Genomic DNA, 50,146 nt, shown 5'->3' on the forward strand with positions numbered 1-50,146 from the left:
ACAGGTCGTTGGAAAGCAGTTCCAGCTTTCCTTTGTGAAAGCGGTACACGCCGTTAAACCCAATCGTATCCTCTGCGTCTTCAGGTAACCCATAGGGTGGATCTGTAAAATAAATGGCTCCGGAGGAGGCCACGATTACATCATTGGGACTGTTCAACTTTTTCCCCTGAAAGCGGTCCACCAGAACGGTGTAGTTCCCATCTGCATCGAGCCGGCTGATACACCTCCCACTGTGCTCTGCCATGATCAATGCACCATCCGCATCAAAGGTCAATCCGTTTGCATTGTTGCTGGGATTCCGGAAAGTCTCCCCCCCCCCGTCCGGGCTCCACTTAAATATGGTGTTTGCGGGTATATCGCTGAACAACAGGTAACCCTCCTCCTGGTTCCAGACAGGCCCCTCTGTGAATCTAAAACCATCCGCGACTTTCTTTACTTCAGCATCAGGGTCTACCAGTTGCTCCAGGGCGCTATCCAGCACCAGTACAGCTCCATCTTGGCCATTTGCCAAAAAAGCAATAAAAAGAAAGCCTATCACGGATGTGTTATAACGAAGGGAGTAAAGTATTTTTTTCATCGGTAAGGTAATTAGGTTATTTTAATTTGATTATAATAGTCAAATCAGGATCTTCAGCCAATAATATATTTAAATATAAAATAAAATATGGAATCAGGCCAGCATAAAAGCCAATATAAGCCATGCCGGACAATAAAAACCTGAAAATGTTGAAACTGGGAATGCGCTTTCCAAACAAAAAGAAGAAAGATTGAATCTTTCAAAAGTTGATTCTATCTTTAACCCTTATCTTTTAACTTTAAGCACGCATAAAACACATGAAAAAAATCAAAGTAGCCGTAGTAGGGACGGGTTTTATCGGACCTGCCCACATTGAGGCCTTAAGGAGAATCCCCAATGTTGATGTAGCCGCCCTCTGTGAAGCCAACATGGAGCTTGCCGAAGAAAAAGCCGCCATTCTAGGGATAGAAAAGGCCTACCTTTTTGAGGACATGCTGAAACAAGAAGACATTGACGTGGTTCACATATGCACCCCAAATTTTCTGCACTATTCTCAATCCAAAGCAGCTTTGGAAGCGGGAAAACATGTGGTATGCGAAAAACCCCTGGCTACCAAAATAGAAGAAGCCGAGGAACTGGTAGCTTTGGCAAAAGAAAAGGGGTTGGTCAATGCCGTCCATTTTAATCTTCGCTATTATCCTATGGTAAGACAAATGAAAACCATGAGGGAAAGCGGGGAGCTCGGGGATATTTACAGCATCATGGGTTCTTACCTTCAAGACTGGCTGTTTTTACAAACAGACTACAACTGGCGTTTGGAGCCGGACAAGTCCGGGGATTCACGGGCGATAGCGGATATCGGTTCCCACCTGCTGGATCTCACCGAATATGTGACCGGCCTCAGCATCACAGAAGTCATGGCTGATTTTTCCACCGTCCATAAGACCCGTCTAAAACCCCTCAAACCCGTGGAAACATATACCGGAAAAATGCTTCAACCGTCCGATTACAAAGAAGTCGAAATCAACACGGAAGACCATGCTACCGTCATGTTAAGGTTTGACAATGGCAACAAGGGCTCGGTAACGGTAAGTCAGGTGAATGCCGGGCGAAAAAACCGCTTGAATATAGAAATTGCAGGCTCAAAAGCCAATTTTGAATGGTGTTCGGAAAGACCCAATGAACTTTGGATCGGCAAGCGGGAAACCGCCAATCAGCATTTGATGAAAGATCCGTCGTTATTTTCCCCCGAAGCTGCCAAACTGATAAGCTTCCCTGGCGGACACAATGAAGGTTTCCCGGATACCTCCAAGCAGATGTTCAAAGAGGTTTATGCAGCTGTAGCGGAGGGGAAACAACCTGAATCCCCCTCCTATCCGGCTTTTGCGGACGGATTGAGGGAATTGGTGATCTGTGAAAGAATCATCGAAAGTCACAAGAAGCAAGCCTGGGTTAAAATTTAATGCAGCCACAAGCCGCAACCCTCCAGGCAGATAACGCGTTTCATTATTTGATTTAACCTTAAACCAAACCATTATGAACACTTCGTCCATCAAAATGCTGGGGTTATCCAGTATCCTCATGTTATCCGTTGTGTTCCTGTCTTTCTGTCAGGAACGTGCCAGTCCTCCCAAGACGGCTGAAGGCACTGTCAATGGCGCCAAAATCACCATCAATTACAGCAGTCCTGCCGTAAAAGGCCGGACCATCTGGGGAGATTTGGTTCCATACGGAAAGGTATGGAGAGCGGGAGCCAATGAGGCCACCATCTTTGAAACCAGTAAAGACATCAAAGTGGAAGGACAGCCATTACCGGCCGGAAAATACAGCCTTTTTGTGATTCCTTCTGAAGATGAAAGCACAGTGATCTTCAACAAGCAAACCGGCCAATGGGGTACACAGTACGACGAAAGCCAGGATGTCCTAAGGGTCCCCATTCGTGGGAGAGAGAATAATTTCGAAGAAAACCTCACTTATGAGGTTCTTTCCGATGGCTTTGAACTGAGATGGGCTGATGGAGCAGGAAAAGTGAATATTGAATGACGTACCCAGTCTGTATCATTGAAAAAGCCGGAATTTTATCCGGCTTTTTTATGCATTTTTTTACATTTGCAACCGTTTTCATCCGTTACATAAGAGCCAACAGATCCGATTATATTGATTTCTCCTGACCAGCTCCCGATATTTGATGTCATTCCTGAAATCCAGGAAAGACTTGCCCGGGAAAACACTTTGGTACTCCATGCTCCTCCGGGTGCCGGAAAAAGCACGGTGCTACCGCTTTACCTGACAGGTGAAGAATGGCTAAAAGGCAAAAAGATACTGATGCTTGAGCCCAGAAGACTGGCAGCGGTAAACATAGCCCACAGGATGGCCGGAACTTTGGGAGAGCAGGTAGGAACAACCGTGGGCTATAGGATAAGGTTTGATCATAGGGTTTCCCAAAAGACCAAGATAGAAGTACTGACCGAGGGAATCCTAAACCGGATGATCCACCACGACAATGCCCTGGAAGAAATTGGCATGGTAATTTTCGATGAATTCCACGAACGCAGCCTGTTCGCAGACGTGGGCCTGGCCCTGTGCCGGGAAATTCAGCAAATACTCCGTCCGGACTTACGTATCCTGGTCATGTCCGCTACCTTGGATACAAGTAATCTGACAAATCTTTTAGGATGTTCATCGGTTTCCTGTCGAGGCAAGCAATACCCGGTGGAAACAATATACACCGAAAACACCGATCTTTCTTTTTTATCTGAATATTGCATAAAAACGATACACAGGGCCATGAAAGAACAAGAAGGAGACGTCTTGGTTTTTCTTCCCGGTCAAGGCGAAATCAGACGTGTAAAGGACATGTTCCGAACCTCTTCACCGGACATTGCTGTATACCCTCTTTATGGCCAACTACCCCTTTCAAAACAACAGGCAGCTATTCTCCCCCACCCTTCAGGAAAAAGAAAGGTGGTACTGGCTACTTCCATTGCCGAAACCAGTCTTACGATAGAAGGCATAAAAGTGATCATCGACTCAGGATATACCAGATCTTCCCAATTTGACCCCAAATCCGGACTCTCAAAACTGGTGACTTCCACCATAACCAAAGATGCGGCTGATCAAAGGGCCGGAAGGGCCGGAAGACTTGGGCCGGGTACCTGCTACAGAATGTGGACCAAAGCGAGCCACGAAAAGCTTCTCCCCTTTCGAAAACCTGAAATCCTGGAAGCCGATCTGACTTACACTGTACTGGATCTGGTAAAGTGGGGAAAGGACGATTTAAATGATCTATGCTGGTTGACCCCACCTCCTGAAGGAGCTGTGGCACAAGCCTTTGATCTGCTGCATCAACTTGATGCACTGGAAAACGGAAAAATAACCGCTCATGGCCAGGCTATGCATAACCTGCCTTGTCATCCCCGGATCGCACACATGCTGTTGCGCGCGCAAGGCAAAGAGGAACAGCTGCTCGCTGCGGACCTGGCAGCCATCCTGGAAGAAAAAGATCCCTTGCCTGAATCACTAAGCGTAGATGTTAATCTCCGCATAGAAGCCTTGCGAAGGTTCAGAAAGGAGTCTGGCAAAAACAAAAAATTTCTGAAAATAGAGAAAGTATCGGAAGTCTACCGAAAACTTCTCCACCTCCCCCAACCTGACAACGGACCGGTAGACCCCTACAACTCCGGCAAATTACTGGCCCTGGCATTTCCGGAAAGAATAGCAGCCGCCAGACCCGGCAACCGGGCCCAGTTCCAATTGGCCAATGGAAAAACAGCCTTTTTTGATCACAGAGACGACCTGTCTTCCGCACCATGGATTGCAGTAGCACAGATGGACGCCCGCGACTATCTGGGGAAGATTTTTTTAGCTTCGCCTCTGGATCCGACCGACCTCAGGCCTTTCGTAAAGCAGGAAGAAGAAATATATTGGGAAAACCAAAAAGGCCTTCAAACTAATCTGGCGGTGAAAATAGGTCACATCAAACTTCAAACCAAGCCGCTTCCAAACCCCGACCCCAAACTGGTGGAGAATCTTATTTTGAAGGTCTTGCGGGAAGAAGGTGAACGTTTGCTGGCTTTTGATCAGGACATCCAAAACTGGCAGAACAGGGTGTTGAGCCTTAAAATATGGAATCCGGCCCAGGACTGGCCGGATGTAAGCATCCAGCAAATTCTCGACCATGCGGATTTTTGGCTGGCAGGCCACCTTGACAGATTAAAAAGCCCTGATGATATGAGAAAGCTCAATTTGATGGATATCCTTCCTTACCGCCTGGATTATGCCCTACAAGGGGCATTGACGGAGTTGGCACCGGAGCGGCTCACCGTTCCGAGCGGCTCAAACATCAAGCTGCAATATTCCCCCCACGGCGATCCCCCTGTGTTGTCCGTTCGGCTGCAGGAATTATTTGGGTTAATGGAAACACCCCGGGTAAACCACGGCAAGATCCCCATACTGATCCATCTGCTGTCTCCCGGATTTAAACCTGTTCAGGTTACCAAAGATTTGAAAAGTTTTTGGAACCAAACCTATCATGAAGTAAAAAAAGAATTGAAGAGGAGATACCCAAAGCACTATTGGCCGGACGACCCTTTTGCTGCGGAAGCTGTCCGTGGCGTGCGCCGACAAGGCTAGAAACCTGCCTTCGGATCTAATTATCTAAAATTCGAACAGGGCAAACCTGCGTGACAGGTGGAATTATTATACCCGGAGATTTCCATCTCCGGGCCCTAAGGGCGGATTTTACGGAATTGAAAATTATATGCAGGAACTCCAATCGGTTCCGGTTAGAAACACTTTTATTTTCTTTTCGCTTTCTCCCAAACCCCTTTTTGGTTGCCTTTAAGGAACCTGAAAAGCCCCGCCAGCACCGCGTAATTCATCATACAGAAGTAATAAGGAACAAAAAGGATTTTAAGCCTAACCTGCTTGTTTTCCATAATATATCCCGCCAAAGCAGCCAGGTAAAACAAGACCTGACCCACCATAACCACCTGATAAATCAAGCCGGCCTCCCAGAGAAGCAGGTTTAGAAAAAAAATCAATATCAATAAAAACGGAGTGACCGTCCATCGAAGCACCCGGTGAGACAGATATTGAAAATAAAGCACCGGTTGGTTCCACGGGGTGATTTTGAACCATAAACGCTTCATAGATTGCCAGCCTCCGGCACTGATCCGAACCTTTCGCTTCAGCTCTTCCTTCACAGATGATGAAGCGGATTCCATCGCATAGGCCTCCGGTTCATAAACAATTTTGTAGCCTTTTGAAGCTATTAGCATCGATTGCATAAAATCATCCAGAACGGTATCTTCAGGCAACTCCTCATAAAGAGAGGATCTGAAGGCAACCAACTCCCCCGCAGCTCCCACCGCGCTGTACAATTCTGAATCCAGCCTCTTCAAAAAAGACTCATACTTCCAATAAAGTCCCTCCCCTGATGCACTGGCTGTATCGCTGACATCTGACAAAACCCTCTTTTCCCCAGCCACACATCCCACGGTTTTGTCTTTAAAATGTCTTATTATGTTTTTTAAGGCTCCGGGGTTAAGGAGTGTATTCGCATCAGTGAATATCACAAAAGGAGTGGTGACGAAACGCATGGCCCGGTTTTCGGCAGCCGTCTTTCCCGCTCTCCGGTCCTCATGCATCAAGGTGACCTGCGGATAGCCTTCCAGAATTTCGCGGAACCCATCCGTGGACCCGTCAGTGATAAAATAGATTTTGAGCAGCTTGGAATCATAATCCAACTGAAGACAGTTCAATACCTTATTTTTCAATACGTCGGCCTCATTATAACAGGGAACCACCAAACTTACCTCGGGAAAAAAGCCGTCGGAAACAGGCTTTCCGGTTCTTGAAAGTTTTTTTAATACCACCAACAAATAAAGAAGCAACCCATAGCCCAAAAAAGCATAAAAAATGAGTCCAAGACTTATCCAAAACAAAATTTCACCCATCTCTTCTATTTATAAAATTATTTGATTTATCACATATATAATTGAATTTGGAAAGATAGCATTTGCCTTTAAAAATTTATATTTTCATACCTAATACAATGACCTGTTTCATCAAAATTTTCGGCACATCAAGGAAAGTATCTAAATTTATTTTTATTTTGAAGGGTTAAATATAGAAGTATTGAATTTAGGATAAAAATTCCCGTAATGACAGATTTTGTACCATCAAATCATCCATCACAACCTCCTGCTGCGCCACGCAATTATTATTTGGGAAAAGGAATAGAAAACAAAGACCTTGCCCGAATTGTAAAACTGGCCAGAAGTCTTACGGGATGTCCTATTGCCTGTATCAGTTTTATAGAAAATGAACACATTTGGATAAAAGCTTCCGAAGGCCTGTCTATAAAAGAAATTTCCATTGAAAAATCTTTTGATCAATTCGTACTGTCAAAATCTACATTTTTCGAGGTCACCGACACATCAGAAAATGACATCTATAAGGAGTTGATCCCTGCCCAACCCCCTTACCAGGTCAAGTACTACGCAGGTGTTCCTATAAAGTCATCTGAAGGCAAAATACTTGGCATATTGGCCATAATGGACACCTCCGTACGCGATTCGCTGGACAACATAAAGAAAGAGGCTCTGGAGCTGCTATCCGAACAAGTATGGTCCAATATTCTGGAAAAAACCCTTCATTTTGATGACAGAATACTGGGAAAAGCCCTGGAGCTGTCCCAGGATCTCATCACCGTGCTTCGCTTCGATGGAAAGTTCAAAAAGGTGAATAATTCCTTCAAAAGCCTTTTGGGATATGACGAAAAAGAACTTTCCAACAAACCAATGGCAGACTATGTACATCCTGAGGATGTAGAGGGTACAATGAACAAAATCAATAAGCTGATAAACGGTGCCAAAGCCAGCAATTTTAATCATCGACTGAAAACCGTAGATGGTTCTTACAGAATCTTTTCCTGGACAGCTACCAGCGACCAAAAAAACAAATGGATTTTTGCCATAGGAAGGGATATTACGGAAGAAAAAATAAAAGAAGAAAAACTTATCGTCAGCGAGGAAAAATTCAGGTCCTTTTTTGAAAACAGCCAGGGTTTAATGCTCACACATGACTTAGAAGGAAACTTTTTGAGCATCAATAACTATGGGGCCAGATTATTGGGATATACGGTTGAGGAAATGCTTTCAAAAAACCTGTGGGACGTCATCCCTGAAAGGTTTCACGCAGAAATTCCTCCTTATTTCAGTGAGCTTCAAAAAAACGGACAGGCCAAAGGACTGATGACCACCAAACAGGCAAATGGTTCGCTAAAAGTATGGTTGTATAGTAATACCCTTGAAAAGGATTTTAATGGGAGACCCTATATAATCGGCAATTCAGTGGATGTGACCGAAAGACTCAGGCTGGAAAGAACCATCCAGAATGCAAAGGAACTTATCACTCAAACCCATATGATGGCCCGGATTGGCGGCTGGAAATATGATATTTCCAAAAAAACCTTAAGTTGGACAGATATTACCAGAACCATCCATGAAGTAAATGACAAATATGGGCCGACTTTGGACAGCTCCATTGCCTTTTATAAGGAGGGATATTATAGGAAACGCATGCAGGAATTAGTGAATTTGGCCATACAGTACGGTAAACCATGGGATGAAAAACTAAAGCTGGTCACTGCAAAGGGGAATGAGATTTGGGTGCGCACCATTGGGGACGCCCATATAGAGGAAGGTAGGTGCCTCTATCTTTACGGAACGATCCAAGACATAGATGAACAGGTCAAAAATGAAAACCAACTCATCCAAAAAGAGCAGATGCTCTCTGCCATTTCCAAAGCTACGGATGAACTGCTTTCCAACCGGAACCTGTATGAAGCCATATCCAAATCGCTTGAATTGATCGGCAAAGCAGCTGACGTGGACAGGGTCTACTTCTTTGAAAACAGTATGGATGAGAATGGCAAGGTGCTTACCTCTTCCCAAAGATTTGAATGGAGCTCTGAAGGGGTGGAGTCCCAAATCAACAATCCGGAACTGCAAAACGTACCCATTGGTTTCTTTGGCGAGTTCCTGGCCCCCTTGGAAAATGGAGATGTGTTTAAGGCCATTTTGTCAAAAATGCCCGAGAATTCCTCTACCAGGCAATTCCTCGAAAACCAAAATATCAAATCCATTCTTGTGATACCGATTTATAATGAAAAGGGCTTTTGGGGTTTTACGGGATATGACGAGTGCAAATTCGAAAGAATCTGGTCAGCGGCAGAACTGTCTCTGCTAAAAAGTTTTGCCAACAGCATCTCCAATGCGATAGACCGGAAAAAGCTGGAGGAAAACCTTCTTCAATCCAAAGAACAAGCTGAAAAAGCAAGTCGGGCGAAGTCGGAATTTCTGGCAAACATGAGCCATGAAATCAGGACGCCTTTAAACGGAATCATCGGTTTCACAGACCTGCTGTTGAGGACTCATCTCAACGAAACCCAAAACCAATATATCGGTATTGTCAATCAATCGGCTAATACCTTATTGAACATCATCAACGATATCCTCGATTTTTCAAAAATTGAAGCCGGAAAACTCGAATTGGACATTACCAAATGTGATATCCACGAATTGGCAGGACAGGCTACTGATGTGGTGTCCTATGAAGCCCAGAAAAAGGGCGTGGAAATGCTGCTGAACCTGTCTCCCGGTCTTCCTAGATATATTTACATTGATGAGGTCAGACTAAAACAAATCTTAATCAATCTTTTAGGGAATTCCGTCAAATTTACCCATAGGGGAGAAATAGAACTCAAAATAGAACTGCTTGAAGAAAAAGCGAAAAATCAGTCTTTGATCCGCTTCATGGTGCGGGATACCGGTATAGGGATTTCAGTAAATAATCAAAAGAAGATTTTCGATGCCTTTTCTCAGGAAGACGGATCCACTACTAAAAAGTATGGCGGAACCGGATTGGGCCTCACCATTTCCAATAAATTATTGGCAATGATGGGTAGCCAACTACATCTTGAAAGCTCATTGGATAAAGGAAGCACCTTTTATTTCGATATCCTGCTTGAGACGGAAAAAGGAAAAAAATCCAACCTGTCTGACGTGAGTTTCATACGCAAAGCGCTGGTTGTTGACGACAACGAAAACAACCGGCTTATTTTAAGACAAATGTTTGCTTTAAAAAACATCGAAGTGGATGAGACATCCAACGGTTTTGACGCTTTGCAAAAAATTGAAAACAGTTCGGACATCGACGTGATTTTGATAGATTTGAACATGCCTTATATGGATGGGCTTGAAACCGTCAAGAAAATCAGGGAAAACTTTAAAGACGAAAAAGCATCATTACCTGTTTTACTGCTTTACAGTTCTGCGGATGATGAATACATCCACAAAAAATGTAAAGAACTGGGTATCACCGCTAAATTGTCGAAACCCATTAAGCTAAACGAGCTCTTTAAATTTTTATCTCAGCTGCATCCGGACAATCGCATGGAAAAAGTAATAAAGCTGCCTCAGAAAACGTCTTCCATCAAAGACAAATATAAGGTGTTGATAGCCGAGGACAATTCGATAAACATGTTTTTGACAAAAACGATTATTATGAAAATTTCCCCTCACACGGAAATCATTGAGGCAAGCAATGGTTTGCAGGCTTTCCTATATGCCCAGGAATCCAAACCTGATCTTATCTTAATGGATATACAGATGCCCGAAATGAGCGGATATGAGGCTACCTTAAAAATAAAACAGATACCCGAACTGTCGTCCATACCCATTGTGGCCATTACCGCGGGTAATGTCAAGGGAGAAAGGGAACGTTGTTTGGAAGCAGGCATGGTTGATTTTGTACCAAAACCCATCGTTGAAAAAAACATCCACAGCCTGTTTAACAAATGGCTGCGAGGGGTCGACCAAAATGAAGGGGATTCCAACGGCAAAGCAGCCGCCGGTTTTCAGCCAGGGGTCACAAAAGACATTGATCATTTTAATGTTGAAAAAGTCAAAGATTATTTGGGAAATGAAAAAAAAGTAATCAATGAAGTCCTGAAACTGACCATGGATGAGCTGCAGAGATCAAATGATGTCCTTGAAAAACTGATACTTGAAAAAAATCTCGAGGCTTTCAATGCAGAAGGACATAAACTCAAAGGTTCTGCCCTGACAGCAGGACTGGACAGGCTGTATCAAATATCCGTTGACATAGAGGAACTCAATCAATTTGACTCTGAAAGGGCCAGACAATTATTTGAAGCGTTTAACAGCGAAAAAAACACCGTCCTAAAAATGATAAAGGATTATCTACAAACAGACAGCTGAAAAAAATCTTCTTATCCTACGCTTTTTATGTGTTTATAACTTGTTTTTAAGTTGCCACAACTTGTCCCGCATTCCAGACCGGGATAGCTATCGGGCCTATCGGAACCTCCCGGTGTCTGATCCACCAACTGGAGGATCATGCTGGTGTCGTGTCATAGGTTAAATGGCGCCTCCCTTCGCCTCCCCCCTCGATCCTCGCCGCGGCGAGGAAGACAGCGCGAAGGATTGCTCCGCGGCGGAACAGGGGCGCTGGGCATGCGTCAAAGTAGACGTGACACAAACTAGGTCTCATAAGATAGCTACGGCGCCTTGTTTTATTGAATCACAGAAAGTTCACACTGTTTTTCAACTGATCTCTGTACTTTGCCCCAATGGGGATGATTTTGCCGGAAACTACAGCCGTATCGTTATCAAAATCAGTTAAATAATCCAGGTTGATCACATACGACCGGTGAACCTGGATAAACTCGGGGTTGCCTGAAAGTTTATCCAGGAAATTGGCAATAGTGGATTTAATGGTATATACCTGGCTTTTGCATTTTAAGCTAATGTAATCCCCTTTGCCTTCACAATAATTGATGTCCGAAAAAAGTATTTTCTTATAAATCCTTTCGTCCTTTACAAATATAAAATCTTTAGAATAAGCATTTGGATCAATTTTTACAGAAGCTTCCCTGTATTTTTCAACACCTCTTAAAAACTGGTTGTAAGTGAAAGGCTTGGGAAGGTAATAACAGGCATTGGTCTCAAATGCTGAAATGGCATTTTCGTTGTTGGCAGATATAATGATCAACGCACCATCATATTGGCTGTGTTTCAGTATTTCAAAACCGTTCATTTCCGGCATTTCAATATCCAAAAATATCAGGTCAACTTTTCCTTTATTTTCCACAAGATAGTTCAGTCCTTCTATGGCATCTGTAAACGAGGCTTTGAGGAAAAGCTCTTTGGTTTTTGAAACATAAAAAGACAGTATCTCTATACTGGTCGGATCATCGTCTATTACTACGCAGTTGGTCATTTCAAAATTAAGTTTTATGGTAACACCCGTTAATCAAAAAGGTTTTTTCAAAACCCTACACCATCATATCGGCATCCGGTTCTACAATTTTTTTAATTATTTTTGCCGGTACACCTCCTACCAGCGTGTAAGCAGGCACATCTTTGGTAACAACCGCACCGGCGGCCACGATTGCCCCCTTTCCAATTCTCACACCCTTCAAGACCATGCTCCGTGTGGCCAGCCAGACGTCATCCCCTATGACAATTTCACTGGATTTGGCGCTGCCATCCCTGTCTTCTATCCCATGAAAATCCCCGTCCATGATGATGACTTGATTGGCGATTTGACAATTCTTCCCGATAATGATTTTTTTGCTGGCTGAGATAATGGCCGCGGTATTGATAAAAGTGCTTTCCCCTATATTCAAAACAGCCCCTGTGCCCGCATAAAGCTGGGTAACACCCATATGGGACCATATCCGGCAATGGTCGCCGATCTTGATTTTACCCCTGCCTTCAGCCCTTAAGCTTCCTCTTACCGTGACATATTTCCCCACGTCATATCTACTTAATCTAATCCTTGCATTTAAAAGCCTCAACAAACCCCGTAGCATATCAATAAAAAAACTGAAATAAACAGCCCACTTTTCTCCCATACCGCGGTATTCCCTGCCATAAATTTCCTGGCTTTTTTGTACCAGCTTCTGACGGATTCTAGCTTTTATCATACTTCAACAAAAACTTCATTCAATATAGAGCGTGAAATATTAATTTCAAAAAAAAGGATAAATTAAAAAAAATGCTATTTTTATTTTAATATTGGCAAAAAAACAATTGCAAATTTTACATATTATAAAAAATGCGACTGATATATACATAAATGAAATTAATAGTAAAAATACCCGCCTTATGCAACGGCTTAAAAATATTCTTGTTGACTAATTTTTTATTTATATGCCTCCACGGTTTTGCTCAAACTGATGAAAATACTTTTCATGCTTTTGATTTGAACAAGGACCTTGGGGGACAACTGCCCCCGCTCGATGAGTTGATCGACATGGCCATCAGCAACCATCCGACTATAAAACTCAACGAAGAACTGATCGGCTCTGCCGAAGCAAGGGTAAAGCTGGCCCGGAAATCCTGGACCAACCAACTCAGGGGATATTTTGATTATGGTTATGGAAATCAGGTAATCCTTGCCACCGGCCCCCAGGGCACTGGAGATCTGTCCAACATTGCCAATGGTTATAGAGCCGGTGCCAATATCAGTTTTCCATTATCCGAGATCTTTACCCGCAGCGACAGGATCAGCCTCCAAAAGCATGAGCTGTCTGCCACTTATTACAAAAGCAGGGAAACCGAACTTGATATTGCCAACCAAGTGATTGATGTTTATAATGATCTGCTCCTGGCTCAACGGTTAGTCGGCATAAGATATACCATGCAGGAAAAAGCAAGGGTCAGCCTGACACAAATGGAAATGGACTTTAAAACCGGCAATATAGATACGGGTGTATATATGAGAAATATGGAAATATATACCATCGCCCAATCCGAATATGAAAATGCCAAAAAGAACTTTTGGGTAGCTGTCCAAAAACTTGAAATATTAATAGGACAACCCTTAGAAAACATCATCAAATAGAATGACACTTAAACATTTCGTCAGATTAATTTGGAGCAACAAATATTGGCTCGTATTTGTACCTGTCCTGGTTGCATCAGGTGTCTATCTTTTTTCCAGCAACCTGCCGCGAAAATACGAAACAAGTGCGGTGATATTTACCAATCCCATCTCCAACAAGGGAGCCACCGAAGGTGGCGTGGTGAGGATGGATTTTTATACCTCAAACAATCTCTTTGATAACCTGACGCTGTTGGTAAAATCCAGGGAAACCGTCAAAAACACCGCCTTAAAATTATTGAGCCAGCATTTGTTGCTTTCAGGTCCTGATGAAAGGATAATCTCAGAACGGAATTATACCGAACTGGATGATCATCTTTCGCCGCAACTCAGGGAGGCACTTGTTGTAAATGAGGATAAGGAAGCTACATTCAGGAATCTGGAACGTCATCTCAAAGAGCATAAAGATTCTCCCATTGATTATCTACTGAGAGAACACCCCCACTATTCCGTGCCCAAGATCATCGATGCCCTGTACGTGGCGAGAAAAGCCAGCAGTGATATGATGGAAATCACCTTCAGGTCAGAGGATCCGGGCATTTGCTATCATACTTTGAATTTCCTTACGGAAACTTTTATGGAACGGTACGCGGGGATGAAAGAACTGGAGAACATTAATTCCATCAACTATTTTGAAGACCAACTGATCATTGCCCAGGAAAAGCTCAGGCGGGCCGAAAACGAGCTAAAGGCCTTCATTGCCGACAACAAGATACTTAACTTTTATGAACAGGGTAAGTACCTGGACATCGCCAAGCTTGAACAAGACCAGGATGAAGAAAAGGCACGCAGACTGATCGCCGGGACAAAAACCAATTTGGAAGATATAGAGGCGATGTTCGATGGCTTTGACCGCCGACAGTCAATAATTGGAAAAATTTCAGACCTCCAATCGAGAATCGTAAGCAAAAATCTCGAAATCCAGGGATTGAACATGCAGGCGGCCCGGGAAAAAAACATCAGTAGCCTGGAACACGAAATAGATTTATTAAAACGTGAAATCGACAGCGCATCTCAGGATCTTTTTAAAAACAACACCAGTCTGCAGGGCATTCAAAGACAGACTGTTTTGGATGAATGGCTCAAGCTTAAAATATCTTATGAAGAACAGATACAGGCCTTGGATGTCATGCAAGACCGAAAACAGTACCTGGACAGCAAAATTCAGGAATTTGCGCCCCTAGGTGCTGAGCTCAAAACACTCGAAAGGGAGGTGGAGGTAAACGAAAACCAATACCTTTCCATTCTTCACGGCTTGAATATGGCCTATCTGCAAAAATATGATCTTGAGATGAGCTCGCCTCAAAAACTGGTTGACATCCCGTTTTACCCCAAAACACCGCTGCCCTCCAAACGCAAGCTGTTGACAATCGGCAGCCTTTTCAGTTCGGGTATTTTTGTCCTTGCATTGGTATTGGGCTGGTCTTTGATAGACCGCACCATCAAATCCAAAGAAAAAGCCGAAAAACTGACCGGCTTAAAAGTAGCCGGAGGATGGATCAATGAAAAAAAAATCCAGAAAAACGTGCTCCGGAGTTCCCTTTTCAACAAGCTGATCAAGCAGTTTTATAACAACATCAACAAGTTTCTGCCCCAGAACGGGAAAACAAACATCATGTTCTACAGTATCCAAAGAGGTGAGGGAAAGACGTTCTTGATCAAAAAACTTGCTGAAGAATTTCAGCATCAACACAGGGATACCCTTTATTTTGGCCCAAAAGAAAAGGATGAAAATATGCCGTGTGAAGCCCGAAATTACACCTTGACGGATCATTTATGCGACCAAAATGAAAGTTATTGGGAACAAACGCTTTCCGGCATCAATAAAGACATGTTGTTATGGGAACTGCCCCATATAGAAGAGGCCCCAATGAATTTCCGCTTGATCAACCGGGCCGATATTTTGGTGCTGGTTTTGGACAGCGGAAGGAAATGGAATTCGTCTGATGAAAACCTTCTGAACGGCCTCTTGGATACTGTAAAAATCCCTCATGTGATTTGGCTTAATAACATGGAAGAAGGGGAACTGGAGGACCTGAACGGGGAAATTCCAAAAAAGAGAAGCTGGCTAAGGACCAAAATAAAGGGAATCGTATCATAAATGGATTACACCAAAAGGAATATTTTCTTGCCTGTGGCAGCCCTTATGGCAGCTTTCACCATGGGCGTTTTCATCGTTTCCACAGGATTGATCGGTGTCGCAACTTTGGCGTTCATTCCTTTTGGGCTGTTGTTCTTTTGGTACATGATGACCCATCCCAACAAGGCCATCTACGCCACGGTGATATTTGCTTTTGTGTCCATCGGTGCCAGCAGGTACATCCCGAATATTCCGTTGGGGTTAACCGTGGATTTTGGGTTGATACTTGCCCTGATCAGTGGTGCCTTTCATACCCGGATAAAAACTGACTTTTCGAAAATCAAAAATGGACTCATGCTGGTATGTGCCATCTGGATGGTTTATAATATTGTCCAGATTATCAATCCCGAAGCCCGAAGCATGGCTGCCTGGACATATGCCGTCAGAGGCTCTGCCCTGTACATGGTGCTGACCGTTCCGCTCACCCTTCTGTACGCCCCTAGGGCAAAAGATCTTGACATATTTATCAAGTTAATCCTCTTTTTTTCAATTCTTGCGGCCCTTTGGGGGCTGAAACAGCATTTCATTGGTCTTGACAATGCGGAAACCGGATGGCTGGATCAGGGACCCCGGTCCACCCATGTACTTTTTGGTAACCTGCGGATATTCAGTTTCTTTTCGGATGCCGGCCAGTTTGGTGCAGGCATCGCCCATGCCGGAGTAATAGCTGCCGTTTTGGCTATGGGGCCTTTTAAATTAAAATTAAGAATGGTTTCAGCACTTTGTGCTTTGCTTTTCTTTTACTTGATGGTACTGAGCGGGACCAGAGGGGCATTAATGGTCCCATTAGCAGGGTTTCTCGTATATTTTGGTGCTTCCAAAAATTATAAGATCATGGTTTTGGGGCTTGTAGCCTTGGGAACGGTTTTTCTGTTTCTCAAATTTTCCACGCTGGGAAATGATTACTACCAAATCCGGCGCATGCGGTCCGCTTTGGATCCACAGGACGCCTCTCTCAATGTGAGAAAAGTGAATCAGCGAAAAATGGCTGAATACCTAAAAACCAGACCTTTTGGAGGGGGGATCGGCACATCGGGATACTGGGGCCAGAGGTTCAGTCCCGGAACTTTCCTGGCTGACACCCCAAACGACAGTTGGTTTGTGAAAATTTGGGCAGAAACGGGTATCGTTGGCTTGAGTCTATACACCCTCATTCTCCTCTATATCGGCCTGATGGCCCTGTTTAAAATATGGAAAGTCGAAAACCCGCAACTCAGGCAGAAGCTGCTGGCCTTGTTGGCCGGATATGTAGGCATCGCCATGGCTTCCATAGGCAACCCGCTTCTCGGCCAAATGCCTACAGGCATCGTGCTCTATATGTCCTGGGCCTATCTGTTTCTTGCCCAGGATATGGACAGGGGACTTTTGGATAAAAGCTTGAATCCACCAAAAAATGGATAAACCGCTGATTTCCATCATCACCATCAATTACAATGGCCTGGTACACACGCTGGGGTTATTGGCCTCCCTTCAAAAAATCCGCTACCCGCATATAGAAGTGATCGTGGTAGACAATGCTTCCAGGGAGGACCCCGCAGCGATCACCGCCAACTTTCCAACAACCGTATTGCTCAAAAACCCGGTCAATGAGGGGTTTGCCGGAGGAAACAACAGGGGCATGGAAATCGCCAATGGAGATTTTTTCTTTCTTATCAACAACGACACGGAAGTTTGCCCCAATATCTTGGATGTACTGTTGGAAAGGGCCAATTCCAGGCCAAACATCGGATTGGTCTGCCCGAAAATACTGTATCATGAAAAACCCAATATGATCCAATATGCCGGATTCAGGGCCATCAACCGGATTACCGGCAGAGGCAAAGGCGTAGGCTATGGAGAGGAGGACAACGGTCAATACCAAACCCCTTCCCCTACCCACCTGGCTCACGGTGCCGCTATGTTTATTCCACGAAAAGTGGTCGAGGACATCGGAATGATGGCCGAACAATATTTCCTTTATTATGAAGAAATGGATTACTGCCAACGCATCAAAAAAGCTGGATATGAAATCTGGTATGAGCCGGAGACTTATGTGTTGCACAAAGAATCCATGAGCGTGGGAAAAAGATCCCTCCTCAAAACCTACTACATGAGCAGAAACCGATGGCTGTATCTTCGTAGAAACGTGGAATGGCCGTGGTTCCTGTTTACAACGATTTACTATGTATGCATAGCCGTCCCCAAAAATCTTCTGATGCATATCTCCAAAGCTGAATGGGACCATGTCAAGAGTTACCTCAGCGGATTTTGGAACAGCCTGTTTGTAAAACATCCGCACGACAACCCCACCATCAAACAACAATAACATGGTAATAGGCATAGAGGCACAAAGAATTTTCAGAAAAAAGCGACATGGTATGGACATGGTGGCCATAGAAATGATCCGCCATCTCCAAAAAATTGATAAGGAAAACCTGTATTTTATTTTTGTCAACGAACAGGAAGATCCCTCTTGCATTTCCCAAACGGAAAACTTTAAGATCATCACACTCCCCAAATCCCCCTACCCCATCTGGGAGCAATACCACTTGGCAAGAGCTGCGAAAAGCTACCGGCTTGATATTTTACATTGCACGAGCAATACGGCACCGGTTAGCTGTCCCGCCAAGCTTATTCTCACTTTGCACGACATTATTTACCTCGAAAGATTAAACCTGAACGAAGGAACCTGGTACCAACGGATGGGCAATCTGTATAGGCGATGGAACGTGCCCAAAATCGTCGGCAAAGCACGCAAGATCATTACGGTATCCAATTACGAAAAAAACCGGATAAGGGCGCATTTCAGGTTGGAAAATGGCCGGGTTGAAACGGTATACAACGGCGTGAGCCCACATTTTAAACCTGCTTCTGAAGAGGAACAAGCTAAAGCCAGGGAAAAATATGCATTGCCCAATGAATTTATCCTTTTTTTGGGCAACACAGACCCCAAAAAGAACTTGAAAGGGGTTCTGGCGGCCCTAAAACCCGCCTACCAATCCGGCTTGCCGTTGCCCGATATTGTTATGCCTGACTTCGGGGAACAGGCATTGGATCACTTGCTGGCTGATTTGGATGCCCTTTCCATCAGGGGCAAAATCCGGTTGACAGGCTACATTCCCAACCAGGACCTCCCGGCCATTTATAGCAGCGCCAAATTTTTCCTGTACCCCTCCCTGAGGGAAAGTTTCGGCTTGCCCATTCTGGAAGCCATGGCCTGCGGATGCCCCGTCATCACTTCCAACACCGCTTCCATGCCGGAAATCGCAGGGGATGCCGCATTGCTCGTTGACCCCTTTGACCCGGAATCCATTTCAAAAGCCATGGTGGAGCTGATGGAAAACGCCGGGCTAAGAGAAAAGCTGAGGCAAGCGGGATTCGGGCGGCCACCGCTGTTTGATTATTTGCAGGGAGCGAAACGAATACTGGGGCTGTATAAGGAAATTCACAAAAACTAATGGCAAATCAAAAATATTGGCTTACCAGTGGTTTTTACACCATGATGCACAGGGGAATTGATTTTTTCTTGGGCTTTGTTGGTTTCATGCTTCTGGTAAGGATCATTTCACCGGGAGAATTTGGAGTGTGGGTGCTGTTGATTACCATCACGGCAATCGTGGAAATGGCCAGAAACGGCTTTTTGCAAAACGGGATGATCAAATTCCTGATAGGCCGAAACATCAAAACACAATCAAAAATACAAGCATCTGCCCTGCTCCAAAATGCGCTGCTTACCCTGATTTTCATGGTGATGATTTGGATTTCTGCCGATTGGATTGAAAGGATCCTCCATGCCGACGGCCTTGCCAGTATCCTTAAAATCCATACCTATGTACTTCCGGTGTTGGTCATCCACACCCATAACCTTGTCTTGATGCAGGCAAAATATGATTTTAAAGCCTACTTTTTAGCGGGCATCAGCAAAAGCATGCCCTTTTTTTTGATGGTCCTTTATTTTTATATAGACAATCGCTCCACGAGTTTGGAAACGTTGACATGGCTCCAGAACCTGGCATGGATACTGGCTACCATGATGTCCTGTTATCAGGTAAGAAGGCATTTTCGCGTCCGAGGCGGCTGGCACAGATATTGGAACAAAAAAATCTTCCATTTTGGCAAATACGTTTTTGGCACCAACCTGATATCCATGCTTACCAACAGCCTTGACAAATTTCTCCTTGGCGCCTTGCTGTCCCCTGTACAGGTAGCCATGGCCAATGCTGCAGGAAGGGTCATGAATATGGTTGAAATCCCTGTTAACTCCATCGCGTCCATCAGCTATCCCAAAGCAGCAGCCTCTTTCGACAAAAAGCATTTCAGGGAAGTGGGTGAAACCTATGAGAAAACCCTCGGCATGATGTTGAGTATGACCGTTCCTTTTTGGATTTTCAATTTGGTCTTTGCCCACTATATCGTGTTGATCATTGCGGGAGAGGAATACCTGGATGCGGTCCCTTTCCTTAGAATTGTAGCTTTTACTGCGTTGGTAAAACCCTTTGACAGACAATCCGGCGTTTTTCTGGATGCTGTGGGAAAACCCTTTGTCAACATGCTCATGGTGACTGGAACATTCATGTACGGTGCTGTCCTGAGCTGGCTCTTTATCCAATCTTTCGGATTGATGGGGGCAGCATATGGGATTGTAACAGCTACGATGATCACTGCTGCCATCAAACAGATTATCCTCAACAGGTACATCCCTATCCGTCTGGATAGGGCCTTCCGGCATGCAAGGGACAATTACCCCCGGTTATGGAAAACCTTTATTGCCGCACTCAAAAAAGCAGATTGAAATTCAGGGCTCCCAAAAGCTTTTTTACCACCATTTCCTAAGGTAGTAAAACTCCCCCTGCCTTTTGGTCCATACCTCGTCTATTTCCATCTTCTGCTGATGGGTGGTGGCCATAAAATCCTTATTGGCCCTCCTGATATTCAGAAATCCATACAATTGCCCCCAAACAAAAAAAGGAATCTTCACCATCGCGGCGATAACCTTCAGAGGTGTACGATTCAATAAGAGCACCAACACAAACGTCAACGTAAATACCACCAAACATCCTGTTAACAAAAAAACATATGGGCTTTGCAGGATGATACTCAAAACCACCAGTAACAAGGTGAGTCCCACCAAAACAACCATCGGAGGCATCAGAATGGCCACCGAGAACAACACCAAATTCCAATCTAAACTGAAAACGCCCCGGAAAAAAGCCTCCAAGGCCTTCAAACTGTGGCCAAAATAACTGTTGAGCCACCTTCCCCGCTGTTTGCCGATCTGCCCGTGGGAACTTATTTTTTCATCAAAAACAATGGCTGCCGGGGCATAGGCTATTCTGTACCCCGATTTAACCAACTGTAATTGAAGGGACTTGTCTTCGGCCACCACCACCCCTTTTTTCTCCAGTGCCCTCAGTTCTTCCCCTATATTTTCTGCATAAATGTCTTTTTCAATGGACATGCCGGAACCCGCAATCGTCGATGAAGAACCCAGCCTAAAAGGCACATTTCGAACCGTATAATCATAATAATACTCTCCCAGAGCGTCCAATGCTTCATAAGTACCATCGATGTTTTTGGCTATGCGTTTTCCCTGTACAGCCTGATACCCTGCAGCATGGTAGTGGTCCAGTACGGTCAGAAAATGGGGAGGAACAAGATTATCCGGATCAAAGACGGTCACATGCGTATGGTGTATATCCATATTTTCCAAGGCAAAGGCCAGTGAAGCCACTTTGCTGTTCAATGCCCGGGGCGGTTTTAGTACCGTAAGCCGTTCGTCTTTAATTTCATTAAAAGCATCCCCTTCAGCTGCATCCACCACCATATAAACATGAAAATGAGGATAATGCTGCTTCAAAAGAGATTTCACCAGTGGCCAGGCAATATCCAACTCTTTGTATACCGTAATGACACAGGCAAAATCGGATTTATTAACGGCATCTTCCTTAGGTAAAACCCTGCTCGATGTGAAAGCGGCAGTAATGGCACAACCCAAAGGAAAGAGAAGATAGAAGCAGCAAATAAGGGAAATAATCTCGAACAGCACCTGTTGTTAAAAATTTTATGTTTATTTTTAGTTTTGAATTTAACATTAATCCCCTGTTTTGTCCATACTTTGATGAAAATATTTTAATGTAGCCGTATGGAATTTTCCGCTGAGGACCTCAAAGAACTCCCCATAGTCATGACGAGTATGTCGAGATGGGACGGCGATTTTTCTTCCGCTTCCTGGTCCCTGGCCAAAACTTTCTCGAAGGAACAGACCGTAATTTACGTGGACTATCCCTACACCCTTTTCGATTTTATTAGGGAACGAAAAAGAGACAGTGTAAGGAAAAGAAAAACGGCACTGCTTTGGGGAAAAAAATCCCTTAAGCCTCTGCCGGAGTGTGGAATCAAACTGTACGCACTCACCCCTCCATTGATGCTTCCCGTCAACTGGCTGCCAGCAGGGAGATTTTATAATTTTTTGGCAAGCCTGAATGACAAAAGGCTTGCCAAATCCATCCAAAAAGCGCTTCGGACTTTAGGATACGTTGACTTTATTTTCTTTAATTCCTTTAACCCGCTGTATCTGAGCGATGCCCCGGACGAAGCAAGCGTTTATGTCTACCAATCACGGGACAATATCAGGGCTTTGGAACCCTATCTCAGAAAACATGGAGCGGATAGCGAAATCAAAGCCATTAGAAAAGCGCATCTCAGTCTGGCCACCTCAAAACGGCTCCAGCAGGACTTAACCGAACGCTCCGGAAAAAAAGTGGCTTTTTTTCCCAACGCTGCCGATTTTGGTCTTTTTCGCAAAGCCTTTGAAGAATCCATTGCTGTACCGGAGGAACTGAAAAACATCCCAACACCTATCATTGGGTACACCGGCAATATATGCCATCGGCTGGATTATCAGTTGATCCAGTCTATATGCCAATACCACAACGATAAAAGCGTTGTCCTGGTGGGCCCCAGAAACCATTGGGGACATACCGGGATTGATTTGGACCAAATACCTAATCTCTATTTCATAGGACCTAAATCCATATATGAGCTGCCCTCTTTTCTGGCGCATTTCGATATTTTGATACTTCCTTTTCTATGCAATGAGGTGACGAAAAGTATTTATCCCCTCAAAATAAATGAGTACCTGGCTTCGGGAAAGCCCGTTGTTGCCACACCTTTTTCAGAAGATATACTTTTGTTTAAAAATCACATCAGGCTGAAAAAAAACGAAGAGGCGTTTAACCGGGCCATTATCGAAGAAATAAAAGACAACACCGAAGAAAAAGCAAAAGCCCGCTATAACCTGGCTTCCCAAAACACCTGGGAACATCGCATCCAACAGTTTTGGGAACTGCTCTTTCAAACGTTTTCACTTTGAAAAAGGGCCGGTATGGTCCTGAGAAGTATTTTCAAATCAAACCAAACACTGAAATTCTTGACGTAATCATTGTCAAGACTAAGCCTTTCCTCCTCTGACATTTCACCTCTCCCCCTTTTTTCCACTTGCCAAAGCCCGGTGATCCCTGCAGGACCCAGGAACCTCAGGGAATATTTGTCTGTAGTGATTTTTTCCGCTTCATACAAAGGCAAAGGCCTGTTGCCCACCAAGGACATATCTCCTTTTATCACGTTCCATAGTTGTGGCAGCTCATCGATGCTTGTATTGCGGATAAACTTTCCAACCTTTGTCACCCGCGGGTCATCCTTGATTTTGATAAATGCGGATTCCTTGTCGCTTTTCTTTCTGGCATTAAAAATCTTCTCACACACTATCTGGTTGTCGTCATAGAGCGGCCGCAGGCAGCCACCTCCGGCCTGCTCGCAAAACTCACATAGTTCCTTGACTTCTTGCCGTTCCGGCTCTAAGTCCGACGGCTCCTGCTTTTCAGTGGAATATTGGTTAAGATGTTTTAATTGATGCAGTTTTGCATCCGCTCCCGTAAACATGGACCGGAATTTATAAAATTTGAAAATGTTATAGCCCGTGCCCACTCTGTAAGAATAGTAAACCACCGGGCCTTTGGACTCCAACTTGATCAGCAAAGCCACTATTAAAAACAAAGGCGATAAAATCAGCAGAACGGTGCCTGCCACCAGCAAGTCAAATACCCTCTTCACAAAGGGCATTTTATAAGAATTAAATCCTTTGTCCTCCTGTTTCCTCTTTTTCCAGCCCACAACCGGGTGCTTCAGCTGAAAATCCAGCCTCGTTTGTAGGGTGATCTTGTCCAGGGGCTTGATAAAAATATCGGTAATTCCGTTTTGGATACAGATCTGGATCATATCATTATCGGCCTTGTCCACGACCAGGAAAAACGGAATATGGGAAAAGCCCAACTTATGGATGGTCTCTTTCAGTGGCAGTCCATGGACTCCTGTTAACCCGGAAACACTGAGGATAAAATCATACTTATCAGGCTCTTTGGTCAGGTGGTTGTACAGCACTACCCCATTCGAGAATACATCTATATGGAACCTGTCCTCCAAAAAAAAGTTAATGTCTTCATTGATTTTCTGGTCCTCAGAAACCAGGGCTACCTGATAACGTTCTTTTTTATTCTCCATTAGAAGATGCCAATGAAAGTTTTCCCATTCTCCTGAGAATGGAATTTATCCGAGCCTCCAATTCCTTGGGGTTAAAAGGTTTCACCATAAAATCGTCAGCACCCGCGTTGAGTATCTCAATCTTCTTCTCGGACGATTCTGTAGCCGACAAAACAATCAGGGGAATGGAGGAGAAGAAACCGCTTGACCGGATCATTTTCACAAATTCAAAACCATTGATTTCCGGCATATTTAAGTCACAGATGATCATGTCGGGCAAATTTCCCTCGTGCATCCAGGAAAGCGCTCCTGCCGGATTATTGAAAACGCCAACATCGAATTTCTCTTCAAAATAATGCTGGATAATGAGTAGAACAGAAGGTTCATCATCAATAGCAATAATCCTGTGCCTCTTTTTCATCTGTTTATAATTTGTTTTCCATCAGCCTTAACCTGTCCCGCACCTCAGGTCGGGATAGCTCCTCCCGCACTGATTCGGGAGAACTTCGCATGGTTTTAATCATCCCAGTGTGGGACGTTCACGTCATGCTCCGTTTCATATCATCTTCCGGGTTTGACCTCTGACTGGTGGTTAAAGTTAATATCCAGCTTCAAAATAAAAAAAGCTTTGCCTTTTTTCCTTTGAAAAAAAGAATAAAACAACCTATGAAACATTATATAAACAATTAATAAGATTAATATATTACAATTTTAACCCTTCAAAAAGCGTTTTTGTGGTTTTAAAATAAATAACGGGCCTGATACATTCTATCAAGCTCGCCATTTATTTTTTAAAATTACCTTTCGTGTAAAATACATTTTAAAAAGTATCCTTTCCTATGGGGTTTAGTATTAGCTATTGATAAGACACCATCCTGTGCGGGTTAGCCCACAAATATCCTGGCTTTAAACATGTTCTTCTTGAAGTACTTCCTCGAAATAAGCGATGGTCTCCTTCAAGCCCTCTCTTAGCTGCATCCTGGGTTCCCAGCCAAGTTCTTTTTTGGCCAGGTCGATGACGGGCTTACGCTGCATGGGATCATCCTGGGGTAGCGGCAAAAACTTCAGTTTACTCTTCGAACCCGTTAATTCAAGAACATTTTCTGCCAGTTCAAGCATGGTAAACTCCACGGGGTTGCCAATATTGACCGGGCCGATGAAGGAACTGGGGCTATTCATCAATTTATGCATCCCGGCAATCAAATCGCTCACGTAGCAAAAACTTCTGGTTTGTTTTCCGTCGCCGAATATGGTGATGTCCTCACCTTTCAAGGCCTGCACGATAAAATTGCTCACCACACGGCCATCCGAAGGGTGCATTCTGGGCCCATAGGTATTAAAAATACGCATAACCTTAATATTGAGTTTATGCTGGCGGTGGTAGTCAAAAAACAAGGTTTCCGCGCACCTTTTCCCCTCATCATAACAGGCCCTTGGACCCGTAACGCTCACACTGCCCTTGTAAGATTCCGGCTGGGGGTGGACCTCAGGGTCACCGTAAACCTCGCTGGTACTCGCCTGTAAAATTTTTATTTTCAACCTTTTCGCAAGACCCAGCATATTGATCGCTCCCAAAACACTGGTTTTTGTAGTCTGTACCGGGTCAAACTGATAATGGATGGGGCTGGCAGGGCAGGCCAGGTTATATATTTCATCCACCTCCACATAAAGTGGCATGGTCACATCGTGTCTCAGAAATTCAAAATTTTTGCTATCCAGCAAGTGATGGATGTTCTTTCTTCTGCCGGTAAAAAAATTGTCCACACATAAAACCTCATTCCCTTCTGCCAAAAGTAAATCACAAAGGTGGCTGCCGAGAAAACCCGCGCCCCCGGTCACTAAAATCCTTTTCATTTTTGTAGTTTTTGGTTGTGGTTTTTATTAAAATGAAATTCATTAATTTTGATAAAATGAATTTCAAAATAAGCAGTTATTTTCCATCTATGTAATAAAAAGCATAAATATTTTATATTATATTATTTTTGGATCTTGTAAAACAATAAACTGATAACAATTAAATTATAACCTAATCTTGCAAAAATGAAAATTAAATACTTCCAAACGATTGCGATGTGGTTTTTTTCCATGGCGATTTTCACCAACAGTTACAGTCAATCCGGCAAACGGGACCTATATGAGATAAAGATATATCATATCGAAAACACCAACCAGGAAAAAATGTTGGACCAGTATTTACAAAATGCCTTCATCCCGGCCGCGCACCGGGCAGGGGTCAAAGATATTGGGGTGTTCAAACCTCTGGCTTCTGAAGAGGATGCAGGCAAAAAAGTCTATGTTTTCCTTCCCTTCAGCAATTCAAAAGCATATTTTGACTTTCAAGGCAAGCTGGACAAAGATCAGGCTTATCAAAGGGATGGAAAGGATTATATTTATGCCGCCCATAACCAACCTCCCTATAAACGGATTGAAACCGTTTTGTTACAGGCTTTTACGGGCAGTCCCCGGTACAAAACCCCCGATCTGCAAGCGGAAAAAGAAGGCAGGGTATATGAACTCCGAAGCTATGAAGCCGCTACCGAAAGACTTTATCGCCAAAAAGTAAAGATGTTCAACTCCGGTGAAATCGATATTTTTGATAAGCTGAAATTCAACCCGGTGTTCTATGCCGAGACCTTAGCGGGCGCCAATACTCCCAACCTCATGTACATGACTACCTTCGAAAACATAGAAGAAAGAAATAAACATTGGGATGCGTTCCGTGTAGATCCCGACTGGGAAGCCATGAAAGACCTTGAGGAATATAAGAATACGGTGTCCAAAAATGACACCAGGCTACTGTATCCCACATCTTATTCCGATTTTTAATTTTTTTGGTTGATGAGATAGAAAAGGGGAAAAGACGAAGTTTTTTTCCCTTTTTTATTGAATTCAATTCTTAAAAATTCCGGCTAATTCTTCTATGTTAAGTTTTACCCCCAAACTTAAAGGAAAAAATTCAGGTCCATTCTCTTTTAGGGAATAAGCTGGTAAAAAACCGGGTTGATTTTTGAAGATGACAAAGTAGGGTTAAATTAAATTTACAAAATCCTCTGCCACCAATTCCTCTAAATGTATTTTTTGCTTTATCAATGAAAGTTCCTGAAGTATATCCAGGGTAACGCTTAAGTCCGCTTTTGATACGTCCTCATTCGTTGCCCATACAGTCTGGGAAAACCAGGCAGCCACATCCTCTTCCCTGAGTTGATAGTTTTTGCTGATCTCCCTGATGGTCGAACCGACATTATCCATACACGACTTGCTTTTGTGATAGGCAAAATCCCGAATGGCTTTGATTTCATTTCCATAGTTCGCCAGGGCTGTCTCTGAAGCGACAATTACAAAACATGGCCATGGGGTTGGTATCTCCCCTAACCTTTCAAACAGCCCTCTATCCACCAATGGCTTTGTCGTATATTTTTCCCACAGGAATGCCTGGGGTTTTCCGCTTTCAAAGGCTTTCATTGCGCCATCCAGGTTGTTTACCGTTTCAAATGCAAGCCCATCTGCAGGCCAGTTTTGTTGTTTGGCAAAAAGATAGGCCATCAAATGAGACCCGGACCCCATTCTGCTCACCAAAAAGGGAATCCTTTCCAGATCACTTACTCCCGTCACACCCGCACCGGCTGGAACATGTATTCCCCAAATCAAGGGAGAAAGTACATGAAAGCCAATAATCTTTCCCGGATTGCCTTCCACCCTGTCTTTCACAAAACTCTCCGTCAGGATCAACGCGATATCGGCATCCCCGTTTCTTATTGCTTTGTTCATGGCCCCTGATCCCCGGGATTCATCCTCCCATACCAACTCAAGACGCCGGTCTCTAAACGGCTGTTGCTTGATGGTTTCAACCCAGGGGAAATTAAAATGTTCCGGAACGCCTACAATTCTTATTCTTTCCATTCCGCAAAGATAAAAGGAAATTTTATAGTTTTTGTCTCCCAAAAAAGGGCCTTCATAAGGTTATCATTTGGTAAAGATTTAATTTTCAATCTGATTATAAGGTATATTCGGGGAGGTATTCCTATCTTTGAACCTGTAATGGCCGCTTATATCAAAAGCAAGTCTAACTAAATTTATAAATATAAATTATCAAATATGAAATTTAAACCTGGAGTTAAATTTGGCGAAGAATTAAAAGACCTGTTGGCTTACGCGAAGGAGAGTGAATTTGCCATGCCTGCTGTCAATTGTATCAGCAGCAATACCGTCAATGCCGTTTTAGAAACCGCCAAAAGGGTAAATTCACCCGTAATGGTGCAGTTCTCCAATGGTGGCGCCCAGTTTTTTGCCGGAAAAGGGCTACCCAATGATAAACAACAAGCCTCTATAGCAGGTGCCATATCAGGAGCCATGCACGTGCATAAAATGGCAGAAGTATATGGTGTGCCTGTGATTTTACATACCGATCACGCTGCCAAAAAACTTCTGCCCTGGATAGATGGCATGTTGGAAGAGGGTAAAGCATACTATGACGCTTTTAAAAAGCCGCTCTTCAGCTCCCATATGTTGGACCTTTCAGAAGAACCCATCGAGGAAAATATTGAAACCTCTGTTAAATATTTCAAGGAGTTTGTCAAGCTCCAAATGGCCATAGAAATCGAATTGGGAGTAACCGGGGGGGAAGAAGACGGCGTGGACAATACGGATATCGACAGTTCCAAACTGTACACCCAACCGGAAGAAGTAGCCTATGCCTACGAGGAACTCAAAAAAGTGGGGGATCTTTTTACCGTTGCGGCAGCATTCGGCAATGTCCATGGGGTATATAAACCAGGCAACGTATCATTAAAGCCGGTTATCCTGAAAAATTCACAGGATTACATCAATCAAAAATACGGCACCAACGGAAAACCTGTAAACTTCGTTTTCCATGGGGGTTCCGGTTCTTCCGTTGAAGAAATCAGGGAAGCCAATAGTTATGGGTCCATTAAAATGAACATTGATACGGATTTGCAATGGGCATTTTGGGAAGGTGTTCTCAAATATTACAAGGAAAAAGAGGGCTATCTGCAAGCCCAATTGGGCAATCCGGAAGGCAATGACAGTCCGAACAAGAAATTTTACGACCCAAGGGTTTGGTTAAGAAAAGGGGAGGAAAATTTTGTCAAGAGATTGGAAATGGCGTTTGATATGTTGAATGCCATCAACAGAAACTGATAAACCGATTTTTTGGATAAAAAATAAGCTGCCGAAACCGACAGCTTATTTTTTTGACTTGACAAAGAAGGTATTCCAATAAGTGCAACTCATGTAGAAAGGATCCCCGCTATCCTCAGCTCCTCCTCATCCACCGTCTTATCATCCACGATAGCCCTTTTGATGGGAGTAAAAACAATTTTATTGTTGATGATGCCTGCCATCACATCATATTTCCCCTGCAACAGTCCCTCGACAGCTGCCACCCCCAACTTGCTGGCCAATATCCTGTCAAAAGATGAGGGGGCTCCTCCCCGTTGCAAGTGTCCCAGAATGGTTACTTTGATATCATATGAGGGCAATATTTTCTTTACCTTTTCCGCGATTTCGGCTGCTCCCCCGCTTTTACCTCCTTCCGCCACAATCACAATGTTACTCTCTTTTTTGGCCTTCTCCCTGAATTTCAGCCTGTCAATCAGTTTTTCCACGGGAATCTTTTTTTCAGGAATGAGTATGGCCGCGGCTGCGCTGCCGATTCCGGCGTTGATCGCTATAAAACCGGCATCCCTTCCCATCACTTCCACAAAAAACAGCCTGTCATGGGACGTGGCCGTATCCCTGATTTTATCAATGGCCTCGATGGCGGTATTGCAGGCGGTGTCAAATCCTATCGTCAGATCGGTTCCAAAGAGGTCATTGTCGATAGTTCCCGGAAGGCCAACGGCAGGAATCCCGAATTCCTTGTAGAAAAGATGGGCGCCGGTCAGGGAGCCATCACCTCCGATTACGACCAGGGCATCGATGCCGTGGCTTTTAAGGTTCTCATAAGCCACTTTTCTGCCCTCCGGCGTCTTAAACTCCTCGCTCCGGGCAGATTTCAAAAATGTACCCCCCCTTTCCAGCACATGGGCAATGGCCCTGCTGTCCAGCTTACGGATATCGTTATTGATCATGCCTTCATATCCCCGGTAAATCCCGAATACATCCAGGTTATAGTAAAACCCGGCTCTTACTACAGCCCGAATGGCGGCATTCATGCCGGGAGCATCCCCGCCGGAGGTAAGAACGCCGATTTTTTTTATCGTAGTGGAATGATCTTGCATTATCTAAGGGTTAGGTTTAAGGTGTTTGAACATTAATTCCGCCGCTGCCAGGTTGGTTGCCAGGGGCACATTATGGACATCACAGATCCTCATCAGCATCTGTACGTCCGGCTCATGGGGATGTTTACCCAAGGGATCCCGGAAAAAAATCACCATGTCCAGCTCCTTCTGGGCTACCATGGCCCCTATCTGCGCATCGCCCCCTAGAGGCCCTGAAAGCAGCTTTTCAACGGTGAATCCAGCCTTTTCTATATGTTTACCCGTGGTACCTGTAGCCACAAGATCTATCCCTTCCAATGCTGCTTTGGATCCACTGAGAAAATGGACCATATCCGCCTTTTTCCCATCATGAGCAATCAATGCTATTTTCATTTTTCTAAATTTTCGACTGATTGATTTATAAAGTTACAAAATAACGGGGGTATTGATATCCGTTTTTCTATTCTTATGAGGATAAAGTGAAAATGCCCACTTGATTACCTGGACAAAAAATAACGCACCATTTCTTCCCACTCTTCGTCCAATCCCTTCATCGGCCGTTTCTTTCCTGCCCTGCGATACCAATAATCCGCATTGGAAAGATCCCCTTCCTTCCGGTGAAGGTATGCATGTAAAAAAGCAGAGTCTTCGTCGCCAAGCGAGTCTATCAGATCGTGGGCCCGGTGCCAGTCTCCTTTTTTATCATACCAAAGTGCCCGCAAATGTACCGACAAACCGTCGGGTAACCGTTCCTGGCCCGTACTTGCTTTAAATTCAGATACTTCCATTTTAGGATGCTTTGACAGTGTTTATTGAGCTTCAAAATAAACACATTCCCTCTTAGTCCACAAGTATAAGGGCATTTTTTGAAGGATAAGAACCTGCCACAAAATAAAACCATAAAAAAAGCTATGAAATAAAATTTCATAGCTTAAGTCAATTAACAATAAACCCAAAATAACCAAGATGTAATAGAAGGATTCGAACCTCCGGCCCTTTTGGATACAATCCTGAACCTCCTTGTCTTCTTCTTAAAAAAACTGAAGTATTACATTGAACAAATCATCCTTTTGATGAATTTCATGCTCCAAATTTACGACACATTAATTAAATTTTAAAACAACAAAAGCATCTTTTTTTATTTTTTACATATTTTTCAAAATTCCCCTTCAGAATTGGAAAAACATTAACCCACCTGCAATTAATCCGCTGACTATTATCAAAACAATATTTCAAATCATGTCTATAAAAAGATTAAAAGCAGAATTTTTTAAATTTTTATCTAATCAATTCATCATATACAATTGGATTCCCCTCCCAATGCCATTCATGGCCTACTTTTTCCAAAACCCTATGCTGGCTTCCCGGGGCGTGGGGCGCGTCTTTTTTTCCTAACCACCTGGCATGTTCCCGTTTTATCGACGCATGGGCCGGGTCAGCAGCCAGATTGGTATGCTCATGGGGGTCATGTTCATGATCATACAGTTCCTCATCCCCGTTGGCGTATCGAATATACCGGTACCGCAAAGACCTTACACTGTTATTACCAGGGTTATGGGTGGTAAGGGCAGGTCTGGCCCTGGGGGTTTCCGCATCCCGGATCTGAGGCATTAAGGATAACCCTTCCAGGTCATCCTTGGGCTCCAGACCCGACAAATCGATCAAAGTAGGGTAAATATCCATCAGTTCGGCAGGCTGATTACATTTTTTTCCAGCCTCTATGCCTGGCCCGGAAAAAATCAAGGGGACATGAGTGGAACGCTCCCAGAGGGTGTTCTTTCCCGTTATGCCTTTTTCTCCCAAATGAAACCCATGATCTGACCAAAGCACCACGATGGTGTTATTCTCAAGCCCGCTTTGCTCCAAGGCGTCAAGTACCCTGCCCACCTGGGCATCAGTAAAACTGATGGTGGCCAAATATGCTCTGACAAAATTCTCCCACTGGTTGTTTTCTTTTAACCAGGAAAGCCTTACCTCTGGCAGATACCAATGAAGGTTCCAGGCAAAATCAGGGACATCTTCCCTTTCATTCTCAGGGGCAGGAGGCAAAACAATCCCCTCATTTTCCGGGTAAAGGTCAAACCATTTTTGAGTGGCAAACAGGGGGACATGCGGCAACCAAAACCCCACAGCCATAAAAAAGGGCACTTCCTGATGGCCTAATTCCTCTAATTTCTCCTCTGCCCAAGTGGCGACTTTGTAATCATTTCTGACGCTGTCTCCCTTTTCCGGATAAACACCCCAATCGATCAGTGGGTGGTTCCCCATGTGGGTTTCTCCCACCAGTTTGCTCGAGGGATGTCCTGCAGTGCCTCCCCCAATGGGGCCCCATTCCTGAAAATCAGCCCTCTTTTCAGGCGTGTTGCCGATGCTGTGAAAGATTTTTCCGTTGGAAAGTGTCCTGTATCCATGCTTCTCAAAGTATTGGGGCAAGGTGACGGCGTTTTTGGTAAACGCTACATCACGGTGATGGGGCGAAAGATTATAGATCCCGGTGGTGGAAGGCCTCAATCCGGTCATGATGCTCACCCTGGACGGATTGCATAGCGGCGCCTGGGCATGGGCATTGGTAAACAGCATGCCTTTGGCAGCCAGCCGGTCTATATGAGGTGTCTTTACTTGTGGGTGGGTATTCAAAGCGCCGATCCAGTCATTTAAATCATCAATGGCGATAAATAAAACATTTGGTTTTTTATCCCGCTTATGTTGGGCATTGACCGCTGTACCGGCCGTCAAAAAAACACCCAGAAAGAAGATAAAAAACCAGGATTTAACCACATCCATCATTACAACATTTATTTTTAATACATTTCAGTTCATTCAATGCTTACCTTCCAAATATTACCCCCTCTTTGCCTGCCTCCATATTCAAGTACAAACAGGTCATTATCCACCAAAACGGCATCCACAGGTTGTGAAAAGCCTTCTGCCACTCTGGTGGTTCGTAAATCATAATTATCCTTTTCCGGATTGTAGCTCATCTCCAGGTGCAGCAAGTCCTCTCCTAGTTCCGTAAACGGCTTCATCAGACCCGATTTACTCCCTTTGGTATACCTCAGGGTAAAAGCGGTGCCTTTGTATGGGCCCGGAAGTTTCTGCTCCCTGTCGATGACCAAACCCAAAGGGGAGGAATGGGGGGTGAACGTGGTAATGGGGATCTTGAGATCACTGGCATCCATCACTTTTCCGGTAGCGGTATCTCTGAACTTATTGGCATCGGGGCCATAATTGTCCATGCCTTTGGTAAAAACCACTCCCTGCGGCCGTTTAGCAAAGCCCGGATCATTATAAAAATCATCCAGCCGGGCCACCGCTGCGGTATTTAGAAAAGGATCGTTTTCAGGATCAGGATGCCAACCAGGAAACTGTTGGGGAGTCTCCATTCCACCCATAACCCAGGGATAACCGTAGTGATGTCCTTCGCGTACCCAAAACATGTCCTCATTTTGGTCATAATCACCGGAATTCACTACCGCAAACAGATTGCCCTGGCCATCAAATTCAATGTCGAATGCATTTCTCAACCCCTCTGCATAAACATATCCCATGGCTTTTAATTCTTCAATATCGTTGGGCAGCAAGAGGTCTTCGGCATCTATGGGTATCCTGAAAATCCTGGCCGTGAGAGGCTCGTCCCTGGACCCGGGATAGGCACCGAGGTTATCCTGAACTTCTCCATGGTCTGTCCGGCTGCCGCTGACCACGTAAATATATTTTTCATCCGGACTGATGGCCGTAGCACTCCACCCATGGTCAAAAGGCGTGTTGGTCGTGCCATATTCCACCGTAGAGAACACCTTTGATACCACCGGCTGGTCCTTATCCCAGCGTATCCGCATCATCCAACCTGTGGTGCCCTTGTTATCATTGACCCGGATATTTCCGGTCAGGTAAAGCGTGTTCCCATGTAATGCGGCACCCTGTAGCCTTGAAATCCCATGATCTTCCACGCTCAAAACCTTTTCCACCTCATAGGGCCTGTCCAGAGGAAACCGGAAAACCTCCCCCTCAAAGGTAACATACCATAACCTGTGCCTTTCGCGTTCATACAAAATCCTGATCGCCCTTGGGGCTACTTTCATCCAGTGTTCAACCTTGATTCCCTCCCTCAGTGCCTGCGGTCCCGGAGCACTTTCCACCTCTGCCTTACCGCTACCCAGGTGGCGGATATATGCCACTAAATACCAGCGCTGCTCATCGGTCAAAACATCCGCAAATGCCGGCATCGTCCCCCTTCCCTCTCCTATCTTCCAAAAGAGTACCCCGCTGGACTGCGCCTGTACAGCCTCCGAATGGAAGTTGGCCGGTTGGCTGCCCATAGCGCCTCCCGCGGCGCCGTCACCCATTCCCGTTTCTCCATGACACGCCCAGCAGTATATATCGTATAAAGCTTTTCCCTGAGCCAAACCTGCGGAATCAAATTCAGGCTGCTGGAGCAGGGCTGCTTCAGAAGGTATCCCCCACCCGTTATCTTTATCTTTCAAATCTTCTGCATTTTCCTTCCTCCCTTCACAGGAGAAAAGCCATATCGTCCATAACATGGACAGACAAATAGAAACAGGAATTGAGGCAATCTTCATAAAGATCTTTTAATGCACCAAAGTAACTATCTTAATTAAGCAATTATTTTATGTAAACCAACCACAAAACACAAAATAGCCAGAATACCCATAAAATTAAAACAATCTACCAATATTATAAAAATTACCACATGGATTTACTTCAGCGGTTGTAGAGCGGCTATGATCATAAAGGAATATAAGTACATTTCGAAGATATAATTGGAATTATTTTTGTTATCCTATCGGTCAAACAACCTTAGCTATTGTGATGCATAGATTCTCTACAATCCTTTTGTTCTTTTTGATAGTCAACTTTAAAAGTTATGGGCAACATGGGGAAGATTACATCAATGTCGGTTTTGATGCCGGCATCACGTTGAACGACTATTACCAGGCCCAGTTTCCTGCAGGATTTGGAGCGTCTGTTAAAGGTTTATATGGTGTGGGGCTCAGTGGTCAAGTCAGCCTTACCGCCAATTACCTGTACTTTCCCTTGGACCGAAGTATTGTTTTACCGGGTGGAGAAAACCTGGCATTTCATCATATCCCTGTCTTTTTGGGCTATCGGATGAACTTTGACCGGTTTTTCCTGGAGCCACAGGTGGGCGGGGCCTTATTTGCGATGAGGTACCGGTTTGACCAAGACCGGTATACGGAGACATCCACCGGATTTGCCTTTGCGGCAGAAGCCGGCTACGTCTTCGACATGGTGGAAGTGAGCTTACGTTACCAACATGCAGGGTCCTCTCCCCACCATTTGGGCCTACTGGGTGTCAGGGCGGCGTATAAAATACCTTTGGGCTATTGAATTAAAAGCTACATTTCCCTATTTTCCACCTTTCAATTCACCCGTTTATGTGATGGTTTATGTGTAGACTGTCTTGTAGCTTTGGTATAATTAAAATAATTGACGATGATAAAAGTTCTGATATATGAGGACAACCCCCAACTCAGGGAGGGTCTTACCATGCTGATAGACGGCACAGAAGGGTTCCAGGTGATGGGAGCCTTTAAAAATTGCGGCAATATCGCCTATGAAGTGAGCACCTACAAACCTCATGTGATTCTGATGGACATCGATATGCCGGGGGTCAACGGTATAGAAGGACTTAAAATTGTGAGACAACTCAACAATGACGTCAGCGTCATGATGCTGACTGTTTTTGATGACAATAAGAACATTTTTGAAGCCCTTAAAAACGGGGCCAACGGCTATATTCTGAAGAAGACTCCCCCTGCAAAATTATTGGAGTACATCCAGGAGGCCTCCACCGGCGGGGCGCCTATGACCGCCTCAGTAGCAGCTCAGGTTCTGAAAATGTTTTCCCAGATCAATCTCCCCGCAGACAATGATTATAACCTTTCTGAACGGGAAAAAGAAGTGCTGCAACTTTTGGTCAAGGGATATTCCTATAAAATGATTGCCGCTGAAATGTTCATCGCCATAGACACCGTCCGCAGTCATATCAAGAAAATCTATGAAAAACTGCATGTCAACAGTAAAAGCGAAGCGGTGGCAAAGGCTTTTAGGGACCGTATTGTTTGACAAGCTCAAATCTCAAAGTCCGGTTTGGATGAAATGAAAGGCCCGCTGTCGACACCCAAATCGCCATAAACCCAATCCCTGTTTTTTTTATTAGCACCGGCCCGGTTCTCTTTGTTTTGGCCGTCACCGAACAATAGTGTCCTCATGAAGATGGCCCAAATTAGCAAAATAGGTTTTTTCCCACCTTTAAACCCATTTTTATCGTGGCACTGATATGGTTTCCTGCATCGTGATGGATTACAAAAATCAACCAGGCCCACAACAGCCCTTGCTATGAAAAACCGCATGATAAAAATTTCACTGTTACTCATCTTCACCCAGATGTGGTGGCTGCCCGTTCCCTGTGCTGCACAGGAGAAACCGGTGACTTTGAAGATTTGGAACCTGCACCCTAAACCGATTGTGAGGGGAACACTGAACGGAAAAAGTGCCTACTTCTTATTGGATACCGGATCGGACATCAACGTGCTGCACAGCGGAGGGCAAAAAAGATACAATTTCAGGACACAAAAAAACAATTATGAATGGGCCAGAAACTACCGGCTCTCCACAGTCAACGGGTTGCAAAGAGACCTTTTCAAGGTCCATGGCATCCGGATGGAACTGGAAGGGACAAACATTTCCTGTGACTTCCATGCTTTGGATATCCATGGTATCGTGAACGCTGTCAGGAAAAGGACCGGGATTCATATCGCCGGAATTATCGGCTCAGAGACCATGAAGGACTATTTCTTTGTCATTGACTATGAAATGGAACAGGTGATGCTGAAATTTCCAAAGTATTCAAAAAGCTGGTTCAGATGAATTGCTGATCCCCGTTTGCAGTCCTTTGCCAACTCGCCCACGGACATTTTTGCTCGGAAACTGTATCGTCAAATCAAAAATCAGGCTCTAATGGTATCCGTAAAATCGGTGCTGATGAATCCAGTGGATTCTTTGAGGAGTAAGTGGTTTATCTGGCATCGTGTCACACCTATTCTGAGGTATTGGCTGGGTCTTGATTTCGCTTGACCTGACGTCGGGGTCATTTCGGGAAATAACAGTCCAAAACCGTCCACCTATTCGATGACTTGAAAAAGACCGTCACCACGGGAAGTGTCTCCTAAACCAAAGCTTTTGCGAAATGCCGTCATAACAGGATAAACTGTTAAGAAAATGCCGGGTGGATATTTTTAGGTTGAACCAAGCTGCAGGGAAGGCAATCTACTTGAACGCAACGGAAACGGGACCGCTAAAGCGAGGCATACAGGTCATAAAAACAAAAAACCCGTCGCTGTGCACCTTATTGTGGCAGGAATTCACATGATCTGTGGGGTAATGGCAAGGCTAAGCAAAAAAACAGCCTCTTCCGTAGCCACTATACTGTGGGGAATACCCGCGTGCAGTGCCAACATCTGTCCTTTTCCCATTTCAGCGGTATGTCGCTCGGTCGTGAACCTGATGTGCCCCTCCAGCACCTGCACGCTGATGATCCCGGGCGCGGTGTGAGTTTTCATCTCCGCCCCTTGGTGAAGGGCAATCAACACAAGCCGCATACCGGCTGTCTTAAAAATAGTAATGGCGTTCCGGTCGCTGTTTTTCCAAGTCTGCTCTTTTTTGATCTGCTCTGTAAAAGATAAAAGGTCCATCTGCACCAGTGGCGCGTCGAGTGGACGGTCCCCTTCCGGCCGCTGCGGGGTGGCCTCATTAAACTTCTCTACTATGACACTGCGCTTTTCTTCTTCAGGGTTCGAAGATATTTTACTCTTCAATGCTTTTACCAATTCGTGGGTTATTCCATCGCTATAGATCCCATAGCCATCCACAAGGGTGCCCTTTACCTGATGCCTCGCTGATGAGATGGCATATACGATGGCTTCATCCGCCGGATCCGACAAGCCTTCAAACCGATAATGCCTGTCCACCACAAAATCGTCCGGATAGATCCGGAGCGAACTGCCGGCGCATGTCAGGCAGTTATTGGCAAGGTTAAAATCTATGGTATAACCTTCCTTCCGGAGTCCGTTAAGTACTTCTGAAACGCTGTTCATGGGATCCATGGCATAATCGTTTTATTGAGAATAATCGTAAATCGAAAGCATTTTTGCGATGCTCCTTTCCGCCAGGTACCAAGAAGGTAACAGTATGGAGAAACAAATGCCAATTTATAGATAAATCTATACCTAATCATCTTAATTGACAAACCTTATCATTGTTTTATTAAAAAAATGAAGGTAAAATTTATATTTTTATTAAACTGTTTGGGAGGTGCTTCAGGTATAAGGATAGGTTGCAATAATCCGCGTGGCTTCTTCTCTTCCTGGGTGTAGGCATCTACTTCCCTGTTATCCTGGTTGAAAACCGCATGGAGGCATTTGCAATGCCCCTTCCTTTACCCTTCCGGCAACAAAAACCCTTCCACGTCATTGGCAAGAGCTGATACCCGTCAATATAACAGGATGTTCATTCCAACTGACCATATCTGATGAAGAAAAGCACAACCACTCCCCTCACCGCCAACCCCTGCTCCTGACTAGGCACAGCTGGCTGTTCGTTGTTTCATCAGTTGACCTCAAACGATAATATTAAAAGCAAGTTAAAGCCAAGTTTAACGCAAGACTAAAGCAAGTTACAAGCAAGCATACGTCATATCATATCCATACCAAAGCTGATCTCCAGCCACTACTCCTCCCCGTCTGTTCCCCGTCCGATCCATGTCAAAGGGATGATTACCCAATACCATGTTCTGCCGGATAAAGCAGAAACGTATGGGGGAATGATTGAAGTGTTGGAAATTAAACCGATAGCAGGAAGGACTTTCTCCAAAGATGGCGGCATTTTGCCGGAGCCGGGTGTTGACGATCCTGATTGCCCTACTCACGGTAAGTCCCCAGTCGGAGAAGACGACGCTGACGAATCCTGTTGAATCCCCTCGAGCCCCCACGAACAACAGAGAAAGTAAGCCTATTTTTTTAAACTTCGCCCGTACACGGACGTTTTTGTTCGGAAATTTCCACAAACTGTCCAATAAAAAGGCACCAACGGCTGGAAGACCATTTTTCCGTTGGCACGGAAGTCGCAAATACAAAACGAATCAATTCCCAAATCCATGTTCCGACACAATCTCCTCCTGATGTACCGAAACTTTAAAAAGTTTAAAAGCACCTTTTGGTGATCTGGTGATAGGGTGATTTGGTGATCAGGTGATGGGGTGATCGGTGATATAGTGATCAGGTGATCGGGTGATTTAGTGATCAGGTGATCGGGTGATCGGTGATTTAGTGATCAGGTGATGGGGTGATCGGTGATTTAGTGATCAGGTGATGGGGTGATCGGTGATTTAGTGATCAGGTGATCGGGTGATTTGGTGATCGGTGATCTGGTGACGGGGTTATTTTGGGGGAAAGAATTGGATGGGACATTTGAAAAATGATGAGACATGGTGAAAACCATTTTGGCTCAGAAACATACATAATATGTGGAGAAACTATTTAAAAATCGCTTGGAGAAATCTGAAAAGGAACAAAGGGTATTCCTTCATTAACATTGCCGGACTTGCTATAGGAATGGCCGTTGCAATGCTTATCGGTTTATGGATCTGGGATGAGCTTTCTTTCAATTCATCTTTTGATAATCGCGATCGCCTGGCTCAGGTGATGCTTAATCAAACATATGAGGGCGAGGTCTATACCGGAAGCACAATCCAAATGCCGTTAGCCGAGGCCTTACTCACAGGCTATGCTTCTGATTTTAAAGCCATAAGTCTTGTTTCAAGGAACAACAATTACATCTTGTCGGTCAGGGAGAAGAATCTGTCAGGAATAGGAATATGGGTTCAGTCTGATTTCCCTGCGATGTTCACCCTAAAAATGCTTAGCGGAAATTATAATGCGTTGAGGGATCCATCTACAATTCTTGTTTCTTCATCGTTGTCGAAAGCGCTGTTTGGAGACGAGGATCCTCTCAACAAATCACTGCGTATAGACAACAAGGTGGATATGGTGATTGGCGGCGTATACGAGGATTTCCCTTACAATTCCACTTTCCGGGAAGCAAAAATGTTGCTTCCGTGGGAGAATGAGGAAAACTGGCTTAATAAGCAAACTGATTGGACGAATCATTCAGGACAGTTATTTGTGCAGATGAATGAAGGAAGTGATTTCCAGGTGGTTAGTGAAAAAATCAAAAGCATTCCAACTCCCCATATTGATAAATGGAAAGAAGAAATCATACTTCATCCCATGAGCAAGCTTTACTTATATAATGAATTTGAAAATGGTATGGCTGTTGGCGGAAGGATTCAATTTCTCTGGCTCTTTGGAACCATCGGCATAGCCGTTTTACTGTTGGCTTGTATCAACTTCATGAATTTATCCACCGCCCGCAGTGAAAAAAGATCGAAAGAGGTTGGTATTCGTAAAGCCGTCGGTTCGGCACGGAGCCAGCTCATTGGTCAATTTCTCAGCGAGGCAGTAGTGGTAACAGGTCTGTCGGTGGTCATTTCTCTCGTGCTTGTTCGGTTATCGCTGCCTTTTTTCAATGTCTTTGCTGAAAAACAAATTATAATTTCCTGGAATAACCCAACCTTTTGGCTATTGCTGTTGGCGTTTACCTTATTTACAGGACTTATATCAGGAAGTTATCCTGCATTTTACCTGTCTGCATTCAAACCGGTAAAAATATTGAAAGGTACTTTCAGCGCGGGACGCTTGGCAACCCTTCCCCGCAAAGTACTTGTCGTCATTCAGTTTACTGTGTCGGTTACTTTGATCATTTGTACGCTTATTGTTTTTCAGCAGGTACAACATGCAAAAAACAGGATGACAGGGTTTACACGTGAAGGACTCATCACCGTCGGAATCAACACACCTGAATTGCGGAAACACGTTGACGTAATTAAAAATGATCTTATTCAAAAGGGGCTGATTGAAAACATGGCGTTGGCATCACAGTCACCTGCACATTTTGGAAACAACAACAGCATTGACTGGAGCGGAAAGGATCCCGGATTAGTAGTCTTCTTTCGTAATGTAGGTGTAACACCTGATTTCGGAAAAACCATTGGCTGGGATCTAAAAAGGGGGCGCGATTTCTCCGGTGACCTTCCCGGTGATTCCACTGCCATTATAATCAATGAGAATGCTGCAGCAGTGATGGGTTTTGAAGACCCGCTTGGTGAGGTTGTTAAATTTCGCGGAAAAGAGTACACCATTATCGGTGTAACGGCAGATATGCTCACACAATCACCCTACGAGCCGGGTGAGCCCACTTTTTTCACAATCGATGACTGGACTGGCCTGATCGTTATGCGATTGAACGCAACGATACCTATACGCGATGCGCTTGCAGGAATTGACACGGTGTTCAAGAAATTCAATCCCGAATCACCTTTTGATTTTAGTTTTGTTGACTCAGACTATGCCCGAAAATATGCTAATGAGGAACGTATTGGAAATTTGGCCGGTCTATTTGCCATTCTCGCTGTCTTTATTTCGTGTCTGGGTCTTTTCGGTCTGGCCTCTTTTGTAGCGGAACAGCGGACCAAGGAAATCGGTATCCGAAAAGTGTTGGGTGCATCCATAGCCGGTCTTTGGAAAATGCTGTCAAGGGATTTTGTGATGTTGACGATTATCGCTTGCCTCATCTCTATTCCGTTGTCTTTCATATTTATGAATAACTGGTTAATGCAATATATGTATCGCATCACCCTGACATGGGAGGTATTTGCAGCGGCCGCCTTGGGGGCGATAGTCCTCACGTTGCTGACCGTTAGCTTCCAGGCAATCAAAGCGGCGCTGATGAATCCTGTTGAATCGTTGCGATCTGAGTGAGAGGGGTGATCAGGTGATCGGTGATCTGGTGATTTAGTGATTTAGTGATTTAGTGATTTAGTGATTTAGTGATAGGTGATTCTGTAATCGGTAGTAAACAGATAAAATGGAAACAGGTGTTAATAAGTAATAAAATTAAAAGGGTCTTGTCATGATAAAAAACTATTTCAAAATCGCCCTAAGAAATCTAAGACGCCACAAAGCCTATGCCCTGATCAATGTCCTGGGTCTGGCTCTGGGAATTACCTGCGCCATCCTAATCTTTACCTTGGTCAAATACCACCTGAGCTTTGATACTTTTCATTCAAAGGCGGACAGAATTTACCGTGTCACGACCGAATTACACCAGGAAGAAATAACTTATGACCATAGCGTTCCCCAACCGCTGGGAAAAGCTATTCGGGATGATCATACCTTTGCCGAAAAAGTTGGCAGAGTGTGCAGTTTTGATGATCGGCTGATAGCTATTCCTTCTTCAAATGACAACCTGATATTCCAGGAAGAGATAGCTTATGTAGAGCCTGAATTTTTTGACATTTTCGATTTTCCTCTGCTACAGGGTGATAAAAACACGGCCTTGGCTGAGCCCAATACTGCAATCATTACAGAGAAACTCGCAAAGAAATATTTCGGCAATCAGGATCCTGTTGATCAAACTATCCGGATAGATAATAAATGGGACTACAGGATCACCGGTATTTTGCGGGATTTGCCGGTCAACACGGATCGTAGACAGGAAATTTATGTATCGTACAGTAACCTGAAAGACCAGTGGGAGTGGTTGGCCAGTGATGAAAGCTGGAGTGCGCTATCCGGTAGCATGCATTGTTTTGTACTGTTAAAACCAAATGTAGAAGCCGCCCATGTAGACAAAATTTTCCCGGAATTGTCAGAAAAATATTATAATGAAAGGGATGCAAAGATATTCCGGTTTAAGCTTCAGCATATTTCCGACATTCATTTCAATCCCGATCTGGGAGGTTATGTGGCAAAAAAGAACCTGTGGGTGCTATCCCTGATTGGCTTTTTTCTGATCATTACAGCCTGTGCCAATTTTATCAATCTGGCAACTGCCCAGGCACTTGGCCGGTCTAAAGAGATCGGAGTCCGAAAAGTACTGGGAGGCCATCGTAAGCAACTCTTCTGGCAGTTCATGGCAGAAACAGCGTTGATCACCATATTGGCGCTGATATTGGCTTTTACTTTGGCCCAACTGGCTTTGCCATCCGTGAACCAACTTTTCCATACGCAGCTTCAAATCAACCTCTTCCAGGATGTTTACCTCCTTGCTTTTCTTCCTGTACTGCTACTGGTCGTGGTCTTGCTATCCGGTGCATATCCCAGTCTTATACTCGCGGGATTTAAGCCTGTAGTGGCCTTGAGAGGAAAAATAACCCAAAAAAACGTGGGCGGTTTTTCATTGAGGAAAGGATTGGTTGTCGCCCAATTTGCCATTTCGCAGTTGCTTATTATAGGTGCCATTGTAATCGCAAACCAATTGCGTTACTCCAGTCAGGCGGATTTGGGTTTTCAGAAAGATGCCATTGTGATGTTTCCGGTACCTGAAAGAGATAAATCAAAGATAAGCACCCTCAATTCAGAGGTTTCCGGGTTGGCAGGTGTAGAAAAAGTGGCCTTTTGCAGTGATGCACCGGCATCCCAGGGTTGGGCAAGTGTAACCGTGCAGTTCGATTCCCGCACTGAAAATGAAAATTTTGATATTTCCGTTAAAGCTGGTGACGACCGATATGTTCCCATGTTTGGTTTACAAGTGATAGCCGGACGTAACTTAAGCCCCTCCGATACAGTCCGTGAATTTCTGCTCAATGAAACCGCCATCGCAAAATTTGGTGTACACTCCCCCGAGGATGTGTTGGGTAAAAAAATGCGGATCGGTCTCAATAACAGTGAGGGAGTTGTTGTGGGTGTGGTGAAGGATTTTCATAATAAGTCTTTTCATGAAACCATTGATCCGATTTGTATTACCAGCTCAAATGGCTGGTATCGCAATTTTGCCGTAAAAATAAATCCGGCGAGCCTGCAGCCCACTTTAACGGCCATTGAAAAGTCCTGGAAGGAAGTCTTTCCTGACCGTGTCTTTGAATATCACTTCCTGGATGAACAGATTGCCCGGTTTTATGAACTGGACAACATGATCCTCCGGTTGGTCCAGGTGTTTGCAGGCATAGCCATTATCATTGGTTGTCTGGGGCTATATGGCTTGATATCGTTTATGGCTGCCCAGAAAACCAAAGAAATCGGGGTAAGGAAAGTATTGGGTGCCAATACATTCAGCGTGGTATGGCTATTCGGCAGAGAATTTACATCACTTCTGCTTGTGGCCTTCGTGATAGCGGCTCCCTTGGCATGGTGGGTGATGAACAGGTGGCTGGAAAACTTTATTTACAAAATTGACATAGGAGCAGATGTCTTTATGATGAGCATTGCCATCACGTTTATGATAGCACTGATTGCAGTAGGATATAAATCCATCAAAGCCGCCCTTGCCAATCCGGTGGGGTCATTGCGGTCGGAATAAAAATTATCTCTTTGATAGCATCGAGATGCATGGTACTTCTTTTGGCCAGATGGAAGAAACAGAAACCGGAATCAACTCTCCCACAGGCTTGCCCAGGAACCTATTAGGTTATCCCAAATTTATAGACAACCAACCTCCTTTGGGGGCTGTTCTATTTTACTTTGCCCGCCACCGGACGTTTCTGTCCGAAAAATGCGATAATCTGCTCAAAAAATATGTTCTGGGACACGAAAAAGGACTTTTTGGGCTGGCACGGAACTCGTGGATAAGAGCTGGGTCAATAGCCTGAAAAATAACAAATGAAAATATACCAAAAAACTTTATACTTCAACGCCACATTTATGAAAAAAATAACATTTACTTCAACGGCCTTATTGATCACGTTGATCGTTTTCCAATCCCTTGCCGCCGGTTTCTCCGTCGCTGACCGGCCTTATCTCTCCAAGGAATTTACGCTGACGGGCAATGGCAACCTGGAGGTACGGACTTCCGGGGCAAGTGTCCGGGTAACGGGCCATGAAGGTAATCAAGTACTGGTGGAAATGTATGTCAAGCGGAACGGAAAACCGGTGGACCCCCAGGATGCTGAGGTACAAAAACGCCTGGAAGATTATAAAATCGACATCAGCAAAAGTTCCAATAAAGTTTCAGTGATTGTGGAACGGCGGAAAAACACCAATTGGGGAAATGGGAACAACCGTCTCAGTCTTTCTTTTGACATACAAGTGCCCAACACAATTTCCGGCAAATTTAGTACCAGCGGAGGAGCTGTTGCGATCCAGGGAGTCGAAGGTGAGCAAGATTTCAATACCAGTGGGGGAAGCATCAAAATCCAGGATTGCAGGGGCAAGGTATACGCAAGAAGCTCGGGAGGGAGTTTTCATGTCGACCGGTACAACGGAACCATGGAGGTACAATCCAGTGGAGGCTCTGTTAAATTGTACAATTTGACGGGTGCATTGACTGTCAATTCCTCCGGGGGAAGTGTACACCTGGATGAGGTATCCGGCAGGATCGCTGCCAATACCAGCGGCGGCGGAATCAAAGCGAATATCTCTACCCTCGACACGGAGCTTACGCTTAAGAGCAGCGGAGGAAGCATCTCAGCCGTTGTTCCCAAAGGCCTTGGCATGGACCTTGATCTCCGGGGCGGCCGGGTAAACACCCACCTGACCAACTTTGACGGCGAGGTAAAAAAAGACAAAATCCTGGGAAAGATGAATGGCGGCGGCGTCTTGGTCACCATGGCCAGTTCAGGCGGAAGTATCAACCTGGACTATAAGTAAATCCGGGTGTCGAAAACCCGTGCTTTTTTACTTGAACCATCCAATCCATGTCATTGTTGGTGGCTTCGCCCATAGCCTGGTACCTAATGGAAAGGTGGCTGGAGAACTTTGAATACAGGATAGAGGTGAATGCATTTGTCTTTTTCCTTACAGGCGGTCTAATTGTGGCCATTGCGCTCACGATCGTCAGCTTCCATACCGTCACGGCAACAGCCAATCCTATCCATAGTTTGAGGGATGAGTAGGGTGATCGGTGATTTGGTGATCAGGTGATCAGTAACTCCGTCATTGAGGGTTGGTTATTATGCATTGAGCATTGAATATTAAATTTCAAATGAGGGATAGTGGATGGGTAAAATCTAAATACCAAGAACATGTGGAAAAACTACTTTAAAATCGCCTGCCGTAATTTATTGCGAAGCAAGTCATTCACTGCCATCAACATCTTGGGGCTTGCCATAGGCATTGCCACCTGTATTATCATCCTGCTTTTTGTAAAAAACCAGACGGGCTATGACAGCTTTCATGAAAAGGCGGACCGTATTGTACGTGTTGTTTTCCGGGGATCGGTTCAGGACCAGAAGATGAACGAAGCCCATGTGATGCCGCCGGTAGCACAGGCCCTGCTCGCGGATTATCCCGAAGTATTGGAGGCTACCCGCCTGCGACATATGGGGTATCCCAAAATTACTTACGGCGATAAGATTTTCCGGAAAAACAGCTCCGCCTTTGTTGATGCCAATTTTTTCCAGGTATTTACATTGCCACTGATAAAAGGAGATCCGGCAACAGCTTTAACCCAGCCATATACCCTTGTCATTTCGCAATCCATTGCCCGGAATTACTTTGGTGAGGAAGACCCTATGGGCAAGGAGTTGCAAATGAATGATGGTGGAGACCGCTTTATCATCAGCGGAGTGATGGAAGACATTCCCGCTAATTCCCATTTCCAGTTTGATATGTTTGCCTCAATGGCCACCTTTCCGGAAGCAGAAAATTCCTCCTGGATGGTCTCTGAATTCCACACTTATCTGGTGCTGCCTCCCGGCTATGATTATAGAGAACTGCAGGCCAAACTCCCTCAGGTCACAGAAAAGTACATGGGCCCGCAACTGCAACAGGCCATGGGGATCAGTTTGGAGCAATTCAGGGAAGCGGGAAATGATATTGGCCTGTTCCTGCAGCCCCTGACTTCTATTTATCTGCATTCGGATCTTACGGGGGAATTGGGGCCAAGCGGAGATATCCGCTATGTATATATTTTCAGTGCGATAGCTGTTTTTATGCTCATTATTGCCTGTATCAATTTCATGAATCTTTCTTCCGCCAGCGCCAGCCAGCGGGCCAATGAGGTAGGAGTACGGAAAGTACTTGGTTCCGGACAAAGACAGTTGGTATGGCAGTTTCTGGTCGAATCCGTTCTTTTGAGCCTTCTCGCTTTGCTTATCGCACTTATTTTGGTACAAGCAGCCTTGCCCCTCTTTAGTGCGTTATCCGGCAAAACCCTTACACTCCAGTATCTATCCAATCCATGGATATTGCCTGGCCTGCTGTTGTTCGGGCTATTGGTGGGACTATTGGCAGGGAGCTATCCGGCATTTTTCCTTTCTTCCTTCCAACCTGTTGCGGTACTAAAAGGAGTCGTATCCACAGTCAATGGCAGGACCGGAAAGAACAGCATGAGCTTGAGAAGCGGGCTGGTGGTGTTTCAGTTCCCGCTTATTGTATTTGTTACTTTTTTGCTGCAGGTCAAAAAAGTAACGCAACCTGCCCGCTTCTTAAATTTCCTAACGCCGGAAATCCGCAAGGCGGAATTGGCGTTTGTTCCAGCCGGGAAAGCAGTCTTTTTACTGTTCAGGATCTTCAAGGCATGGATCAGGAATGTCTGTGGCACAAGGGAAGGTATTTGTGGTTTATTACCCTTCTCCTCTTCTGTGCTTTTGGCTTGATCCAAAAGGTACCCATTCCGATAGCTATCGGAACAAGGCAAAAATAAGCTTCTCCCCGCAAGGCCAGCGCCCCCTCGCATTTGTGCCGGCCCGCCCGCATGAACCGAGTAGAATTGGTTAAAATCTTCTTTGTTATCGAATAGCTGGACGGCATTCGTCATCAGTAGGAGGCTATCCCAGCCAAACCAAGAAAGTAGTCTCGTGCTCTACGTGGGCATCAAATGGTCCCATCGGCACTTATAGGTGTAAAAAATTTCATCCTTAATCAATAGCAAAAAAATAGGGGACAGGGAATTTTTAGATGAACGGTAGCGGTAGGTTTATTCTTTTTGTGTGATTATTAGAATATAATATAGGGGTATTTGATGGATCAGTAAGGACATATAGCACGATTAAGGGATTTTTAAATTGAAAAATATTTTTTAGTTTTAATAGGTGCAGGAGGGGTTTGGGGGATTTTAAGAGGTCGGTTGTAGCCTGTTTTATGGGGAAAGGGGTTATGTTCATTCATGGGTAAGGAGGCGATACTGTACTTATTTGTCTGAGGGGTTTTCATAAGTGGGAAAACAGGCCATGCATTTGCTGTTCCGGGTTCCAGGAGTATTATTTAATATCCGGTTTGTCGTAATAGGCTGTATGGTTATGGGGGTTTGGGGTGAAGGAGTCGTGGGTGGTGTTTTCCGGGTGCAACGGCCAATCTTTTGGCTGTTAACGGATGGAGAGGAAAGCAAAAATCCAATGAAATCAGGTTTCCTTTTGATGATCCCAGACAAGCCGGTTGATCACAGTACAAAAACCACGTAGCTATAATAAGCCAACCACATAGTTGGGATTTGCAATGATAAGGTTGTAACAATAACTAAGTTACAGGCAAGCTTAAAAGACATATATAGAAAATGACACCAGAATTTATAATTGAAATATGTGTAGCGATTGATATTGCAATATTGAGTATTGCATATCCAATAATTATTGACAAAATTTCAGGTATCGGTGACAAATACTCATCAGAGTATATACCAGTTCTTTTCAACAATGAATTTCCACAAAAGGCTTTAAAAATAAAAATCAAAAATAAAGTATATGGAAGCCCTGTTTTTAAATTAACAATCTTTGCGACATTGTTCTCCTTTATCTTTCTAATATTCAAGTTTGAGCCACTTTTTGGTTGGAATAATTGGTTTATTAATAACTCCGCAAAACTAACCGTCCTCTTTTTGACAATTATTTTAATCGTATTTTTTTTTATGTGGTTAGGAAAAGTGGCTTTATATAATGGCAAATCAAAAACTCTTTTAACCTACTTAATAAGTAATTATATTAAATCAAAGGCAGACAGTGAATTGCGGAGCTATAATCTAAAAGCAATAAACGAACTTGCTTTTTATGCTATAGAAAAACAAGACGAACATCTTCAAAAAACTTTGCTTGAATTTTATTATTCAGTATTTGCAAACATCAGAAAGAACCATGATAAATCTAATCCTTTGGTTTACCCGATTGATTTTTATTTTCTTGTAAATAAGTTAAACGAAATAGCAGTAGAAAATGAAACAAAGCTTAGAGCAATTGAACATAGAGCCGTTAGCGGAGTTTGGCTATTAGGGGAAGATTTTGAAGAAATTTCAATTTCAGAAGAAACTTATAGTTGGCTTTGGAAAAATATCTATACTATTTGCGATAATCCCCGTTTGATTAAAATGTTTTGGGCGAATTCAAGTCAATATTTTGATTATAGACTAAAAGCCGTACTTGCTGATTATTCATCCCATGAAGAAAATGTAATAATTAATAATCAAGATCAAATAAATAAACGAAATCAAGAACGAAATAGGTTTCTTGAGTTTCATTATGCTCTCGGTGGATTATTAGTTTACAGGGAAGAATACAGAACAATCAACTACCTACTTGAGTATTCTCAGTCTGAACCACCAAAATATGTGTTACTTCCTCAGACAATGTGTAGTCGGTAACTGAATATGCACCAAAAACGGTAATTAGGAATGCACCAAAAATGGCAACAGGAATGCACCACTTTGTAAATATAGGTTGTTATTCCTGATGTCCAAAAAAAGTTTTTCTGTTTT

At 44.3% G+C, this 50,146-nt stretch carries 39 protein-coding genes (1 of these 39 cut by a window edge); 22 read left to right on the forward strand and 17 right to left on the reverse strand.

Annotated elements, in window-relative coordinates; genetic code table 11:
• Nucleotides 1-577: the 5' portion of an SMP-30/gluconolactonase/LRE family protein gene (locus tag ACFPFU_RS16295; RefSeq protein ID WP_377065947.1), read on the reverse strand. The gene continues 377 nt to the left of window position 1, outside the view; only the first 577 of its 954 coding nucleotides appear in the window; its start codon is at nt 575-577; its stop codon lies off the left edge, out of view.
• A 257-nt stretch (nt 578-834) separates the two neighbouring features.
• Between ACFPFU_RS16295 and ACFPFU_RS16300 the strand changes: the two genes are divergently transcribed.
• From ACFPFU_RS16300 to hrpB, 3 genes are all read left to right on the forward strand, one after another.
• Nucleotides 835-1,980: a Gfo/Idh/MocA family protein gene (locus ACFPFU_RS16300; protein ID WP_377065949.1), complete on the forward strand. Its 1,146-nt coding sequence runs from the start codon at nt 835-837 to the stop codon at nt 1,978-1,980.
• Between the two features lie 73 nt (nt 1,981-2,053).
• The gene (locus tag ACFPFU_RS16305) at nt 2,054-2,560 is read left to right on the forward strand and encodes a DUF2911 domain-containing protein (RefSeq protein WP_377065951.1); all 507 of its coding nucleotides are present in this window, start codon (nt 2,054-2,056) and stop codon (nt 2,558-2,560) included.
• 114 nt (nt 2,561-2,674) lie between these two features.
• Nucleotides 2,675-5,149: an ATP-dependent helicase HrpB gene (gene hrpB, locus ACFPFU_RS16310; RefSeq protein ID WP_377065953.1), complete on the forward strand. Its 2,475-nt coding sequence runs from the start codon at nt 2,675-2,677 to the stop codon at nt 5,147-5,149.
• A gap of 164 nt (nt 5,150-5,313) precedes the next feature.
• On the opposite strand, the gene ACFPFU_RS16315 is transcribed toward hrpB, so the two are convergent.
• Entirely contained in the window at nt 5,314-6,474 is a 1,161-nt protein-coding gene (locus tag ACFPFU_RS16315) for a glycosyltransferase family 2 protein (RefSeq protein WP_377065955.1), read from the reverse strand.
• A gap of 207 nt (nt 6,475-6,681) precedes the next feature.
• Here ACFPFU_RS16315 and ACFPFU_RS16320 point away from each other — a divergent pair, with 207 nt between their 5' ends.
• On the forward strand, nt 6,682-10,803 hold the full coding sequence (locus ACFPFU_RS16320; protein ID WP_377065957.1) for a response regulator: 4,122 nt from the start codon (nt 6,682-6,684) through the stop codon (nt 10,801-10,803).
• Nucleotides 10,804-11,125: 322 nt separating this feature from the next.
• Here ACFPFU_RS16320 and ACFPFU_RS16325 read toward each other — a convergent pair whose 3' ends face one another.
• Both ACFPFU_RS16325 and ACFPFU_RS16330 read right to left on the reverse strand, forming a co-directional pair.
• On the reverse strand, nt 11,126-11,824 hold the full coding sequence (locus ACFPFU_RS16325; RefSeq protein WP_377065959.1) for a LytR/AlgR family response regulator transcription factor: 699 nt from the start codon (nt 11,822-11,824) through the stop codon (nt 11,126-11,128).
• 55 nt (nt 11,825-11,879) lie between these two features.
• On the reverse strand, nt 11,880-12,533 hold the full coding sequence (locus tag ACFPFU_RS16330; protein ID WP_377065961.1) for an acyltransferase: 654 nt from the start codon (nt 12,531-12,533) through the stop codon (nt 11,880-11,882).
• 206 nt (nt 12,534-12,739) lie between these two features.
• Between ACFPFU_RS16330 and ACFPFU_RS16335 the strand changes: the two genes are divergently transcribed.
• Genes ACFPFU_RS16335 through ACFPFU_RS16360 form a run of 6 tightly spaced genes read left to right on the forward strand, consistent with a single transcriptional unit; the run spans nt 12,740 to nt 20,403 of the window.
• Entirely contained in the window at nt 12,740-13,453 is a 714-nt protein-coding gene (locus tag ACFPFU_RS16335) for a TolC family protein (protein ID WP_377065963.1), read from the forward strand.
• A 1-nt stretch (nt 13,454) separates the two neighbouring features.
• Nucleotides 13,455-15,593 carry a GumC family protein gene (locus ACFPFU_RS16340; RefSeq protein ID WP_377065965.1) on the forward strand — a complete coding sequence of 713 codons (2,139 nt, stop codon included), beginning with the start codon at nt 13,455-13,457 and terminating at the stop codon, nt 15,591-15,593.
• Entirely contained in the window at nt 15,594-17,033 is a 1,440-nt protein-coding gene (locus tag ACFPFU_RS16345) for an O-antigen ligase family protein (RefSeq protein WP_377065967.1), read from the forward strand.
• Nucleotides 17,026-17,937, forward strand: coding sequence for a glycosyltransferase family 2 protein (locus ACFPFU_RS16350; protein WP_377065969.1), 912 nt, complete (start codon nt 17,026-17,028; stop codon nt 17,935-17,937). The genes ACFPFU_RS16345 and ACFPFU_RS16350 overlap by 8 nt, the downstream gene beginning before the upstream one ends.
• A 1-nt stretch (nt 17,938) precedes the next feature.
• Nucleotides 17,939-19,069, forward strand: a complete 1,131-nt coding sequence (locus ACFPFU_RS16355; RefSeq protein WP_377065971.1) for a glycosyltransferase family 4 protein — start codon at nt 17,939-17,941, stop codon at nt 19,067-19,069.
• Nucleotides 19,069-20,403 (forward strand): oligosaccharide flippase family protein, encoded by a 1,335-nt coding sequence (locus ACFPFU_RS16360; protein WP_377065973.1) that lies wholly within the window; start codon nt 19,069-19,071, stop codon nt 20,401-20,403. Before ACFPFU_RS16355 ends, ACFPFU_RS16360 begins: the two co-directional genes overlap by 1 nt.
• Nucleotides 20,404-20,427: 24 nt before the next feature.
• Here the strand turns inward: ACFPFU_RS16360 and ACFPFU_RS16365 are convergent, their stop codons facing one another.
• Nucleotides 20,428-21,657, reverse strand: a complete 1,230-nt coding sequence (locus tag ACFPFU_RS16365) for a glycosyltransferase (protein ID WP_377065975.1) — start codon at nt 21,655-21,657, stop codon at nt 20,428-20,430.
• 96 nt (nt 21,658-21,753) lie between these two features.
• On the opposite strand from ACFPFU_RS16365, the gene ACFPFU_RS16370 reads away from it, so the two are divergent.
• Nucleotides 21,754-22,983, forward strand: a complete 1,230-nt coding sequence (locus ACFPFU_RS16370) for a glycosyltransferase (RefSeq protein WP_377065977.1) — start codon at nt 21,754-21,756, stop codon at nt 22,981-22,983.
• On the opposite strand, the gene ACFPFU_RS16375 is transcribed toward ACFPFU_RS16370, so the two are convergent.
• From ACFPFU_RS16375 to ACFPFU_RS16385, 3 genes are all read right to left on the reverse strand, one after another.
• Nucleotides 22,965-24,170, reverse strand: a complete 1,206-nt coding sequence (locus tag ACFPFU_RS16375) for a sugar transferase (RefSeq protein WP_377065979.1) — start codon at nt 24,168-24,170, stop codon at nt 22,965-22,967. The two genes, ACFPFU_RS16370 and ACFPFU_RS16375, sit on opposite strands and share 19 nt — an antisense overlap.
• Entirely contained in the window at nt 24,160-24,570 is a 411-nt protein-coding gene (locus ACFPFU_RS16380) for a response regulator transcription factor (RefSeq protein WP_377065981.1), read from the reverse strand. Before ACFPFU_RS16380 ends, ACFPFU_RS16375 begins: the two co-directional genes overlap by 11 nt.
• Before the next feature lie 485 nt (nt 24,571-25,055).
• Nucleotides 25,056-26,003: a UDP-glucuronic acid decarboxylase family protein gene (locus tag ACFPFU_RS16385; protein WP_377065983.1), complete on the reverse strand. Its 948-nt coding sequence runs from the start codon at nt 26,001-26,003 to the stop codon at nt 25,056-25,058.
• Between the two features lie 186 nt (nt 26,004-26,189).
• Here ACFPFU_RS16385 and ACFPFU_RS16390 point away from each other — a divergent pair, with 186 nt between their 5' ends.
• The gene (locus tag ACFPFU_RS16390; protein WP_377065985.1) at nt 26,190-26,975 is read left to right on the forward strand and encodes an NIPSNAP family protein; all 786 of its coding nucleotides are present in this window, start codon (nt 26,190-26,192) and stop codon (nt 26,973-26,975) included.
• 201 nt (nt 26,976-27,176) lie between these two features.
• On the opposite strand, the gene ACFPFU_RS16395 is transcribed toward ACFPFU_RS16390, so the two are convergent.
• A complete protein-coding gene (locus tag ACFPFU_RS16395; protein WP_377065987.1) occupies nt 27,177-28,049 on the reverse strand; it encodes a type 2 periplasmic-binding domain-containing protein in 873 nt (290 codons plus the stop codon).
• A gap of 195 nt (nt 28,050-28,244) precedes the next feature.
• Between ACFPFU_RS16395 and fbaA the strand changes: the two genes are divergently transcribed.
• A complete protein-coding gene (gene fbaA, locus ACFPFU_RS16400) occupies nt 28,245-29,306 on the forward strand; it encodes a class II fructose-bisphosphate aldolase (RefSeq protein ID WP_377065989.1) in 1,062 nt (353 codons plus the stop codon).
• A gap of 89 nt (nt 29,307-29,395) precedes the next feature.
• Here the strand turns inward: fbaA and pfkA are convergent, their stop codons facing one another.
• From pfkA to ACFPFU_RS16425, 5 genes are all read right to left on the reverse strand, one after another.
• Complete coding sequence (gene pfkA / locus ACFPFU_RS16405; protein WP_377065991.1) at nt 29,396-30,388, reverse strand: 6-phosphofructokinase; 993 nt, start codon at nt 30,386-30,388, stop codon at nt 29,396-29,398.
• 3 nt (nt 30,389-30,391) lie between these two features.
• A complete protein-coding gene (locus ACFPFU_RS16410; protein ID WP_377065992.1) occupies nt 30,392-30,760 on the reverse strand; it encodes a methylglyoxal synthase in 369 nt (122 codons plus the stop codon).
• A gap of 104 nt (nt 30,761-30,864) precedes the next feature.
• On the reverse strand, nt 30,865-31,155 hold the full coding sequence (locus ACFPFU_RS16415) for a hypothetical protein (RefSeq protein WP_377065994.1): 291 nt from the start codon (nt 31,153-31,155) through the stop codon (nt 30,865-30,867).
• 490 nt (nt 31,156-31,645) lie between these two features.
• Nucleotides 31,646-33,154 (reverse strand): sulfatase, encoded by a 1,509-nt coding sequence (locus ACFPFU_RS16420; RefSeq protein ID WP_377065996.1) that lies wholly within the window; start codon nt 33,152-33,154, stop codon nt 31,646-31,648.
• 29 nt (nt 33,155-33,183) lie between these two features.
• Nucleotides 33,184-34,947, reverse strand: a complete 1,764-nt coding sequence (locus ACFPFU_RS16425; RefSeq protein ID WP_377065998.1) for a c-type cytochrome — start codon at nt 34,945-34,947, stop codon at nt 33,184-33,186.
• A gap of 250 nt (nt 34,948-35,197) precedes the next feature.
• Between ACFPFU_RS16425 and ACFPFU_RS16430 the strand changes: the two genes are divergently transcribed.
• Both ACFPFU_RS16430 and ACFPFU_RS16435 read left to right on the forward strand, forming a co-directional pair.
• Nucleotides 35,198-35,737: an outer membrane beta-barrel protein gene (locus tag ACFPFU_RS16430; protein ID WP_465263036.1), complete on the forward strand. Its 540-nt coding sequence runs from the start codon at nt 35,198-35,200 to the stop codon at nt 35,735-35,737.
• Between the two features lie 105 nt (nt 35,738-35,842).
• Nucleotides 35,843-36,475, forward strand: a complete 633-nt coding sequence (locus tag ACFPFU_RS16435; RefSeq protein ID WP_377066002.1) for a response regulator — start codon at nt 35,843-35,845, stop codon at nt 36,473-36,475.
• Between the two features lie 5 nt (nt 36,476-36,480).
• On the opposite strand, the gene ACFPFU_RS16440 is transcribed toward ACFPFU_RS16435, so the two are convergent.
• Complete coding sequence (locus tag ACFPFU_RS16440) at nt 36,481-36,621, reverse strand: hypothetical protein (RefSeq protein WP_377066004.1); 141 nt, start codon at nt 36,619-36,621, stop codon at nt 36,481-36,483.
• A gap of 139 nt (nt 36,622-36,760) precedes the next feature.
• Here ACFPFU_RS16440 and ACFPFU_RS16445 point away from each other — a divergent pair, with 139 nt between their 5' ends.
• Nucleotides 36,761-37,279 (forward strand): pepsin/retropepsin-like aspartic protease family protein, encoded by a 519-nt coding sequence (locus tag ACFPFU_RS16445; RefSeq protein WP_377066006.1) that lies wholly within the window; start codon nt 36,761-36,763, stop codon nt 37,277-37,279.
• Between the two features lie 494 nt (nt 37,280-37,773).
• On the opposite strand, the gene ACFPFU_RS16450 is transcribed toward ACFPFU_RS16445, so the two are convergent.
• The gene (locus ACFPFU_RS16450; protein WP_377066008.1) at nt 37,774-38,514 is read right to left on the reverse strand and encodes a cupin domain-containing protein; all 741 of its coding nucleotides are present in this window, start codon (nt 38,512-38,514) and stop codon (nt 37,774-37,776) included.
• 569 nt (nt 38,515-39,083) lie between these two features.
• The gene (locus tag ACFPFU_RS16455; protein ID WP_377066010.1) at nt 39,084-39,335 is read right to left on the reverse strand and encodes a hypothetical protein; all 252 of its coding nucleotides are present in this window, start codon (nt 39,333-39,335) and stop codon (nt 39,084-39,086) included.
• Nucleotides 39,336-39,930: 595 nt separating this feature from the next.
• Between ACFPFU_RS16455 and ACFPFU_RS16460 the strand changes: the two genes are divergently transcribed.
• From ACFPFU_RS16460 to ACFPFU_RS16485, 6 genes are all read left to right on the forward strand, one after another.
• A complete protein-coding gene (locus tag ACFPFU_RS16460; protein ID WP_377066012.1) occupies nt 39,931-42,285 on the forward strand; it encodes an ABC transporter permease in 2,355 nt (784 codons plus the stop codon).
• Nucleotides 42,286-42,436: 151 nt separating this feature from the next.
• Nucleotides 42,437-44,824 (forward strand): ABC transporter permease, encoded by a 2,388-nt coding sequence (locus tag ACFPFU_RS16465; protein WP_377066014.1) that lies wholly within the window; start codon nt 42,437-42,439, stop codon nt 44,822-44,824.
• Nucleotides 44,825-45,165: 341 nt separating this feature from the next.
• Nucleotides 45,166-46,110 carry a DUF4097 family beta strand repeat-containing protein gene (locus ACFPFU_RS16470; RefSeq protein ID WP_377066016.1) on the forward strand — a complete coding sequence of 315 codons (945 nt, stop codon included), beginning with the start codon at nt 45,166-45,168 and terminating at the stop codon, nt 46,108-46,110.
• Nucleotides 46,111-46,157: 47 nt separating this feature from the next.
• Nucleotides 46,158-46,355, forward strand: coding sequence for a hypothetical protein (locus tag ACFPFU_RS16475; protein WP_377066018.1), 198 nt, complete (start codon nt 46,158-46,160; stop codon nt 46,353-46,355).
• Between the two features lie 129 nt (nt 46,356-46,484).
• On the forward strand, nt 46,485-48,059 hold the full coding sequence (locus tag ACFPFU_RS16480) for an ABC transporter permease (protein WP_377066020.1): 1,575 nt from the start codon (nt 46,485-46,487) through the stop codon (nt 48,057-48,059).
• A gap of 896 nt (nt 48,060-48,955) precedes the next feature.
• Entirely contained in the window at nt 48,956-50,032 is a 1,077-nt protein-coding gene (locus ACFPFU_RS16485) for a hypothetical protein (RefSeq protein ID WP_377066022.1), read from the forward strand.
• The last annotated feature ends 114 nt before the right edge of the window (nt 50,033-50,146 follow it).

Source organism: Negadavirga shengliensis (assembly GCF_042652345.1).
Taxonomy (GTDB): Bacteria; Bacteroidota; Bacteroidia; order Cytophagales; family Cyclobacteriaceae; genus Negadavirga; species Negadavirga shengliensis.

Bases quoted from the DNA above. Each gene is read 5' to 3' on its own strand.
- ACFPFU_RS16300 (WP_377065949.1), top strand. From the start codon at position 835: ATGAAAAAAATCAAAGTAGCCGTAGTAGGGACGGGTTTTATCGGACCT.
- ACFPFU_RS16305 (WP_377065951.1), top strand. From the start codon at position 2,054: ATGAACACTTCGTCCATCAAAATGCTGGGGTTATCCAGTATCCTCATG.
- ACFPFU_RS16315 (WP_377065955.1), bottom strand. From the start codon at position 6,474: ATGGGTGAAATTTTGTTTTGGATAAGTCTTGGACTCATTTTTTATGCT.
- ACFPFU_RS16320 (WP_377065957.1), top strand. From the start codon at position 6,682: ATGACAGATTTTGTACCATCAAATCATCCATCACAACCTCCTGCTGCG.
- ACFPFU_RS16325 (WP_377065959.1), bottom strand. From the start codon at position 11,824: ATGACCAACTGCGTAGTAATAGACGATGATCCGACCAGTATAGAGATA.
- ACFPFU_RS16330 (WP_377065961.1), bottom strand. From the start codon at position 12,533: ATGATAAAAGCTAGAATCCGTCAGAAGCTGGTACAAAAAAGCCAGGAA.
- ACFPFU_RS16340 (WP_377065965.1), top strand. From the start codon at position 13,455: ATGACACTTAAACATTTCGTCAGATTAATTTGGAGCAACAAATATTGG.
- ACFPFU_RS16345 (WP_377065967.1), top strand. From the start codon at position 15,594: ATGGATTACACCAAAAGGAATATTTTCTTGCCTGTGGCAGCCCTTATG.
- ACFPFU_RS16350 (WP_377065969.1), top strand. From the start codon at position 17,026: ATGGATAAACCGCTGATTTCCATCATCACCATCAATTACAATGGCCTG.
- ACFPFU_RS16355 (WP_377065971.1), top strand. From the start codon at position 17,939: ATGGTAATAGGCATAGAGGCACAAAGAATTTTCAGAAAAAAGCGACAT.
- ACFPFU_RS16360 (WP_377065973.1), top strand. From the start codon at position 19,069: ATGGCAAATCAAAAATATTGGCTTACCAGTGGTTTTTACACCATGATG.
- ACFPFU_RS16370 (WP_377065977.1), top strand. From the start codon at position 21,754: ATGGAATTTTCCGCTGAGGACCTCAAAGAACTCCCCATAGTCATGACG.
- ACFPFU_RS16375 (WP_377065979.1), bottom strand. From the start codon at position 24,170: ATGGAGAATAAAAAAGAACGTTATCAGGTAGCCCTGGTTTCTGAGGAC.
- ACFPFU_RS16380 (WP_377065981.1), bottom strand. From the start codon at position 24,570: ATGAAAAAGAGGCACAGGATTATTGCTATTGATGATGAACCTTCTGTT.
- ACFPFU_RS16385 (WP_377065983.1), bottom strand. From the start codon at position 26,003: ATGAAAAGGATTTTAGTGACCGGGGGCGCGGGTTTTCTCGGCAGCCAC.
- ACFPFU_RS16390 (WP_377065985.1), top strand. From the start codon at position 26,190: ATGAAAATTAAATACTTCCAAACGATTGCGATGTGGTTTTTTTCCATG.
- ACFPFU_RS16395 (WP_377065987.1), bottom strand. From the start codon at position 28,049: ATGGAAAGAATAAGAATTGTAGGCGTTCCGGAACATTTTAATTTCCCC.
- fbaA (WP_377065989.1), top strand. From the start codon at position 28,245: ATGAAATTTAAACCTGGAGTTAAATTTGGCGAAGAATTAAAAGACCTG.
- pfkA (WP_377065991.1), bottom strand. From the start codon at position 30,388: ATGCAAGATCATTCCACTACGATAAAAAAAATCGGCGTTCTTACCTCC.
- ACFPFU_RS16410 (WP_377065992.1), bottom strand. From the start codon at position 30,760: ATGAAAATAGCATTGATTGCTCATGATGGGAAAAAGGCGGATATGGTC.
- ACFPFU_RS16415 (WP_377065994.1), bottom strand. From the start codon at position 31,155: ATGGAAGTATCTGAATTTAAAGCAAGTACGGGCCAGGAACGGTTACCC.
- ACFPFU_RS16420 (WP_377065996.1), bottom strand. From the start codon at position 33,154: ATGATGGATGTGGTTAAATCCTGGTTTTTTATCTTCTTTCTGGGTGTT.
- ACFPFU_RS16425 (WP_377065998.1), bottom strand. From the start codon at position 34,947: ATGAAGATTGCCTCAATTCCTGTTTCTATTTGTCTGTCCATGTTATGG.
- ACFPFU_RS16430 (WP_465263036.1), top strand. From the start codon at position 35,198: ATGCATAGATTCTCTACAATCCTTTTGTTCTTTTTGATAGTCAACTTT.
- ACFPFU_RS16435 (WP_377066002.1), top strand. From the start codon at position 35,843: ATGATAAAAGTTCTGATATATGAGGACAACCCCCAACTCAGGGAGGGT.
- ACFPFU_RS16440 (WP_377066004.1), bottom strand. From the start codon at position 36,621: ATGAGGACACTATTGTTCGGTGACGGCCAAAACAAAGAGAACCGGGCC.
- ACFPFU_RS16445 (WP_377066006.1), top strand. From the start codon at position 36,761: ATGATAAAAATTTCACTGTTACTCATCTTCACCCAGATGTGGTGGCTG.
- ACFPFU_RS16450 (WP_377066008.1), bottom strand. From the start codon at position 38,514: ATGGATCCCATGAACAGCGTTTCAGAAGTACTTAACGGACTCCGGAAG.
- ACFPFU_RS16460 (WP_377066012.1), top strand. From the start codon at position 39,931: ATGTGGAGAAACTATTTAAAAATCGCTTGGAGAAATCTGAAAAGGAAC.
- ACFPFU_RS16465 (WP_377066014.1), top strand. From the start codon at position 42,437: ATGATAAAAAACTATTTCAAAATCGCCCTAAGAAATCTAAGACGCCAC.
- ACFPFU_RS16470 (WP_377066016.1), top strand. From the start codon at position 45,166: ATGAAAAAAATAACATTTACTTCAACGGCCTTATTGATCACGTTGATC.
- ACFPFU_RS16475 (WP_377066018.1), top strand. From the start codon at position 46,158: ATGTCATTGTTGGTGGCTTCGCCCATAGCCTGGTACCTAATGGAAAGG.
- ACFPFU_RS16480 (WP_377066020.1), top strand. From the start codon at position 46,485: ATGTGGAAAAACTACTTTAAAATCGCCTGCCGTAATTTATTGCGAAGC.
- ACFPFU_RS16485 (WP_377066022.1), top strand. From the start codon at position 48,956: ATGACACCAGAATTTATAATTGAAATATGTGTAGCGATTGATATTGCA.